The 57,671-nt window shown below is 47.3% G+C and carries 50 protein-coding genes and 1 other RNA gene (1 of these 51 running past the window's edge); 37 read left to right on the top strand and 14 right to left on the bottom strand.

Annotated elements, in window-relative coordinates; all coding sequences use genetic code 11:
• Positions 1–840: the 3' portion of a sugar-binding domain-containing protein gene (locus tag ABGU93_RS14890; protein ID WP_347414187.1), read on the top strand. 93 nt of this gene lie to the left of the window's left edge; 840 of the gene's 933 nt are visible here — the last part of the coding sequence; the start codon falls outside the window, past its left edge; the stop codon is at positions 838–840.
• Between the two features lie 132 nt (positions 841–972).
• Here ABGU93_RS14890 and ABGU93_RS14885 read toward each other — a convergent pair whose 3' ends face one another.
• Entirely contained in the window at positions 973–2,898 is a 1,926-nt protein-coding gene (locus ABGU93_RS14885; protein ID WP_347414186.1) for a DUF2207 domain-containing protein, read from the bottom strand.
• 93 nt (positions 2,899–2,991) lie between these two features.
• Complete coding sequence (locus ABGU93_RS14880) at positions 2,992–3,549, bottom strand: LemA family protein (RefSeq protein WP_347414185.1); 558 nt, start codon at positions 3,547–3,549, stop codon at positions 2,992–2,994.
• 236 nt (positions 3,550–3,785) lie between these two features.
• Here ABGU93_RS14880 and ABGU93_RS14875 point away from each other — a divergent pair, with 236 nt between their 5' ends.
• From ABGU93_RS14875 to rbr, 3 genes are all read left to right on the top strand, one after another.
• Positions 3,786–4,436, top strand: coding sequence for an HAD hydrolase-like protein (locus tag ABGU93_RS14875; RefSeq protein ID WP_347414184.1), 651 nt, complete (start codon positions 3,786–3,788; stop codon positions 4,434–4,436).
• A gap of 9 nt (positions 4,437–4,445) precedes the next feature.
• The gene (locus ABGU93_RS14870) at positions 4,446–6,227 is read left to right on the top strand and encodes a hypothetical protein (protein WP_347414183.1); all 1,782 of its coding nucleotides are present in this window, start codon (positions 4,446–4,448) and stop codon (positions 6,225–6,227) included.
• A gap of 69 nt (positions 6,228–6,296) precedes the next feature.
• The gene (gene rbr / locus ABGU93_RS14865; protein WP_347414182.1) at positions 6,297–6,893 is read left to right on the top strand and encodes a rubrerythrin; all 597 of its coding nucleotides are present in this window, start codon (positions 6,297–6,299) and stop codon (positions 6,891–6,893) included.
• 89 nt (positions 6,894–6,982) lie between these two features.
• Here the strand turns inward: rbr and ABGU93_RS14860 are convergent, their stop codons facing one another.
• Together ABGU93_RS14860 and ABGU93_RS14855 are read right to left on the bottom strand one after the other, a co-directional pair.
• Positions 6,983–8,101, bottom strand: coding sequence for an Ldh family oxidoreductase (locus ABGU93_RS14860; RefSeq protein ID WP_347414181.1), 1,119 nt, complete (start codon positions 8,099–8,101; stop codon positions 6,983–6,985).
• Between the two features lie 32 nt (positions 8,102–8,133).
• Entirely contained in the window at positions 8,134–9,252 is a 1,119-nt protein-coding gene (locus tag ABGU93_RS14855) for an alanine/ornithine racemase family PLP-dependent enzyme (protein WP_347414180.1), read from the bottom strand.
• A 354-nt stretch (positions 9,253–9,606) separates the two neighbouring features.
• Here ABGU93_RS14855 and leuS point away from each other — a divergent pair, with 354 nt between their 5' ends.
• The gene (gene leuS / locus ABGU93_RS14850) at positions 9,607–12,018 is read left to right on the top strand and encodes a leucine--tRNA ligase (protein WP_347414179.1); all 2,412 of its coding nucleotides are present in this window, start codon (positions 9,607–9,609) and stop codon (positions 12,016–12,018) included.
• Positions 12,019–12,023: 5 nt separating this feature from the next.
• On the top strand, positions 12,024–12,488 hold the full coding sequence (locus ABGU93_RS14845; protein WP_347414178.1) for a ribonuclease H: 465 nt from the start codon (positions 12,024–12,026) through the stop codon (positions 12,486–12,488).
• Positions 12,489–12,582: 94 nt separating this feature from the next.
• Here the strand turns inward: ABGU93_RS14845 and ABGU93_RS14840 are convergent, their stop codons facing one another.
• The 3 genes from ABGU93_RS14840 to ABGU93_RS14830 form a co-directional block, all read right to left on the bottom strand.
• Complete coding sequence (locus tag ABGU93_RS14840) at positions 12,583–13,428, bottom strand: DegV family protein (protein WP_347414177.1); 846 nt, start codon at positions 13,426–13,428, stop codon at positions 12,583–12,585.
• 122 nt (positions 13,429–13,550) lie between these two features.
• Positions 13,551–14,687: a glycosyltransferase gene (locus ABGU93_RS14835; RefSeq protein WP_347414176.1), complete on the bottom strand. Its 1,137-nt coding sequence runs from the start codon at positions 14,685–14,687 to the stop codon at positions 13,551–13,553.
• A gap of 93 nt (positions 14,688–14,780) precedes the next feature.
• Positions 14,781–15,563, bottom strand: coding sequence for a PP2C family protein-serine/threonine phosphatase (locus ABGU93_RS14830; RefSeq protein ID WP_347414175.1), 783 nt, complete (start codon positions 15,561–15,563; stop codon positions 14,781–14,783).
• 138 nt (positions 15,564–15,701) lie between these two features.
• Here ABGU93_RS14830 and ABGU93_RS14825 point away from each other — a divergent pair, with 138 nt between their 5' ends.
• The 17 genes from ABGU93_RS14825 to ABGU93_RS14745 all read left to right on the top strand — a co-directional run bounded on the left by ABGU93_RS14825 (position 15,702) and on the right by ABGU93_RS14745 (position 34,609).
• On the top strand, positions 15,702–16,112 hold the full coding sequence (locus ABGU93_RS14825; RefSeq protein ID WP_347414174.1) for a hypothetical protein: 411 nt from the start codon (positions 15,702–15,704) through the stop codon (positions 16,110–16,112).
• A 72-nt stretch (positions 16,113–16,184) separates the two neighbouring features.
• Complete coding sequence (locus ABGU93_RS14820; protein WP_347414173.1) at positions 16,185–17,120, top strand: TIGR01212 family radical SAM protein; 936 nt, start codon at positions 16,185–16,187, stop codon at positions 17,118–17,120.
• Between the two features lie 5 nt (positions 17,121–17,125).
• Positions 17,126–17,929, top strand: a complete 804-nt coding sequence (locus ABGU93_RS14815) for a GTP pyrophosphokinase family protein (RefSeq protein ID WP_347414172.1) — start codon at positions 17,126–17,128, stop codon at positions 17,927–17,929.
• A gap of 83 nt (positions 17,930–18,012) precedes the next feature.
• The gene (locus ABGU93_RS14810) at positions 18,013–18,750 is read left to right on the top strand and encodes a YebC/PmpR family DNA-binding transcriptional regulator (RefSeq protein WP_347414171.1); all 738 of its coding nucleotides are present in this window, start codon (positions 18,013–18,015) and stop codon (positions 18,748–18,750) included.
• Positions 18,743–19,426 (top strand): peptidoglycan-binding protein, encoded by a 684-nt coding sequence (locus ABGU93_RS14805; RefSeq protein ID WP_347414170.1) that lies wholly within the window; start codon positions 18,743–18,745, stop codon positions 19,424–19,426. Before ABGU93_RS14810 ends, ABGU93_RS14805 begins: the two co-directional genes overlap by 8 nt.
• Before the next feature lie 136 nt (positions 19,427–19,562).
• A complete protein-coding gene (locus ABGU93_RS14800) occupies positions 19,563–21,056 on the top strand; it encodes an NAD(P)H-hydrate dehydratase (protein WP_347414169.1) in 1,494 nt (497 codons plus the stop codon).
• A 214-nt stretch (positions 21,057–21,270) separates the two neighbouring features.
• Positions 21,271–22,464, top strand: a complete 1,194-nt coding sequence (locus tag ABGU93_RS14795; RefSeq protein ID WP_347414168.1) for a cation diffusion facilitator family transporter — start codon at positions 21,271–21,273, stop codon at positions 22,462–22,464.
• A gap of 61 nt (positions 22,465–22,525) precedes the next feature.
• Entirely contained in the window at positions 22,526–23,944 is a 1,419-nt protein-coding gene (gene miaB, locus ABGU93_RS14790) for a tRNA (N6-isopentenyl adenosine(37)-C2)-methylthiotransferase MiaB (protein WP_347414167.1), read from the top strand.
• Entirely contained in the window at positions 23,898–26,546 is a 2,649-nt protein-coding gene (gene mutS / locus ABGU93_RS14785) for a DNA mismatch repair protein MutS (protein WP_347414166.1), read from the top strand. The genes miaB and mutS overlap by 47 nt, the downstream gene beginning before the upstream one ends.
• Positions 26,547–26,557: 11 nt before the next feature.
• A complete protein-coding gene (gene rnr / locus ABGU93_RS14780) occupies positions 26,558–28,732 on the top strand; it encodes a ribonuclease R (protein WP_347414165.1) in 2,175 nt (724 codons plus the stop codon).
• Between the two features lie 53 nt (positions 28,733–28,785).
• Complete coding sequence (gene smpB, locus ABGU93_RS14775) at positions 28,786–29,244, top strand: SsrA-binding protein SmpB (protein ID WP_347414164.1); 459 nt, start codon at positions 28,786–28,788, stop codon at positions 29,242–29,244.
• A 10-nt stretch (positions 29,245–29,254) separates the two neighbouring features.
• Positions 29,255–29,653: a transfer-messenger RNA gene (gene ssrA / locus ABGU93_RS14770) on the top strand.
• 236 nt (positions 29,654–29,889) lie between these two features.
• Positions 29,890–30,831 carry a methyltransferase domain-containing protein gene (locus ABGU93_RS14765; RefSeq protein ID WP_347414163.1) on the top strand — a complete coding sequence of 314 codons (942 nt, stop codon included), beginning with the start codon at positions 29,890–29,892 and terminating at the stop codon, positions 30,829–30,831.
• Positions 30,832–31,120: 289 nt separating this feature from the next.
• Entirely contained in the window at positions 31,121–32,110 is a 990-nt protein-coding gene (locus ABGU93_RS14760; protein ID WP_347414162.1) for a guanosine polyphosphate pyrophosphohydrolase, read from the top strand.
• Between the two features lie 171 nt (positions 32,111–32,281).
• Positions 32,282–32,986, top strand: a complete 705-nt coding sequence (locus tag ABGU93_RS14755) for a YeeE/YedE thiosulfate transporter family protein (protein WP_347414161.1) — start codon at positions 32,282–32,284, stop codon at positions 32,984–32,986.
• Positions 32,987–33,035: 49 nt separating this feature from the next.
• On the top strand, positions 33,036–33,605 hold the full coding sequence (locus tag ABGU93_RS14750; RefSeq protein ID WP_347414382.1) for a YeeE/YedE thiosulfate transporter family protein: 570 nt from the start codon (positions 33,036–33,038) through the stop codon (positions 33,603–33,605).
• Positions 33,606–33,715: 110 nt separating this feature from the next.
• Positions 33,716–34,609 (top strand): LysR family transcriptional regulator, encoded by an 894-nt coding sequence (locus ABGU93_RS14745; RefSeq protein WP_070371508.1) that lies wholly within the window; start codon positions 33,716–33,718, stop codon positions 34,607–34,609.
• 46 nt (positions 34,610–34,655) lie between these two features.
• On the opposite strand, the gene ABGU93_RS14740 is transcribed toward ABGU93_RS14745, so the two are convergent.
• Positions 34,656–34,868, bottom strand: a complete 213-nt coding sequence (locus ABGU93_RS14740) for a sulfurtransferase TusA family protein (protein ID WP_070371507.1) — start codon at positions 34,866–34,868, stop codon at positions 34,656–34,658.
• A gap of 90 nt (positions 34,869–34,958) precedes the next feature.
• Between ABGU93_RS14740 and ABGU93_RS14735 the strand changes: the two genes are divergently transcribed.
• From ABGU93_RS14735 to ABGU93_RS14715, 5 genes are all read left to right on the top strand, one after another.
• Positions 34,959–35,729 carry a glycosyltransferase family 2 protein gene (locus ABGU93_RS14735; RefSeq protein ID WP_347414160.1) on the top strand — a complete coding sequence of 257 codons (771 nt, stop codon included), beginning with the start codon at positions 34,959–34,961 and terminating at the stop codon, positions 35,727–35,729.
• A gap of 2 nt (positions 35,730–35,731) precedes the next feature.
• A complete protein-coding gene (locus tag ABGU93_RS14730) occupies positions 35,732–36,964 on the top strand; it encodes an ATP-grasp domain-containing protein (RefSeq protein WP_347414159.1) in 1,233 nt (410 codons plus the stop codon).
• A 71-nt stretch (positions 36,965–37,035) separates the two neighbouring features.
• On the top strand, positions 37,036–37,998 hold the full coding sequence (locus ABGU93_RS14725) for an ABC transporter substrate-binding protein (RefSeq protein WP_347414158.1): 963 nt from the start codon (positions 37,036–37,038) through the stop codon (positions 37,996–37,998).
• On the top strand, positions 37,988–38,770 hold the full coding sequence (locus ABGU93_RS14720) for an ABC transporter permease subunit (RefSeq protein WP_347414157.1): 783 nt from the start codon (positions 37,988–37,990) through the stop codon (positions 38,768–38,770). Before ABGU93_RS14725 ends, ABGU93_RS14720 begins: the two co-directional genes overlap by 11 nt.
• A complete protein-coding gene (locus tag ABGU93_RS14715) occupies positions 38,767–39,483 on the top strand; it encodes an ABC transporter ATP-binding protein (protein ID WP_347414156.1) in 717 nt (238 codons plus the stop codon). The genes ABGU93_RS14720 and ABGU93_RS14715 overlap by 4 nt, the downstream gene beginning before the upstream one ends.
• Here ABGU93_RS14715 and ABGU93_RS14710 read toward each other — a convergent pair.
• Positions 39,461–41,128: a glycosyltransferase family 39 protein gene (locus ABGU93_RS14710; protein WP_347414155.1), complete on the bottom strand. Its 1,668-nt coding sequence runs from the start codon at positions 41,126–41,128 to the stop codon at positions 39,461–39,463. The two genes, ABGU93_RS14715 and ABGU93_RS14710, sit on opposite strands and share 23 nt — an antisense overlap.
• A gap of 217 nt (positions 41,129–41,345) precedes the next feature.
• Between ABGU93_RS14710 and ABGU93_RS14705 the strand changes: the two genes are divergently transcribed.
• The 7 genes from ABGU93_RS14705 to rffA all read left to right on the top strand — a co-directional run bounded on the left by ABGU93_RS14705 (position 41,346) and on the right by rffA (position 49,649).
• Positions 41,346–42,275, top strand: a complete 930-nt coding sequence (locus ABGU93_RS14705; RefSeq protein WP_347414154.1) for a rhodanese-like domain-containing protein — start codon at positions 41,346–41,348, stop codon at positions 42,273–42,275.
• A 205-nt stretch (positions 42,276–42,480) separates the two neighbouring features.
• On the top strand, positions 42,481–43,770 hold the full coding sequence (locus ABGU93_RS14700) for a YeeE/YedE family protein (RefSeq protein ID WP_347414153.1): 1,290 nt from the start codon (positions 42,481–42,483) through the stop codon (positions 43,768–43,770).
• A gap of 79 nt (positions 43,771–43,849) precedes the next feature.
• A complete protein-coding gene (locus ABGU93_RS14695; protein WP_026396256.1) occupies positions 43,850–45,547 on the top strand; it encodes an FAD-dependent oxidoreductase in 1,698 nt (565 codons plus the stop codon).
• Positions 45,548–45,628: 81 nt separating this feature from the next.
• The gene (locus ABGU93_RS14690) at positions 45,629–46,414 is read left to right on the top strand and encodes an ABC transporter permease subunit (protein WP_347414152.1); all 786 of its coding nucleotides are present in this window, start codon (positions 45,629–45,631) and stop codon (positions 46,412–46,414) included.
• A gap of 11 nt (positions 46,415–46,425) precedes the next feature.
• Positions 46,426–47,469 (top strand): ABC transporter substrate-binding protein, encoded by a 1,044-nt coding sequence (locus ABGU93_RS14685; RefSeq protein WP_347414151.1) that lies wholly within the window; start codon positions 46,426–46,428, stop codon positions 47,467–47,469.
• A 218-nt stretch (positions 47,470–47,687) separates the two neighbouring features.
• Positions 47,688–48,458, top strand: a complete 771-nt coding sequence (locus tag ABGU93_RS14680; RefSeq protein ID WP_347414150.1) for an ABC transporter ATP-binding protein — start codon at positions 47,688–47,690, stop codon at positions 48,456–48,458.
• Between the two features lie 51 nt (positions 48,459–48,509).
• Positions 48,510–49,649, top strand: a complete 1,140-nt coding sequence (gene rffA, locus ABGU93_RS14675) for a dTDP-4-amino-4,6-dideoxygalactose transaminase (protein WP_347414381.1) — start codon at positions 48,510–48,512, stop codon at positions 49,647–49,649.
• A 74-nt stretch (positions 49,650–49,723) separates the two neighbouring features.
• Here the strand turns inward: rffA and ablB are convergent, their stop codons facing one another.
• The gene (ablB, locus tag ABGU93_RS14670) at positions 49,724–50,572 is read right to left on the bottom strand and encodes a putative beta-lysine N-acetyltransferase (protein ID WP_347414149.1); all 849 of its coding nucleotides are present in this window, start codon (positions 50,570–50,572) and stop codon (positions 49,724–49,726) included.
• 1 nt (position 50,573) lies between these two features.
• The gene (ablA, locus tag ABGU93_RS14665; protein ID WP_347414148.1) at positions 50,574–51,896 is read right to left on the bottom strand and encodes a lysine 2,3-aminomutase; all 1,323 of its coding nucleotides are present in this window, start codon (positions 51,894–51,896) and stop codon (positions 50,574–50,576) included.
• A gap of 650 nt (positions 51,897–52,546) precedes the next feature.
• On the opposite strand from ablA, the gene ABGU93_RS14660 reads away from it, so the two are divergent.
• Both ABGU93_RS14660 and ABGU93_RS14655 read left to right on the top strand, forming a co-directional pair.
• The gene (locus ABGU93_RS14660; RefSeq protein WP_347414147.1) at positions 52,547–53,182 is read left to right on the top strand and encodes a DUF2179 domain-containing protein; all 636 of its coding nucleotides are present in this window, start codon (positions 52,547–52,549) and stop codon (positions 53,180–53,182) included.
• A gap of 188 nt (positions 53,183–53,370) precedes the next feature.
• Complete coding sequence (locus tag ABGU93_RS14655; RefSeq protein WP_347414146.1) at positions 53,371–55,494, top strand: amino acid permease; 2,124 nt, start codon at positions 53,371–53,373, stop codon at positions 55,492–55,494.
• Positions 55,495–55,581: 87 nt separating this feature from the next.
• Here the strand turns inward: ABGU93_RS14655 and ABGU93_RS14650 are convergent, their stop codons facing one another.
• From ABGU93_RS14650 to ABGU93_RS14640, 3 genes are read right to left on the bottom strand one after another with little or no spacing between them, the layout of a single operon-like run.
• Complete coding sequence (locus ABGU93_RS14650; protein WP_347414145.1) at positions 55,582–56,787, bottom strand: diaminopropionate ammonia-lyase; 1,206 nt, start codon at positions 56,785–56,787, stop codon at positions 55,582–55,584.
• Positions 56,784–56,933, bottom strand: a complete 150-nt coding sequence (locus tag ABGU93_RS14645) for a helix-turn-helix domain-containing protein (RefSeq protein WP_347414380.1) — start codon at positions 56,931–56,933, stop codon at positions 56,784–56,786. Before ABGU93_RS14645 ends, ABGU93_RS14650 begins: the two co-directional genes overlap by 4 nt.
• Positions 56,934–56,983: 50 nt before the next feature.
• On the bottom strand, positions 56,984–57,295 hold the full coding sequence (locus tag ABGU93_RS14640; RefSeq protein ID WP_347414144.1) for a hypothetical protein: 312 nt from the start codon (positions 57,293–57,295) through the stop codon (positions 56,984–56,986).
• Between the last annotated feature and the right edge of the window lie 376 nt (positions 57,296–57,671).

The following is a 57,671-nucleotide window of genomic DNA, read 5'->3' as shown; positions in this document are numbered from 1 at the left end:
ATATCTCGTCCTGCGGTCAGTTACCTTTTAAATAAGGCTAGAAAAGCAGGAATTGTTAAGATCGACGTTCTTTCTTATCATCGTACCATTAGAGGAATCAGACACGAATTATGCCACCATTTTAACCTGAAAAGCTGTCGTGTGGTTACATTGCCGGATGATCTTTATAAAATCGGCGCAGATGTACTGATGGATTTCTTACCCAAAACCAAGATATTGGGTGTGGGCTGGGGTTATAATACGGATAAAGTTATTGATTCGTTGCCTCAACAAAACGATGAGGGCATCAATGGTGGCATAATCTGCCCACTGATCGGGGCAACTACGGCTTCCCAACGGGGTTACAACCCGGATGACCTGGTTAAAAAGCTGTCACAAAAAACCGGTTATACAGGTGAATTCCTTAATTGCCCGGCTATTCCCACCACCGCTGAGGAGCAGGCCCGAGTGATGGCGTCAGATGATTTTAAACGGATTGAAGATTACTGGAAAAAAACCACCACGGCATTGATAACCTTGGGAAGTTATCCCTCAGTGCCGGATCATGGTTCAGCACAACGGTTTGGCAGAAAACTAGTCGAAGAAAAGGCCGTTGGATGCCTGCTCTCGTATTTTTTTAATCCCCAGGGGGAATTGATACATGGTGAGGATGACTATGCGATTCAAATTCCTTTAAACCTGTTAGCCCGGGTAAGAGATGTAATCGGCTTTGTACCCCAAGAGGCCAATGTTGATTCAGTCATCAGTGGTCTAAAAAGCGGATATTTCAAACATCTGGTTATCACTGAAACCCTGGCAAGTGAGGTAATCAAACAAATGGACGAGAGCAAAAGTGTTTAATCCTATAACTACAAAACGCCGGATCACAAAAATGATCCGACGTTTTTTTTATGTGCGAGAGGCTGTTTCTGATTGAAGCGGTTAACACAGCGTATTATACATTTAGCCGGTTTCAATGTTGGAGGAGGGTTGTTACCAGCCGCCAACACCGCCGCCACCACCGCCTCCGCCGGAGAAGCCACCGCCACCGGAGAAGCCGCCGCTACCGAAACCGCCAGATCCGGAGTTGGGGGGAACAATAATATCTGATGCAATACTGTTCATACTACGCGTTAAACTTGATACGAACAATAAAGAGGTGAAATTATTGCCGTAGGTAGTGCCATAATACCAGCTGGGCTGTTCAATGGCAATGGACTCAAAATTTTTGGCCCACTTATCAGTAACTCCCAACACATAGGCATAGGGCAGGATATTAAAAAAATACTGGGGATTTTCATTGACCAGAGCAAGAATCCGGTCTTTTTCAGCTTTTTCAATAAAGTTCTTAAAACCCAGCACCTGACCCAGCCACAGCCGTCCGGTTTCAGTCCGTTGGGTTGCAATAATCTGAAAAAAAGCGGTGCCATAGGTAGCCAGTAGTGCCAGTAGCGCCGGGAGCAGGGAATTGTACTCTAGCAAAAAGTTCACTAGCAGTACAATCAATGCCGCCACGAACAGAATAACAGTCCCAATTACGATCCGGCCTACGGTTTTTTTTCGGGCCACGCCCTTGCGGTTGCGCAGGGCAGAGGTAATGATATTGGCGCCGAAAACGGTGGGAGCCGCAGCAAAGCAGGAAACAATGCCGATAAAGATCAGTCCTTCAAAGAAAGAAGTCAGCATGCCGATTTTATAGGCCCCGTTGATGACATAAGCCAGTAGCGGCAGGGCCATAAAAATACTAATGACGACCAGACCAACCTTTGAAGCCGCCGTAAAGATCTGATTATCCGGGATCTCGAAGTAGCCTTTTATTTGCTCCCTGGTCGCGACAATGGTGTCATAAAAACTGGCCGGAACACTGGCGGTTGAAAAGCTGTCCTTTTGATCAAAAATGTTATTGAACAGGGTATGCTCAAAATCCTCGGCTGTATCCGGCAGGTTTTTGATTTTATGGAAAATGAACTTTTTCTTATCCACTTGTTCAATCGTCATATAGCCCTTATCCGCCCAATACATCAGTAGCGACATAACCTCTGGTTTATCCAGGGCTCCATCGACAATAAAGCCGATTTGCGAAGGGGTGAAATTCTGGGGTGGATAAAACTCCACCGTTTCCACCGGTCTTTTATCGCGGCCGGTGAAAAGCCAGATCAAGGCCCCGCCAAGTAGGGACAGACCAAAAATAATATACATAAATGGTAAAAACTCGTCACCGGTAAAGGCGCCGACAAAATAACCTTCAGGTAAATTTATTTTTAGCGTTACGCCTTCATTGGGCAAGAGCGGACGGTTGAGATTTCCTTCGATGGTTGTACCATTAACCGAAAAATCAACGGCAGTCGTATCAAGGCTTCCATACGCGCCGGTTAAAAATTCCACATTATTTGCATCGAACGCTTTAGGCATTTTAATAACGAAATGTCCACCAAGAATATTGGTGTCTGTTTGATGCCCGATTATTTCATAATAAACATCATCCATAGATTTAATCTTGTCATCACCAGGGTTCCAAGTATAAGAGATGGGATATATCTGAGTTCCACTAACATATTCATCACCAGAACCGATTTTTATGATATAGCTATCATTTTCTGTAGAAGTTTCGTAGTTCCATCCGGGTACTGTTATATTGGTTACACGCGCATTATAAGGTGTTTCAACAGGTTGACCATCAATTTCTCGATAAAAGGTACCATTGTAATTAATAAATTGATAAATGCCATGAAGTGGTTGAGAAAATGCAACTGTTAAGCGTTCGTCTATTTGATAGGCGTGATCTTCCTGAACGTTCATGGTAACATCAAACTGGGTAATATCAAAAGATTCCTGGGCAAAGGTACTTCCGGGAAAAACAATTCCTAAAAGAAGAAGGCCAAGAAGGACAATAAGTATCGGGGTGCTTTGCTTTTTCACATGGTTTACCTCCCAAAAGTTTGTAAAGACGGCACTGTAAAAGCACCGTCAGTTTTGTTGTAATCAATGAATTTCTATAAGAACCCGTGCTGACTAGTTAAATTTTACTTGAACGTTTTCCCGTTCTTCAGCAGAACCAACTTCAAAGAAGGGTTGTTTTTTGAATCCAAACATACTGGCAACCAGATTACTGGGGAAGGATTCAACTTTGGTATTCATGGTACGGACAACCGCATTGTAGTATTTTCGGGAATTGGCAATTTCATCTTCCAGCATTTTTAACTGTTGCTGTAAATCCAGAAAATTGGTATTAGCCTGCAGTTGGGGATAGGCTTCCGCGACCGCAAAGAGACTTTTCAAAGTGCCGGATAAAGCATTTTCATTGGCGATTTTTTCGTCAATGCTGGTTGAATTCATGGCCGCTGTCCGGGCCGCTGTTACCTTCGTAAAGGTTTCAGATTCATGGGTAGCATAGCCCTTGACTGTTTCCACAAGATTGGGAATCAGATCGTATCTTTTTTTAAGATAAACATCCATGGTGGAAAAAGCTTCTTCAACCTGATTTTTGATACTGACAAAGCTGTTCCGTGAAAGAACAAGCCACAGACCGATGATCACAATAAGACCGAGAATAATTGGAATAGCAATCATTTTTAATAATCCTCCTTAAACAATTTTATTGTAGATATTATATCACGTCCCCCTACTAGCCACAATAAATTTAAGGGATACTTTTAAATGGGGAAAAATCAGATATAAATTAAACAAGTCAAACGATTTGACCAGTTAAGAGTATGTTTGTCTTGTTCGACCGATGCTTCTATATTATAATTAATACAAACAAAAAGTTGTTAATGATGTTAGAAAAACGTGTACAAGGAGAAATAATGAAATATTCACACATCCTATTTGACCTCGACGGAACCCTCATCGATTCCAAGGAAACGGTGCGCAGTTCTTTTGAATATGCTCTGGAAAAAATGAAGGTTCCCAATCCAAAAATTATCGATATCGATCCGTTCATCGGCCCACCGATCCTTAAAACCTTTCAGGATGTCTATGGTTTTTCCCTGGCTGAAGCGCGGCAAGGCTATGAATTTTATCTGGAAGAATATGTCGGTAATGGCCAGATGTACCAGGCCCAGCTTTATCGTGGCGTCAAAGAAACGGTTCATACCCTCTATCAAAGTGGCTGTTTTTTAGGCGTGGCGACAACTAAAAATGAAAACAATGCCCGCAAGATAATTGATAGTCTCAAGCTTGATATCCGGATCGACCGGGTTTATGGCACCTATAACGACGGTACCCGTAGCAATAAAAAAGAAATCATCACCAATCTGTTGGAAGATAATGATGTCATGGATTTAGCGGATGTCTTAATGGTCGGCGATCGTCACTATGATATCATCGGCGCCAGCGAAGTGGGCATCGATTCCGTCGGTGTGACCTACGGCTGTGGCAGCGAAGATGAACTGCGGCAGGCCGGAGCCACCCACCTGATTGCCAGCATCAACGAATTACTGGAGATTATAAAATAGGAGGATATTATGGAATCAAAAAACATTAATTTGGAACGAACAGCGTTGATTAAAGGTGATTTAAAATTTACCAATTTTGGTCAGCTGATTAAGTCAACCCTGTTCCGGAAATTGGTTAAAACCTTTATTGACGAACTGACGGTAAAAAAATCCTATCTGCTGAAGACTTTGGAGCCTTTTGAAAATAATGAAGGCGAATTTAACGAAACTGCCTTTATTGATTTTGTTTATCTGCTAAATATTAATTCGCTGGACGAAATCATCCAATCTGGCTATTTTGATATTCAATTCACCTATGAAGAATATTCCCAGCTGTTTTTGGGATTCCTGGAAGGGTTTTACAATTACTGGCGAAGTATTCAGCGATTTATGATCAAAACCGATGAATACAGTTCAGATGAAAAAACGAAGCGTTCGAAGGCCCATTCGTTGGCATCCAACAATGATGCTTTCAAAAAAATGGTCCTGGATCTCTATCGCAACATTCATTTCAATGTCACCGGCAAAAGCGTCAGCATTTACCGGCAGCTGCCCAGCGGCGCCCAGGTGGCTTTCTTAACGGACAAATTTGAATTTGACCGGGGCGTTAAAAGTAAAAACGATTCGCTGTACCAGGTGCCTTATGTCTGGGAGGCGATCTTTGAGCCGCCGGTTATTTTCTATACCCAGTCCAGCAAACGGGATGGGATCTTTCCGGTCAAAGATAAGCGGATTTTGCAGAAATTCTACCTGGACTGCGACGAATGGTTTGCGATTCCGATGAAGGTCGGGCGGCTATTGTCAATCGTCTACGTGCAAAAAGAATATCTGGCCCTGGGGGCTGGTTTGTTCAACCTCTTTGAAATGGCCACCCCCGAAGAATTTACCAAACATAAACCGGATGCAGTGGTTTTCTTTGGCTTGGATGAGGCACTTTTCGAAGAGGATGAAAAACTTGGATTTGTCGCCAAAGAAGATGATGTGTATTATGGGTTATTACCGGATACTCCCCAAATTGACTATTTTGGCTATATGAAGAAAATGATGCTCACCCTGCACAATATTATTCAGATCGAAAAGAAAGCCATGCCGGTGCATGGGGCCTTTGCTAAAATCCGGGTGGGCGGCCGAAAATCTGCCAATATCATGCTGATTGGCGATAGCGGTGCCGGCAAATCAGAGACGCTGGAAGCCATCAATAAACTGCCCAAAGAGCTGGCCTGTGACTTTGATATTCTGATCGATGATATGGGTTCACTCCACTTTAATAAAGAGGGCGAGCTGATGGCGGTAGGAACCGAAATCGGCGCCTTTGTCCGCCTGGACGATCTCCAGCCGGGATATGCCTATAGCACCATGGATCGCAGTATTTTTATGAATCCGAACATTGTCAATGCCCGGGTTATTGTGCCGCAAATGTCCTACGAAGAGATTTCAAAATCGACCCGAGTAGATTTTGTTTTCTATATTAATAATTACGAAGAAATAGGTGAGTCAGCCCCACCCATTGAATTGTTTGATGATCTGGACGAAGCCTACGCAGTCTTTTCCGAAGGTAAACGCATGGCCAAGGGTACTACCGGGGAAGTGGGGATCACCACCACCTACTTTGCCAATCCTTTTGGCGCCGTCCAGTTAAAAGAAGAACATGAAAAAATTGCCAAGAAGACCTTTAAAAAAATGCGTGAAACCGGGGTTCAAATTGGGATGATCCGAACCCAGTTAGGAATCCCCGGGTACGAGCAGAATGGTCCTTTCCTGGCTGCTCAGGCACTGATTCAATTTATTGATGAATTAAACAAATCAGAATAATTAGGTTTCATTTATTTGAATTATGGTATATAATAAAGTGAGTTTATAATCATTATAAAGGAGGAAAAAATGGGTAAATTACAAGGAACACAGACATTAGTAAATTTAATGACATCTTTTGTGGGTGAATGTCAGGCCAGAATGCGGTATACGTATTTCGCTTCCATTGCCAAAAAAGAGGGTTATGTTCAGATCAGTGAAATATTCACTGAAACAGCAGGCAACGAAAAAGAACATGGTGAATTGTTCTACAAACACATTGCCGCCAATGAGTACACCTCCGGCAATGCGGTTGAAATTCCGGTCAATGCCACTTTCCCAGTAGCACTTGGGGATACCAAAAACAATTTATTACATGCAGCTTCCGGTGAAAATGAAGAATGGAATGAGCTCTATCCCAAGTTTGCTGAAATTGCCAAACAAGAGGGTTTTGATGAAATTGCCGAGACCTGGCTGGAAGTATGTATCGCCGAAAAAGCGCATGAAACCCGCTATCTCAAACTGGCAGCCAACATTGAGATGGGCCGAACCTTCAAACGCTTCAGTGAGGTGAAATGGAAATGCGGTAATTGCGGCTATATTCATGAGGGCGCCGAAGCTCCCGATGAATGCCCAGCCTGTAAACATGCTCAGGCTTATTTTGAACTATTTGTCGAAACTTATTAGAAGAGAATAAAAGAATAAATAAAAAAGAAACGGTGTCAAATCCGTTTCTTTTTTTGTTTAGCATCAGCACTATTAGATTATTTTTGTTATTATTTTTCAAACGGGAAGTGGTATTGATCCAGACCCAGTTCCGCCTTGATGTCGAGGATATCTTTAATCAGGGCATCGTTGACTGGGGTTCCCTTGTCTTTACGATCCAGCCAGGCATCGTATTCTTTTTCACCGGCGGTGTAGATTCGTTCCTGACCGGGCATTTTTTCTGAGGCCCGCAGGTCTCTTAAAATATCACCGGTGATTTTTTTAAAGGATTCGGGTTCGGTAAAATTTTCAATGTTGATGGCAATAAAGAAATGACCCAGGTGGTAGGGTTGTGCCTTACCGTTGGCATCAAAGCCCAGCAAGCCTTTTAAGAACGAGCCGGTTTGGAGGGCGGATGAGAGGATTTCCACAAATGTGGCATAACCATAACCTTTATAGCCGCCGGTGTCTTCGCCGATGCCGCCGAGTGGCGTCAGGGCGGCCTCGCCTTTAACTAGATCAATGAGGATCTGCTTGGTATCGGTGCGGCTGTTGCCCTGGCGGTCGATGACCCAGCCATCAGGCAGATCCTTGTTTTCGCGGTCATAAACTTCTATTTTGCCCCGTTGCGAAACCGAGGTGGCACAGTCCAGCACAAAGGGGAAGGGCTCATCACTGGGGACCCCAACGGTGATCGGGTTGGTCCCCAGCATGTTTTCGACCCCAAAGGTCGGCGCAATGGATGGACGGGCGTTGGTACCGGTCATCCCGATCATGTTGTTTTCGATGGCCATCAGCGGATAGTAACCGGCAAAACCATAATGGGTGGAATTGCGGACCACGGTCATCCCCATGCCGTAAACCTTGGCTTTATCAATCGCCATCTGCATCGCTTTTTTGGCAATGACATGGCCCATGCCATCGTGACCGTCAATAACCGCGGTGGTAAAGGTGTCTTTGACGACTTCAAATTCAGTGACCGGATTCTGGATGCCTTGTTTGATCCGGTCATAGTAGATCGGCTTTAAACGGCCGATCCCATGGGAATCAATCCCCCGTTTGTCTGAGGTGATCAGGATGTCGGCACAGATCTTGGCGTCTTCTTCGGGAACTCCAATACCTTTTAAGGCGTCGGTCATGAATGCTTCCAGAATGTCAAAGGGGATACGGTAGGTGGTTTCGTCTTTCATCAATAATTCTCCTTGTCTAATTCTCTTTATATTTATTGGTTGATAACAATTTTGTCAACATAAGATGAGGTGGCGGCGTGCAGGGCGCCGACGTAGTCGCAGCGCAGGCTGATGATGTCGCCAACCTGATAGGCGTTCTCGGCGTCAGTGACGTCGACGACCAGATGGTCGGAGCTGGAACCGACGATGGTCAGTCCGGGAACCAGCGGGAAAACATGGTCGGTGTCGGTATCCTGGCGGCCCAGGCCGCAGATGGCGCGGCGGCGGATGCCCTGGTCCTTAAAGTTGGGGATTTCGCCAAAGGCGTTGCGGCCGATTTCGCCCACCGGGTAGGTGGGTTTATCCTGCAGCTCGAGAATTTCCACATCCAGGATAAAGGCATCCTGATGGAGGTAATCATAGCAGTGATAATAGGCTGATTCCCGGCCAAAAAGGATCACATCCCCCAGCCGGAGGTTGTTGATTTCGGTGGGCAGGGTTTGATTATCGACCAGATAATAGGCGCTGGAATTACCGCCGGAAACGATCTCGCAGGGGATCTGATAATTTTCTTCGAGCATTGTTTTGACCTTGAAAAAAGCGCCAAAGGTTTGCGGGGTAGGAATGGTGGCCCCGACGCAGGTGGCGTTGGTGGCGATGCCCCGGAGGTGGATGTTTTCCATCGTTTTTATTTCGGCAAGATCCTGATCCAGTTTGGCGAAAGAGGCAGCAATCAGTGACTCGATTGCAGCTTTGGCAGGATTGCCGTCGCCAATAAAAAGACCCTCACGAAGATCGCCAAGGTCAAGCATGTAGAGGATGCCGTGGGTTTTGCCCTGGGCTTTGGCGGCCTGGTTTAACAGCCGGATGGTTTTTATTTCGCTGTTTAGTGAGAGGGTGGCATAGGCAACAGTATGATTGACCTCACTGGGCATGGGTACCCGGATCAGCCATTTTTCGCAGGCCAGCGGGGCCAGATTTTTAAGATTTTTTATCCGGGAATCGCCAATCGAGGTGGCCCCTCCGTCCAGGAAGGCCTGGGCAATTTCCGGGTTACCGCCAGTACACTTGGTGACCGCGGTGACCTCGACGCCCATTTTTTGGGTCCGATTTATTATGGCTCTGGTATTTTCTGATATTTTTTTCTTATTGATTTTAAGTAAGGGATACATAAATGCTCCTTTGCAGTTTTCTGTTCTTCAGTATACCATAAGCGAAAAAAAAGCACAAATCATTGACAGCGCTTCCCCCCTTATTTATAATGAGGGATGAAGATCATTAGGAGACAGGAAAAAGTTCGTCCCTTAGCGGGGGAGCGGATTTTTTTTTCGCAACAAGTTGAAGCCGGTGAATCGCAAAATGGCGAAAATCCGTGTTAAGATAGATTGTTTAATTAAGATTGTTTACGGGTTTTGATTAGACCAGGAATACAGTGATTAGAAAATTCAGAAAGCAAAGCTCACGGCCGTTTCACAAATTTCAGCGACAAATAAATAGAAACGAGCAAGTGAGCAAATGGAGGAAATATGTCAACATATGAGCATAAAAAAATAGAAGCACACTGGCAGCAGTATTGGGAAGAAAATGAGACCTTCCGGATGGAAGAAAACTCAGACAAAGAGAAATTTTACGGGTTGGTTGAATTTCCCTATCCATCTGGAGTGGGCCTCCATGTTGGTCATGTTCGGGCCTATACATCACTGGAAGTGATTGCCCGAAAACGGCGTATGGAAGGCTTTAATGTCCTCTTTCCGATTGGCTGGGATGCTTTTGGTTTACCAACCGAAAACTACGCCATCCAAACCGGTCGTCATCCCCGGGAAGTGACCGATGAAAACATTGCCGTCTTTACCAATCAGTTAAAACGGATTGGTTATGCCTTTGACTGGGATAAAGAGATCGATACCACCGATCCCAAATACTATAAATGGACCCAATGGATCTTTTTACAGTTGTTCAAACATGGCCTGGCCTTTAGAGATCGGACCTATGTCAATTTCTGCAACGGCTGCAAGGTCGTGCTGGCCAATGAAGATTTCCGGGATGGCAAGTGTGACCGCTGCGGCAGTGAAGTGGTGCAAATGGAAAAAGACGTCTGGTTCCTGAAAATCAGAAACTATGCCGAAGAATTGCTCAAAGGTCTGGATGACGTCGATTATCTGCCCCGGATCCGCTTGGAACAGGAAAACTGGATTGGCAAATCAGTGGGTGCTGAAGTTGACTTTACCATCGCCGGTTACGACAAAGCACTGCGCGTCTTTACGACCCGACCAGATACCTTATTTGGCGCCACCTTTATGGTTATTGCCCCCGAACATCCGCTGATTGACGACCTAGCGGCGTCGATTACCAATATGGCGGAACTGGTGGATTATCAGGATCAGGCCAAACGCAAAACCGAATTTGAGCGGGTGCAACTGGCCAAGGATAAAACCGGGGTGCGGATCCTGGGCATTCAGGCGATTAATCCGGTGACCAATACCGAAATCCCGATTTTCATCGCCGATTACGTTATGATGGGCTACGGTACCGGCGCGATTATGGCAGTGCCTGGCCATGATACAAGAGACTGGGATTTTGCCAAGAAATTTGACTTGCCGATCATTGAAGTTATCAAAGGCGGGGATGTCAGCGAAGCGGCTTATACCAATACCGATTCTGGCGAAATGGTCAACTCCGGCTTCTTAAACGGCATGGAAGTCAAGGATGCGATCCAGAAAACGATTGATTTTCTAGAACAGGAAAAACTGGGTAAACGCACCATTAATTATAAAATGAAGGACTGGGCCTTTAACCGTCAGCGTTATTGGGGCGAACCGATTCCGATTGTTCACTGTCCTAAGTGCGGGATGGTGCCGGTTCCCGAGGATCAACTGCCGCTGGAATTGCCCATGGTGGAAAGCTACACCCCTACCGATACCGGCAAATCACCGCTGGCCAATATCCCGGAATGGTATCAAACCACCTGTCCCGAGTGTGGCGGCCCGGCGGAACGGGAAACCGATACCATGCCCCAGTGGGCTGGCTCCAGCTGGTACTTTTTGCGCTATTTTGACAACAAGAACGACGAAGCTTTTGCCTCACCGGAAAAACTAAAATACTGGATGCCGGTCGACTGGTACAACGGCGGTATGGAACATGTCACCCGGCATCTGCTTTATTCGCGGTTCTGGCATCAATTCCTGTTTGATATCGGCTGTGTGCCAGTGCGCGAGCCCTATGCCAAACGAACCGCCCAGGGCCTGATCCTTGGCAACGACGGTGAAAAAATGTCGAAATCCAAGGGCAATGTGGTTAATCCCAACGTGATTATCGATGAGTTTGGGGCCGATACCCTGAGAACCTATATTATGTTTATCGGGGACTATGAAAAAGCAGCGCCCTGGTCAGATAACGGCGCCAAAGGCTGCCGACGGTTCCTCGATCGGGTCTGGAAACTTCAGGATATGGTCAGTGGTGAAGCTGGCTATGGCAAAGCCCTGGAATCAATGATTCATAAAACCATTAAAAAAGTCAACGATGATTTTGAAGAAATGAAATACAACACCGCGATTGCGGCGCTGATGACCTTATTAAATGAGTTTAACCGGGAAGGCGCTATTACTCGAGATGCCTTTAAGACCTTTTTGCAATTGCTCTATCCGGTGGCGCCTCATATCAGTTCCGAAATCTGGCAAAATATGAACATGGGCGGAACCCTTGATGATGCGGCCTGGCCTCAATATGACGAAGCCAAAACCGTGGATGATGTGATCGAAATGGCCGTTCAGATCAATGGCAAGGTGCGGGGAACAATTACCATTCCGGTTGACGCTGACAAGGACGAAGCCAAAGCGATTGCGCTGGCCCAGGAGAACATCATGGCCTATACCCAGGGTAAAACCATTGTCAAAGAGATTTACGTCCCGGGCAAGATTTTCAATATCGTGGTAAAATAGCAACGATGAAAGTTATTCACCTCTATACCGATGGCGGTTGCCGCGGCAACGGCCGAGAAGGCGAAAATCTGGGCGCCATCGGCGGCGTACTGATATATCCCGAGAAAAACGTGACCAAAGAGTACAAACGGGCCTATGAAAACACCACCAACAACCAGATGGAGTTGTTGGCGGTGATTGAAGGCTTGAAGCTGTTAAAGGAGCCTTGCGAGGTTCATATTTACAGCGATTCAGCCTACGTGGTCAATGCCTATCTGCAGAATTGGATTGGCGGATGGAAGGCCAAGAACTGGACCCGGGGTAAAGCCGGGGCGTTGAAAAACCGGGAGATCTGGATCGAACTGGACCAGCTGGTTAACAACCACAAGGTGACCTTTCATAAGGTTAAGGGACATGCCGAAAATCCCTATAACAATCAGGCCGATTTATTGGTAAACCAGGCTATGGATGAGTACCGCTTTACTGAATAGATTAAAAAAATAATAAAAATCAAAAAGACTTAAACCAAAATCTGGTTTAAGTCTTTTTTTATGAGTGATGCATTATTCATAGTTAAGGTTTAAATCAAAATGCCATTAACAGGCCTTTATCGTTGGAATAGTAAGTCGTTAGGCCGTGCATCGGGAAGATATAGATTTCTTTGAGATCAAAGCGTTTTTCCAGCAGATCTTTGAGAATTTCAGCCTGGCTGAGATTGTTGCAGTGGGTAATAACCACCGGAAACTGTGGTTGGGTCTGGACCTTTTCTTCGACCATGTTGGCAAGACCAGATAGGGCTTTTTTAATGCCCCGGGCCTTGGTGACCAGCTGGATTTCACCCTTTTCATCGGATCTGAAAATCGGCATAATCGAGAGCACCGAAGCCACGGCACCAGCCACCCGGTTCATGCGTCCGCTTTTAACCAGATTGGAAAGATCCTGGAGTAAAAAGCGTAGGTTTAGGGTTTCAAGGTAGAGGGCCAGTTTTTCACTGATGGTGTCAAAATCCATCTCGCCGGCTTTAATCAGATCCCGGAGTTTCATCACCATTAAAATCATCACCGGTGAAGTTGAGTGGGTATCAAAGAGGCTGATTTTCAGTGAATCATCTTCTTCAAGAACCATGTTTCTGGCGACCCGGGCACTGTTGTAGGTGCCGCTTAAGCCGGAAGTCATGGTGATCACATAGCTTTCTTTGTTTTTTCGCAGCTCTGTCGCAAAATCCTCAGGGGACGGGCAGGAAGAAGAGGTTGCCGTTTTTTCAGCTTTCATGGCGGCAATCAGTTCTTTGGTGTTCAGGGTTTCATCATCTATAAATTCATGATCGCCGACAATTATTTTCAAAGGGACAAGTGAAAAATCAATTCCGTCCTTTTCCAGAAAATCTTTGGGCAAATCACATGAGCTGTCGCTGATTATTCGTGGTTTCACATTAAATTCCTCTTTTCAATCGTTTATCTTTTAAGATTAAATTCTTACAACTCAGACCAACAGTCACGTTTAATTGATAGGTCAATAGTAAACGAATAAGCTTAAAAAGATCTTTCGCTGTGTTAAATGGATTCTGTCAGGTAAGGAATTGCATTTGGCATATTCAACTGGTTCAACACGTCCTGGGTGATCAGGCTGGTTGCATGACCATTGTCAATTCTGCCGAGACTGTTTTTTATTGAGAACCGTTTGATTTCATTTTCCTTGAGTGCATCAATGGCCAGAATGAGCTCAGTAAAATTATTGGCGACGACGGCAGCACCCTGTTGTTTAAACCAATCGGCATTTTCGCCTTCCTGACCGGGGGTGGGATTATATAAAATGATCGGAATTTTTTTGGTCACCACTTCGCTCAGGGTAATGCCCCCGGGCTTGGTTACCATCAAATCGCCAACGGAATAAAATTCATGAATGTCCGGAACAAAACCAAAAATCCGGGTATTTGGTAAGTCTTCCATTTCAAGTTCCCGTTGGAGGTTCTGGTTTTTGCCGCAAACGACAATGGTCTGAAGATTATCCATTTGATCGGTGCGGTGACAGATCTCTTTGATGTTTTTAAGAACCCCATAGGTTCCGGCAAAAATAATCAGGATTTTTTTATGGGGATTCAGATTATATTTACTGATAATGGCATTGCGGTTGCCCCGGGCATAAAAAGCATCGCGGATGGGAATTCCGGTTTTTAAAATTTTAGCCCGGGGGATTCCTTCACATACCAGCGTGTCTTCAACGTTTTCACAAGCCACATAGTAGCGGTCGGTGTCCTGGTGGATCCAGGGTTTGGGGATACAAAAATCCGTGACTACTGTAAAAAGCTTAATATGCGGATAGTTTTCTTTTTTAAGGATGGCGGAAATAGTATAACCGTAGGTATTGATAATACAGTCCGGTTTAAATTCGTCGACCATTTTTAACAGCGCTTTACTGGTGAAATGCCAGAGGTTGTACATAAATTTGTTATGGGCATATTCTTCCACATCGTAATAAACGCGTTCGTAAAAACTGCTCCCAATCGAATAGGAAAGCAGATAGGATTTTTCGATCATCCGGTTGAGGGTGGGGTTGGTTTTATCAAACAGATCCTGGACTGAGACAAGATGGCCGCGACCTTCGAAGCTCTCTTTAAGGGTTTGGGCTACCATTTTATGGCCCGACCCGTGGGAGCAGGTTAAGATCAATATTCGTTTAGGTTCTAACATGGTAATCCGTCCTTTCTCGAGATTTTTTGCAAAAATCTCCAAATAACGTATACCATTAGTTTAGTCAGAAATGATTAGATTTCCATTAGAAAACTAGTCATCGACTTCAATTCCTAGAATACAGATGTCATCCGAGGGCGCCTGTTCCTGTTTGAAATCAGCACAGGCATCAATAATATGACTGCCTAAAATGTTTATTGGCAAATCAGCATTCTTTTTTATAACTGAGATGACCCGTTCCAACGAAAATTCTTCGCGGTCGGGATTTTTCGCATCGATCAGGCCGTCAGTAAAGAGCAGTAATTTATCGCCGCTGGAAAAATTGATGCGCATATCGAAATAGTGCATCGTCGTCATAAATTGCTGCAGCCCCAGCATCGGCAGGTTGGGTTTGAGTAATTCAATCTTGTGGTTGGCTTTCAAGAGCACGGCATCGGGATGACCGGCATTGGCAAAATATAAAATATTCTCCTTGGGATCCAGAACCAGGGCGATGGCAGTAAAAAAGGTGTTATCCATCTGCTGACTGATATCGGATTCAATATGTTTTAACACCAGACTGGGGGACTGGTTGATCCGGTGGTCTTTCATGGTATAGGAATAACTCAGTTTTATCATGCTAGTGATCATCGCCGCATCAATACCATGACCGGTTGCATCAGCGATTAAAAGACTTATTTTTCCGTTCTCCAGAAAATGAAAATCATAAAAATCACCACCAACTTTTCGAAAAGGTCGGAGATAACTATAAAATTGATAATGATCAGAAACAAAAGACCCAGGGGAAGGAATAATCTTTTTTTGAAGGTTCTGGGCGAATGCTAATTGTTTATCAAAAAGGGAGACAAGGGATTCATAATTTTCAGAACTATTCAAACGGTGACCTCCTTTAGGTTAATTTTATTTATTATAGCATAATATTTTGAAATGTTATGCTGATTTCTTTAAAAATGATTGAAATTATTGGTGCTTAGCCTTATAATGAATTTATCAATATGAAATGAGGTGTCTAAAATGATTGAATTTGTATACGGTTCAAAAGGAAGCGGCAAAACAAAAAAAATGATTGACATGGCAAACACTGCGCTGGAGACCTGCGAAGGGGATATCATTTTTCTTAACGACAGAGACAAATATCGAGTAAAAGTAGATACTAAAATCAGATTTACAAACCTGGAGGAGTTTGGCATCGTTGGATCAGATCAATTATTTGGCTTTATCAGCGGGGTTATTGCAGAGAACTATGATGTAAAAATTGTTTTTATTGATAATACATTGAGACTGATTGATTATCAGTCATCAGAAGACATTTGCAAAATTGTCGAAAAAATCCAACAGATTAACCAAAAACACGATATAAAGTTCGTTCTCAGTTTAAGCTGTGAAAAAGAAGAACTGCCCGAATGTGTCACAAAATTAATATAAATGTTTCAGACGAACCTGATTAGCAATAAAAGGGTTCGTCTATTTAATCTTATTAAGGAAATTTAAAAACTAATGACAGAAAACCTGTATAATATCTATTCGGTTTGGTTAAAGGAACGTTATGGGGAGAAAGTTTATAAAATCCCGGTCAATATTCCGGTGACCTGTCCCAACCGTGATGGCACCAAAGGGACCGGGGGTTGCGTGTATTGCGGCGCCAAAGGCGGCGGCAACGAAACCCTGTCCGACCAGCTGTCCGTTGCGGAGCAGATCGAGAAAAATATCGCCTATATCGGCAAGCGATATCATGCAAAGAAGTTTATCCCCTTCTTTCAGAGCTTTTCAAACACCTACTGCACCTTTCCGGATTTCAGCAACTGGATTCAGGAAGCCATCCGCCCGGATGTCGTGGAAATTTCGATATCGACCCGCCCGGATTGTATCACCGATGAACAGCTCCGCTTTCTGGCCGTGATCAAAAAAGAACAGGCTATCGATATAACCATCGAATTGGGTCTGCAGAGCGTCAATGATGAAACCCTGAAAATAATTAAGCGCGGACATACCCTGGCTGACTATGAACAAGCCATTGATCGGATTAAAGCCGCCGGTTTATTAAGCTGTACGCATATGATCCTGGATTTGCCTTGGGACCGGGAAGAAGACGTTATCAACGGGGCTGAAATACTGTCCCGAGCCGGCACCGATTTTGTCAAATGCCACAGTTTATACATTGAAAAAAACACTGTTTTAAAACAGTGGTATGATGAAAAAAAAGTGACGCTTTTGACCAAGGACGACTATATCAACCGGGCAGTCTTATTTTTGGAGCATTTAGATCCAAAGATTGTTGTTCAACGGCTGATTGGCCGGGTGCCAGAAGTAGACTCTGTCATTACCAACTGGAATACCAGCTGGTGGAAAATTAAAGATGAGCTTGAAGCTCGCATGAAGCAGGAAAATAATTACCAGGGAAGAAAATTCGCTGGGATGAATAATAAGAGGTAAAGTCCTTGGGAACTAAATATTGGCAGGAATTTCTCATCCCTTATCATCAGGCTGTGGATGAGATTGTTTTAAAATTTACCAGTTTAAAAGAGCAGTACGAAAAAATCGGCGAATATTCGCCGATTGAATCGGTTTATGGTCGGGTTAAGAGCGTGGCCAGCATTCTGGAAAAAATCCATACCTATGGCGTTGAAATAGAATCTCTGGAAGAGACCATTCAGGATATCGCTGGGATTCGGATTATGTGCCAGTTCGAGGATGATATTTACGAAGTCGTGGAGCTGATCAGGAAACGCGCTAATTGTGATATGGAAGTCGTCAAGGTAAAGGATTATCTCAGTGAAGCCAAACCCAGCGGGTATAAAAGCTATCATCTGATTATCCGCTACCCTGTGTTTTGTGTGTCCGGAAATCAGTCCATTCTAGTTGAAATTCAGATCCGCACCCTGGCCATGAATTTCTGGTCCATTATTGAACATTCCTTAAATTATAAATACAAGCAAAATATTCCGGAAGACATCAAAGTCAGACTGATTAATGCGGCCAATGCAGTGAATGATGTGGATCGGGAAATGTCATCGATCCGCGAAGAAATTCAAAGTGCCCAGCGGCTGTTCGGACTCAAATCCAGTTTGGTCACCAGTATTCTTGACAATATCGGGCATTTATATAAACTGAATCACGGTGAAAAGGCCTCCCACTATGAAAAGATCTTTGATGATCTTTTTGCCCAGGAAGATATTATTCAGCTGATTCTATTAAGAAAAGAACTGGAATCCGAAGTGAATAAAATTGAGTCTGAGGTTTAAGAAACAAAAAACATGTTTGTGAAAAAAGGACAATATGTTATAATAACAAATTGTAAATGATATAAAAATCAAGGAGGTTGTCGATGTCTGGACATTCAAAATGGTCGACTATTAAACACAAAAAAGGAAAAGCAGATGCGAAACGTGGTCAAATTTTTACCAAGTTAGCAAAGTATATTGCGGTTGCATCCCGGGAGGGCGGCAGCGATCCGGAAATGAATGCAAAATTGAAAGAAGCCATTGTCAAAGCGAAGGCTGCTAATATGCCCAATGAAAACATCGATCGGGCTGTTAAAAAAGGTGCCGGTGAGTTACAGGGCAGCGTTTATGAAGAAATTACCTATGAAGGATACGGACCAGGTGGGGTTGCAGTGATTATTGAAACCCTGACCGATAATAAAAACCGGACGGCTGGAGATGTTCGTCATGCCTTAGATAAAAATGGCGGAAATCTGGGCACCAGCGGTTGCGTGGGATTCCTGTTTACCAAAAAAGGTCAGATTATGATCGAAAAAACGGATGACATTGATGAAGAAGCTCTGATGATGCTAGCCCTGGATGCCGGCGCAGAAGATGTAGAAACCGCCGAAGAAGGCTACGAAATCAGCACCGAGCCGGCAGATTTTGGCCAGGTCTGTGAAGCTCTGAAAAAAGAAGGGTACGAACTGGCCTCAGCCGAAATCGCAATGATCCCGTCCACCGAAGTTGAACTGACAGATGCCACCGAAATCAAGAAAATGTTGAAAATGATCGACATGTTTGATGACAACGAAGATGTTCAGGCAGTTTGGCATAACTGGACAGGTGAGGATGATGAATAAGCAAACCCCCTTCAAACGATTTAAAGATGTGATTCTTTACATTGTTTTTACACTTTTTCTGATTTTTTTAACCTCATCTTTTGTGATTGAAGACGTCTATTCGGCGGCTGATCAGCTTTCCATGGAAGAAAAAGGAATTTCTGATGTTTATTCCATTGCTGTTGGCATGGAACCGGCGAACCTGACCATCAATACGGATGAAGCGCAAACCGAAGATAAGACCACGGAAATTGAAACCGAAGATGGCACCACCATCGTGATCACCGAGTATGCTCTGGGTGATACTAATGATGAGATCCTGGAATATCAGCAGATTTTATATTCGCTGGGATTTTTGATCAGTCAGCCCTCTAACAAATTAACGGAAGAGGTGCAGACAGCCATTAAGACCTACCAGGCCATGAAGGGGCTGGATCAATCTGGAAAACTGGATCGTTCCACCATTATTTCACTGGTCGCCGAAGATATTAAGTTTGAAAAAGGTGACAGTGGCAAAGTGCTGCAAACCTATCAGCAAATTTTAGTGGCCCAAAAATATCTGGCCGCTGAATCAGCCACCGGAACCTTTGATGATGCCACCGAAACAGCGGTCAAGGCTTTCCAAAAAGCCAACGGTCTGACTGAAACAGGGAAAATGGACGCCAAAACCATCAAAGCACTGGACGCATTAAGGTAAGTGCATTTAAACAAATGAATATAAAATGCTCGTCGCCAAATGGCGGCGAGTTTTTTTATGGTTTACAAAAGGTTTCTATTTGATATAATGGCAAATAATCAAAAGATTTTTTCATACATGGGAAAAGAGGAAAGAAATGAAAGTAGTAACACCTAAAGAAATGGCTGTTATGGATCGCCAAGCCGTAGCTGCCGGTACACCCAGCATTGAACTGATGGAACGAGCCGGCCACGCTTGTGCCGATATTATAAAGGAAGATCTTGACGACGACGCCCAGATTATCATTCTCTGCGGACCGGGCAACAATGGCGGCGATGGCCTGGTCATCGGTCGATCATTAATCGAAGATGGTTATACCATCCATCTATTTTTAACCGCAGATGCAACTCAGCTGTCGGAGGATAATCGGATCAGTCTGAAACGACTGGAAGAAAAAAACATCCCCATACGGCCACTGCAGAACGACGCTGATTTAGAGGATCTGAGTCTGATTATGAAACGTGCCACCCATGTGGTTGACGCAATTTTCGGGACCGGTCTGGTGGACAAAGAAATACCGCAAATTTATAATCGGATCTTTGACCTGGTCAATGATTTCGAAAATGAGAAAATTGCCATTGATATCCCCTCTGGTTTGCGGGGCGATATCGGCCTTAATATCGGCAATGCAATTTTTGCCGACAAGACCATCGTCATTCAGAATTACAAAACCGGCTGTCTGTTAAACGACGGTCCGGATTACACCGGCGCTACCGTCCTGATTGATATCGGCGTTGATGAAAACAGCATTCCCAATGAAAAATACTACACCCAGGAAAGCGATCTGAAATTTCCGCAAAAACGAAAAAAGAATACCCATAAATATGATTATGGCTCCGTGGTTGTGATCGCGGGATCCAAGGGCATGAGCGGGGCCGGGATTTTGTCGATTGAAGGGGCTTTAAAAAGCGGCGGCGGTCTGGTGACCTGTTACGTCCCTCAGGATATTTATATCCCGGTGGTAGCCCGGGCCCCGGCAGAATCCCTGATTAAAACCTATGACTGCAACATCACCTCGGATGACATCAAACATGACCGCAAAAAAGTGATCTTAATCGGCCCGGGCATTGGCCGGGCCAAGAATTACAGCTTCATTCTGGAGCATTTACTGGAAGGCACCCTGCCGGTGGTGATTGACGCCGATGGCATTCATCATCTGGCGGTGGTGGTGGATTCTTTAAAAGAATCCAAAACCCCGGTAGTGATCACCCCGCATTTTGCCGAGTTTTCCAAACTCATCGATGTGCCCCGGGAAGATATCTTAAAAGACCCAATTAGCTATGGTCAGAAATTCGCCATGGAATATCAGGTGGTGGTGGTTTTAAAAGGCTATCGAACCATGGTATTTGGAACCAATGGTGAAATCTGGTTTAATTCTACCGGAAATCCGGGCATGGCCACCGGCGGCAGCGGTGACGTGCTGGCCGGGATGATTGCCGGCATCGCCGGGCAAAACGTCGATTTATTTGAAGCCGCCCGGGCCGGAGTATTTTATCACGGCAAGGCCGGGGACTACTATGCCGCGAACTTTGGCCAGAGTACCCTGACCGCTCACAGCATCATTGAATCCTTAAAGTATGTTTTAAAATAAGCGCTTAACGACGAAAATCCCGGAATAACCGGGATTTTTTTCTCTTTGTTTGGCGATTTGATGATTTTAGGGTATAATAATCGGATAGACTATTTCAGTAAAATTTAACGGGACCGCTTGACCGGCAAGATCTAATTGAGGATTGACGTTATTGATCGCCAGGCTCAGAGACTGGATCTAATGAGCGCATTTAAAATCCAGAAAGGAAATGACTTTGACAAATATTTTAATAAAAAAACTGATTCAAAATTATGAAAATACCGGCAATTCCCGGGTTCGGGAGAACTACGGTAAATTGGCCAGCATCATGGGGATTGGTTCAAATCTATTGTTGTTTGTGATCAAAATAACCGTCGGCCTGCTGTTTAACAGCATATCGATCACCGCCGATGCGGTCAACAATCTATCCGATTCCGGATCGTCACTGGTAACCTTGCTGGGCTTTAAACTGTCCGGAAAACCGGCGGATGCCGACCATCCCTTTGGACACCAGCGGATGGAATACATTTCCGGCCTGGTGGTTTCGTTTATTATCCTGTTTCTGGGGCTGCAATTGATTCAGAGTTCCTTTGATAAGATTCTGCATCCGGAAATGCCCCAGTTCAGCATGATTAGTGTGGTGGTTTTGGTCGTGGCGATTTTAATCAAGTTGTGGCAATGTTTGTTTTATCGAAAAATCGGGAAAACCATTAATTCACTGACCCTGCTGGCCACTGCCATTGACAGTCGCAATGATATCATGGCGACTTCGGCGGTACTGGTAGCCACGATTGTCACCTATTTGACCGGTTTTGATCTGGATGGCTATATGGGGGTGGTGGTGGCCGTCTTTATCATCATCAGCGGCATCAATCTGGTGCGGGAAACCATCAGTCCTCTATTGGGAACAGCGCCGTCTAATGAACTGGTCGATCAGATCTATAAAAAAATTCTCGGTTATGAGCACATCATCGGGCTGCATGACCTGATGATCCATAATTACGGCGAAAGTAAGATTTATGCTTCAGTGCATTGCGAGGTACCAGCAGAGCTGGACGTATTAATCAGTCACAGCGTGATTGACAAAATTGAGCGGGACTTCCTGAAAGACATGAACATCCATCTGATTATTCATCTGGATCCGGTTATCACCAATGACGAAAAAACCAATGATCTAAAAGAACAGGTGGAACAGACCATTGCCAAGCTTTCACCGGACATTCATATCCACGATTTTCGGGTGGTGTGGGGTTATAACCACTCCAATCTGATTTTTGATGTGGTGGTGCCCTTTGATGTGGAGTGGAGTGATGAGGAACTGAGCATTATGATCGCCAATGAAATTTACAAAATAAATCCGGCCTACCACGCCGTGATAACCGTGGATTACAATCACTATGTCCCCAATGAGGATGAGTTTTGTGTTTAATAACGTGTATAGAGACACAATATTTAATAATTTAGTCAGATCTTAGGAGAAACAAAATAGCATGAGCAAGAAAAAACCTGCAAAACGAATTATCAACAACGCATCCCGAAGCTTTCGGATTTTCACCTTCGGATGCCAGATGAACGAAAACGACTCGGAAAAAATATCGGGGATGTTAAAAGCCCTGGGCTATGTCGAAGAAATGGATGTTAACAAAGCCGGCCTGGTTATTCTTAACACCTGCTCGGTCCGGGAAAACGCCGATGAACGGGTCTTTGGCAATATCGGTGCCTATAAAACCGTCAAGAAAACCAATCCCGATTTAATTCTGGCCGTCTGCGGCTGTATGATGCAGCAGCCGGAAATCGTCAATCAGATTGTCAGCAAATATCCCCAGGTGGATCTGGTTTTTGGGACCCATAATCTCCACCAGTTTCCGGAGCTGCTCAATAACTACATGGTCAACGGCAAACGGCTGGTAGAAGTCTGGGATGATTCAGACACCATTGTCGAAGATCTGCCAGTAGACCGGAAATATCCCTTCAAGGGCTTTGTGACGATCATGAATGGCTGCAACAATTTTTGCACCTACTGTATTGTGCCCTACACCCGGGGCCGGGAAGTCAGCCGTCAGCCTGATAAGATTGTTGCCGAGGTTAAAGCGCTGGTCGCCGATGGTTGCGTGGAGGTGACGCTGTTAGGCCAAAATGTCAATTCCTACGGCAATGATCTCGACGAAACGGTTAATTTTGCCAGTCTGCTGCGCCAACTCAATACCATTGAAAACCTCAAGCGGATCCGCTTTATGACCTCCCATCCCAAAGATTTCACCGATGCGGTCATCGATGCCATTGCTGCCTGCGACAAGGTCTGCAACTATATTCATCTGCCGATCCAATCCGGCAGCACCCGGGTTTTAAAAGCGATGAACCGCAAATACACCCAGGAAGATATTCTTGATCGGGTCAGGGCCGTCCGGGAAAAAATCCCCGGTGTCGCTATCACCACCGATCTGATTGTCGGCTTTCCCGGCGAAACCGAAGCGGATTTTTTAGAAACCCTCAAAGTCATTGAACTGTGTCAGTTTGATTCAGCCTTTACCTTTTTATATTCGATCCGCACCGGCACTCCAGCCGCCACCATGGCTGACCAGATTACCGATGAGGTCAAACATGACCGGATTAACCGTTGCCTGGAAGTGCTGCATCAGATCAGTCACGATATCAATCAGACCTATCTCGATCAAGTGGTGGAAGTGCTGGTTGAAGAACCCAGCCGCAATAACCCCGAGCGGATGACCGGTCGAACCCGGACCAGCAAGCTGGTCAATTTTCCCGGCACGTCAACAGATATCGGCACTCAGGTGATGGTCAAAATCACCGCCGCCAAAACCTTTAGTCTGGATGGCGAAAAAATCGAACAGGAGGACACCCATGGCGCAGCTGACACCCATGATGACCCAATACCTGCAAATTCATGAGGAGGTTCCCGATGCCCTCCTTTTCTTTCGTATGGGCGACTTTTATGAAATGTTCTTTGATGATGCCCTGACGGCCTCCCGGGAGCTGGAAATTGCCCTGACCGGCCGCGATTGCGGGCTGGAAGAACGGGCCCCAATGTGTGGGGTACCCCATCATGCCGCCCAGAATTATATCACCCGTCTGGTTGAAAAAGGCTACAAGGTCGCCATCTGCGAGCAGATGGAAGACCCTAAAGAAGCCAAAGGGATTGTCCGCCGGGAAATTATCCGGGTCATTTCGCCAGGCACCATTTCTGAAGGCAAATTGCTGGAATCCAAGAAAAACAATTACCTGATGGCGCTGTTTCTGGAAAACAATACCCTGGGCCTGGCCAGTCTGGACGTCTCCACCGGGGATTTTTATGTCACCCAGATCGCGGCCAAGACCCGGGAACAATGGCTGTCCCAGCTGTCCGATGAGATCGGGCGGTTACTGCCGGCCGAGGTGATTCTGAATCCGGCTTTATTTAAAGATAGCCAGGCCTTGGCGCTGATTGAAAACAGTTTTGGAATTCTGGCCAGTCTTTATCCGGAGAAGTACTTTTCGGTTAAAAACGGAAGCAAGCGGATCACCGATCAGTTTCAGGTTTTTGCCCTGGGCGCCCTGGATCTGGAGCGTCGGGATCATGCCATCGCCGCCGCCGGGGCACTGCTGCTTTATCTGGATGAAACCCAGAAGCGGGCCCTGACCCATATTAAGACGATCCGCTATTATAACAGTAAGGATTATATGGTGCTGGATTTATCGACCCGGCGCAATCTGGAACTGACCCAGACCCTCAGAACCCTGGAAAAAAAGGGCAGCCTGCTGGGCGTGCTGGACAAAACCATCACCGCTATGGGCGGACGAACCCTGCGTCGTTGGGTGGAGGCACCGCTGTTAAATCGTGATGCGATTCTCGAACGACAGGGCGGTGTCTCGGCTTTTTACCATAATGCTGCCCATTTGCCGGCGTTTAAATCGATTATGACCAAGGTTTATGATCTGGAACGGCTCTGTGGTAAACTGGCCTTTGGAACCATCAATCCCCGGGATTTACTGGCGCTGAAACAATCGCTAGGAGCGCTGCCGCTGATCCAGGATTTTGTGGCGCTGCTGGGTTCGGAAAAACTGCGCAGTCTGTATGATGCGGATGAATTACTCACCGATGTCTGGGAGCAGATTGACAAGTCCATCGATGAGCAGGCGCCGATTGTTTTAAAAGACGGCCATGTGATCAAAACCGGCTTTCATCAGGAAATTGACGAATTCCGGGAAGCGGCCGAAAAGGGTCAGGACTGGATCCGCGATCTGGAATGCCGGGAACGCGAACGCACCGGAATTAAAAATCTGAAGGTGAAATATAATCGCATTTTTGGGTATTTTATAGAGGTAACCAAGAGTAATTTTGATCAGGTGCCGGAAGACTATATCCGCAAACAGACCCTGGCAAACGCTGAACGCTATTTTACCCCGGAGCTGAAAGAAATGGAAAACAAGATTCTCGGTGCCCAGGAAGGCTTGCTCCGTTGTGAAACTCAGGTGTTTCAGGAAATCCGCGACGGTTTGCTGACCGAGATCCCGCGCATTCAACAGAAAGCCCGGGAAGTGGCCGAGCTGGACGCCATCTATGCGCTGGCCACCGTGGCCCAGCAGAATCGCTACGTTTGCCCGGAAATTACTGAGGATAATACGCTACTGATTCAAAACGGCCGGCATCCGGTGGTGGAGGATATGATTGGCACCAACCATTTTATCGGCAACGATTGTCTGCTCAATCAGGATGACCAGCGGATGCTGATCATCACCGGGCCCAATATGGCCGGGAAGTCCACCTTTATCCGTCAGGTGGCAATCATTACCCTGATGGCCCAGATTGGCTCCTTTGTCCCGGCCGATGCCGCGGCCATCGGCGTGGTCGATCGGATTTTCACCCGGGTCGGGGCCAGTGACGATCTGGCCAGCGGTCAGAGCACCTTTATGGTGGAAATGACCGAGGTCGCCAATATTCTAAAAAATGCCACCAGTCGCAGTCTGGTGATTCTGGATGAAATCGGCCGGGGGACCTCGACCTTTGACGGCATCAGCATTGCCTGGGCGGTGGTGGAATATCTCCATAACGAAGACAGTATCGGGGCAAAAACCCTGTTTGCCACCCATTACCATGAGCTGACCGAACTGGAGACCCTGAAACCGGGGATTAAAAATTTCAGTATCCGGCTCAAAGACACCCCCGACGGGGTGATCTTTCTGCGAAAAATCATTCCCGGCCCAGCTGACCAGAGCTACGGCATCGAGGTGGCCAAGTTGGCCGGTTTTCCGGCGGGTGTGACCCGGCGGGCCCAGGAAATACTCGGCCATCTGGAATCCGGCGAGGATACTTACCGGCAGGAGCTGCTGGTGGCAGAACCGACGGTTTTATACGGGGGCAAAGGCAATCAATTAAATTTCTTTGATGTGGCAAAAGGCATGACCGCTGAGGAAGAATCAGCATTAGGAACCATCCGAGAATTAAACATTGATGAAATGAGTCCCATTGAAGTGATGAATGTCATTGATCAATTACGAAAAAAACTAAGGTGATAGGGGAATCTATGAAAACCAAAGAATGCAAACAAATCGTCAAACGATTGATGAAGGAAAGACTATACCAGCAAATGACCTTTGATCAATTGGCAGCTTTTATGGATCTTTCAAAAAAGAAAGACCGGCAGATGCTAAACCATGTGCTTAAAGAACTTAATATCAAAACCAAAGAAGGCAAAGAACCAACCAGGCCGGCCAAAGATCGCAACAGACCAAGTAATGACGAGCGGCGGCGCAGTAGCAGCAACAACGATTCACCTAAAGTAGAAGGGGTATTACGAGGCAACCAACGCGGTTTTGGCTTTGTCATTCCTGATTACAGCATCTTTTCTGAAGATATCTACATCCACGAGAAAAATCTCTATGGTGCCCTGGACATGGATAAGGTCAGCGTCCGGATTATCTCCGAACCGGGGGAAAAGCGACCGGAGGGTGAGGTGGTTGAAATCATCGAACGGGGCCACAAAAAAATTATCGGCCGCTACGAAAAAGGCAAGGGCTTTGGCTTTGTCATCCCCGATAATGATCGACTCTGCAAAGATATTTTTATTCCCGAACGGCGGGGCAATATGGCGAAAACCGGCGATAAGGTTGTCACTGAAATCCGCAGCTGGTCAGATCGGGGAAAAAATCCGGAAGGCGAAATCATCGAAATACTGGGGAATCAACATGAAGCCGGGATTGATATCCTCTCAGTTTTAAAAGAATACGATATCCCGATGGAATTTTCAGCCGAAGTTGAAAAACAGGCCGAGCGATTAACCGCTAAAGTAACCGATATTGAACTGGAAAAACGCCGGGATCTGCGGGATGAAATTATTTTCACGATTGATGGCGATGACGCCAAAGATTATGACGATGCCGTGTCGATTCGTAAAAAGGACAACGGTCACTTTGTCCTGGGCGTTCATATTGCTGATGTCAGTCATTATGTGAAACAAGGCGACGCCATTGATCAGTCGGCTCTGGAACGGGGAACCAGTGTCTATGTGATTGATCGGGTCGTGCCGATGCTGCCCTTTAATCTTTCTAATGATGTCTGCAGTCTGGTCCCGGACAAAGACCGCTTAACCTTTAGTTGTGAGATGGAAATCGATGGCAATGGCAAAGTAGTGGACTACAGCATTTTTAAATCAGTTATCTGTTCAAAGTCCCGGATGACCTATGGTCTCGTGGCCGATCTGTTAGAAGGCGATGGCAGCCACCCCAATCGGCTTCAACCTTTTAAAAAAGAGCTGAACATGATGAATGAATTGCATGAGATTCTGCGGGTCAAACGACGCCTGAATCGCGGGGCGATTAACTTTGATTTTCCCGAAGCGAAGATTACCCTGGATAAAACCGGTTTTCCCGATCAGATCACTATCGAAGAACGCTTGGTCTCGCATAAGATCATCGAAGAATTTATGCTGGTCTGCAATGAAACCATTGCCGAACATGTTTCCAAACTGGACGCGCCCTTTATTTTCCGGAACCATCCCGAGCCGCATCCCGAAAAACTGAGTGCTTTCCGCACCTTTATCAATCGCTACGGCTTTAAGCTGGGGAAAAATGATGATCAGATCCCCACCGGAGAAGATTTTCAACAGCTGGTTAAAGACATCCATGGCAAAAATGAAGAACGGGTGATTACTCTGCTGATGCTCCGGACCATGCAGCAAGCGGTTTATGAAGGCCATAATCTTGGTCACTATGCTCTGGGCGCCAGCTTTTATACCCACTTTACCTCGCCCATCCGACGCTATCCGGATCTGTTTGTCCATCGCTATCTGGCTAAAGCCATTTTTGGAAAAATAAACAAGCGGGCCATGGATTATCTGGAGGCGAACATCGAATCGGTGGCTTCTCATGCCTCCGAAACAGAACGTCAGGCGGAGAACATCGAACGGGAAATTACCAAACTGAAGATGACCGAGTATATGACCCGCCATCTAGGGGAAGAATTTACCGGCCGGATCAGCGGCGTTACCTCCTTCGGCTTTTTCGTAGAACTGGAAAATACCATCGAAGGTCTGGTACGGCTTCAGGATTTAAAGGATGATTTCTATAACTATGATCCCGAACTGCATCAGCATATCGGCGAACACCGGGGCAAAATATTCAGACTGGGCCAGGAAATCAGAATAAAAGTGGCAAAGGCCGATATAAGTGCCAAACAAATTGATTTTGTACCTATGGATTAATTAAGAAATCCGTGTTATAATGTGGTGCTAGAGAAGAAACAGAGGAGTTGCGCATGGGAGAAAATATTAAAATTGTGGCTAAAAACCGAAAAGCACGTCATGATTTTGCCATTGAAGATACCTATGAGGTGGGTCTGGTTTTATCGGGGACGGAAGTTAAATCGATCCGGGCCGGAAAAGTCAGCCTGAAGGAAAGTTTTGCCGATATTCACAACGGTGAGATTTTCGTTTATCAGATGCATATTGATCCTTATGAGCAGGGGAATATTTACAATAAAGACCCTTTGCGCATCCGTAAGCTCCTGATGCATAAGCAGCAGATCACCAAACTGATCGGACTGAAGCAGCGGGAAGGCTACACTCTGGTACCACTGACCCTTTACTTTAAGGATGGCCGATGTAAAATGGAACTGGCTCTGGCCAAAGGCAAGAAGCTTTATGACAAGCGGCACGCCATCGCCGAGCGGGATTCCGACCGACGGATTCAAAAAAGTATGCGGCATAGTGGCTAGTTAATTATTTGGGGGCGTACTGGTTTCGACGGGGGTTTTGAAGCTTGAGTAGCGAGTCGATGTTGCTGATCATCGTAAAAAGTGGCGCATAAATATAAACGCAAAAACAGAAAAAAGTTACGGGTTAGCTTTAGCAGCGTAATACGCTCTAAAGTTTAATACTAAGACTTCGCAGCATAATTAATGCTGCACGCCTCCCATTTCAACCTGTGGTTTTGGGTTTCGGCGTTCATTGAAGCAGGGAACCGTTTTTGGTAGTGCCTCGCACCATTAACGATCAAGAGGCTGGTTCCTCTTTTTCTATGTCATTGGAGAAAGAGGGGAATGAGAAAATAAACAATGACTGCACTCGGAGAAGCTCCTGTGAATGGATTTTCGGACAGGGGTTCGACTCCCCTCGCCTCCACCAAATATGAATATAAAGCTCTGAAACAATCTGCTTAAAAGGTGTTCAGAGCTTTTTTATTTACAAGGAAAAATGAAGAATGTGTCAGAAATGATTTAACATTGGAGTTGCATATTAGATTGCTGGCATAAGTCTAAGAAAAGGTCCACCCCCCCATTCTAGATTCGTCCGATGCCTGAGGCGGAAGTGTGGTCAAAACACGGAACCGGAAACATCAAATAAACCATGAGGTGATGCAAATGAAAACAGAACGGTTTATTTATAAGTTGAATTATCCCAGTTATGAAAAAGAGAGTTGCGAAATTGAGGTGCGCTCTCTTTTTAAGTTTGATTTGAAAGAAAAAGTTTTTTTTGCAAGTAGAAAAGTTCATCCTTCCATAAGTCCATTTTTAAAAAGCCGGTTAGAAATTATATACAAGGCTTCCACGTTTTTAGAACTTATCGAGTTGATAAAGAAAGATAAGATAGCAGCATCAGATTTCATGGTTAAATATATGGAATTGGGAATAGATGACCCGCACTTTACGAAACGGCGAGAGTATTGCAAAGCAATCGGTCTTGTTATTGAGGGGCTTGTTTGTTATACTGCACCTAAAATTATATTTGGAATTACTTTTTATCAGGGGAACTGGTACTTTGGAAAATTAACAGAGCGAAGTCCTTATTGGAAAAAGCACAATCAGAAACCGCATTCGTATTCGAGTTCGATCGGTCTAAGTACTGCAAAAGTTCTGATAAATATTGCCGGGAATGGCGATACATCAAAACGATTAATCGATCCATGTTGTGGTGTCGGGACGGTATTATTAGAAGGTATTTGGGCCGGATATGATATTATCGGGTGTGAAATAAATAGTAAAACGGCGGAAAACGCACGAAAAAACTTGCGACATTTTAACTATGAAGCAACGGTTATTACAGGAGATATTCAGGATATCGATGACAGTTTTGATGCTGCCATTGTAGATCTACCATACGGTAATTTCAGCCTTAAAAATGATGAAAATCAATTAAAAATCATTAGGAATGCGATAAGAATTTCAAAAAAAATTGTCTTGGCTTCATCAGAAGATATAAGCGATGAACTCGTACAGGAAAATCTCAAAATCATCGATCATTGTAAAATTGGGAAAAATAAAAATGGCGATTTTTTGCGTTATATCTGGGTATGCGAAGAGTGATCCATCGATCGAGCTTGAATAAGGAAGAAAAGACAGCAATAACGTTTATCCAGAAAAAAGGGAGAAACATCTAACTATTAAATGTAATACTGCATAGAAAGTGATGCCTTTTAATGGTTGCAGTAAAATAGACATTGTTAAGTTGCAATATTCTTTCAATCATTCACTTTTCACATGCTGATAACCCCTTATATTAATTGTCACCTTAAACCGGTACGGATCGCCTCCACCAAATAAGAACCAAAAGAGATACGAGCTCAAATTTACAAGTAGGAAAGGAAGATCAATCTTGAAAAAACTAAATGATTACCTATACTCCGGCGATACCGTTCTGAAGATTTTACAGCGCTATTCTGAGGATCTGAAACAGTCGGCGAAAGAAACGGATAACCAGATTGAGCTGTTGCATTGTAATTTTCTGCTTCAAATTGCGGAACTTTTGCAGCATAATGATTTCCTGACTTCGCAGTCCCAGCGGATTCGCGAATTCTATGCACTGATGGCCAATGACTATCCTTTTCTGGCTTTTACTTTTAAGGGACGAATTAAATCGCTGATCCGGGCCGAAGCAAAATTCAATGGATACATTGTCGAATACATTTACAATTATTATCGCGAACACGGCAGTTACCCGTCGCTTCCTGAACTCAAAAATGCGTTAAATTGTTTTCGGGACCTGATTGCCTATCGGATCGTGATTTCGTTGCCTAAATGTCATCTGAAAGAAGGGCAGACTTGCGTCGACGAAGAAATAAAATATCTCTATGATGTTGCCAACCAGTTGCCTGCCTTCCTGGAGGAACGGGGATTTACCGCGGAACTGTCGACGTTAAAGGGTCAGAAAAGAGCCCCCTTGTTAAATGAGCGCGTCAGCCCGTACTATCGCGATTATATTGCCAACACGGAGTCCAGTGGCTATCGTTCACTGCATATTACTTTTTATGATAATATTGCCCGTTGTTACGTGGAAGTACAACTGCGGACCAAAGAAATGGACGATTTTGCTGAGATTGGACCGGCTAATCATTTAGGTTACGAAAAACGACAGGAAAGTGAAAGAGCCCGACGGGATGCAATTCCCAAAGGAGAGAATATTTATTTTGATGATGCCTATGAAAGAGGGATCACCTTGCAGCAGCTGGAATTATCAAAATTGGATGTCAATATGTTTTCAGCCATGGATAATTCCCTGATCAATGATGGTTGCGGCCTCTACCGCGGCAGACTGATTCTTCCCTATGAACATCTGTCCAGATTTCAGTATGACCTGATTGATTAATTATTTGTGAAGTATCTTAACAAAAGTAACTAATGATAGCAACAGTATTAGCTAAGCTGGTGTCGGTAAACCATTGCAAAAACTTCTGATTCAGTGTAAGATAATGATAACATTTTAACTGAAGAAGACTCAAAAATCGGTACCGATCGTTTTTTATTATTTGATATTAGAGTGAATAACGTACAGATTTTCAGCCGAAAAAATTATAATGACGGGGGTGCTGTGATGAATTTAAGCGATCAAAAAAAAGATAGTTTCGCCAAACAGTTTTCAGCTGGTTTAGTCCTGTTTGTGATGTTGTTGATGATTGGTATTTTTTTATTTCAGTACGCCCCGATTATTGCCTTTTTCTGGCTTAGCGGCCTTGGCTTTGGCTATATCTTACAGCGCTCCCGCTTCTGTTTTGTCGCGGCGTTCCGGGATCCCGCCTTAACTGGCAGCACCGCCGTGACCCGTGGGGTGCTGGTGGCACTGGCCTTGACAACCATCGGTTTTACGGCGGTTAAATATTTTTATCACCTCACCAGCCAGACCATCCCGGGACAAAGCTATATTGCTTCCATCGGCATGAATACCGTGGTTGGTGGGATCATTTTTGGCATTGGGATGGTGATCGCCGGGGGGTGTGCCTCGGGGATGCTGATGCGGATCGGTGAAGGTTTCGAGATGCATCTGATCACCCTGGTCGGCTTTTTTCTGGGCACCATGCTGGGCAATAATCATCTGCAGTGGTGGAACAATCATTGGATGTGGATCAAAGAAGGGGTGTTTTTGCCTGATTTGTTCGGTTGGGCAGGGGCCCTGATTATCCAGCTGCTGGTCATCGCGCTATTGTACGGACTGGCGATCAAATGGGAGGAAAAACAGGAACTGTAAAGGCGACTTTTTTATTCAAAGCGGTTTGCCTATGCGGCAGCAATGATTTATTCTAAAATATGAGCAAATAAAGCGGGGAAAAGCGATGGATAGGGAAGATCAGAAAAATTTCAGAAAATGGTTTAAGCCGTCATGGTCCTATGTGACCGGGGCGGTGTTATTATCGGTCCTTCAGGTCATTACCCTGGTTGTCACCCAGGAGCCACTGGGGATTACCAGTGCCTTTTCTTACTGGGCTATCCGGCTGCAAGGCGTTCTGGGTTTTGGGACGCCCGCGCAGCTGGCAATGGTTACCCAATTGTTAGGCGCCCGTGAGACCTTATGGTTTGAGGAAAACCTGGTCACGCTGCGTAATCTGGGGATCATTTTGGGGGCGTTATTATCAGCGTTGCTGGCATCCCAGTTCAGACTAAAGAAAATCAAATCGGGACAGCAGGCCCTGACCGCATTGCTGGGGGGACTCTTGATGGGGTATGGTTCCAGCATCGCAGCGGGCTGCAATATCGGCGCCTTTTTCAGTGGGATCGGTTCGATGTCCTTGTCCGGTTGGGTGTTCGGTCTTTTTTTGTTTATCGGGGCGTTTATCGGCGGAAAATTGCTGATCCGGTTTCTGATTTAACCGCCTTGCGCCGCACAAATCCGGCGGAATTATTAAATTGCTGATGATCAGAAAGATAAACTGTGATAAAATGATCACAAAGAATTAAAAAAATGAGGAAGTGATGATACTTGCATATTGAATATCTTGAAAATTTTTATCAGGTGGCAAAAGCGAAAAGCATATCAAAGGTGGCCATTGAAAACCATCTCTCCCAATCGGCGTTAAGTCAGCAGATTTCCAAGCTGGAAAAAGATTTTGACAGCACCTTGCTGATCCGCAGTAATAAAGGGGTAGAATTGACCGAAAAAGGAAAAATTGTTTATCAGTATGCGGGTAACATCGTGCGCACCGTTAAGATGATGCGGGCCAAACTGGAAGAAAGCGATCAGGTTTTAAAAGACATCAAAATTGAAGCTTTCTGGACCATCGCGAATTACTCGTTACCCTGTGTGATGTATAAGGTCAAGAAACGGTTTCCCCAGAATAATTACGAAATCCGGTCCAACAAAGCGCTGACCATTGAAGAAAATATTATTAACAATATCTGCGATCTCGGGGTGATTTACGGCAAACCTCATAATGAGCGGCTGACATCTTTTAAAATCGGGGTTGACAAGCTGGTGCTGGTGGCCCCGGCGGACTTTGACATCCCCGATACCATCAGTCTCAGTGATCTGCCGGATTATCCGCTGATTATTCTCAATGACAGCATGGATTTAACTCGGGTGATCCTAAAGAAAATGCAGCAAACCGGTAACAGCGATACGCCCCTGAATATTTTATACAAAAGTGATTCCATCGAATCTGTCAAGGCCTCGGTGATGAACGAATTCGGGATCGGCTTTTTACCCTATATTGCCATAAAAAAAGAGCTGTACCGCAAGCAGATCAAGGCCATCGAGATTACTGATCTGACCATTGAATACGAGATGTATCTGATTTATGACGAAACCGAAAACAACCATGTGATCATCGATTTTATCAAATACTTTAAGGATATTGCCCGAAAAAGTTTGTGTTAACAGCGCTTGAAATTCATCCCAAACTGCGATTAATGGCAAAGCAGGCTCAGGATTTGGTAATCAAGATTTCCCAGACCCCGACAATGACTTCGTCTGAGCTAATCTGATGTTTTTTAAACTTGCTCGATACAGACTCCAGAACACAGCTGTGATCGGTAATGATTTTGATGGTGTCGCCGGATGCCAGTTTTTTAAATTCTTTTTGAGCTTTCAGGACTGGAATGGGACACATATCCCCCAGACAATCAATGGTTATCATGGATCAGCCGCCTTATCTTTTTTTGGTTTTTAGTATAACATATTAAAATATTTTTCGGTAGGGTTATTTATCGGCCGGTAGGGAGTTTAAATGGATAACGAAGTCAAATTGGATCAGGCAGCAGCCTGGGAACCGGAAGTCAGTATTGTCATCCCGGTCTATAACAGTGCCCAATCGATCAGCGAATTAATCAGCCGGCTGTCGGCCACCCTGGCAGAACAGCGGCTGAGCTTTGAGCTGATTCTGGTTGACGATTGCTCCGTGGATGATTCCCGGGCTGTGATCCGGGAGCTGGCAACCCGGGATGAGCGGATTATTTTAATAGCCCGGGATCACAATGCCGGCCAGCAGGCGGCCATTAAGACCGGGCTGGGTCGCTCCCGGGGACGCTGGGTCGTGACCATCGACGACGATCTGGAACAACAGCCGGAAGATATTCCGCTGTTGCTGGATCAGATTAAAAGCGGCTTTGACGTGGTTTACGGCATTCCCGACCGGTCCGGCTATCCGTTTTACCGGCAATCGGGATCCAAACTGGTGGATCTTTTTTTTACCCTGATTCTGAAAAAACCGAAAAGCATCCGGGTTGGCAGCTTTCGGGTGCTCAACCGAAAAATCGTTGATCAGATCGTTGAAGACCAGACCCCCTTTGTTTATATCACGGCCATCACCCTGCGCCTTACCAAGAACATTGGCAATGTCAAGGTGGCTTATCAGCCCCGGCGCTATGGCAAATCCAACTATACGGTTAAGAAACTGAGTCTGCTGTTTTTGCGGTTGTTTTATTACTACGGCATCAACCGCGGACACCATACCACGAATACAGAAACGGACAAAATCATAAATAAAGGACGGAAATAAGCATGCGACTGCAAATTTTAGGCGGCGGAAACAATCAGCTGGGGGCCATTCGCCGGGCGGCTGAACAGGGACACGAGGTGGTCCTGGTGGATTATTATAAAAATCCGCCGGGCCGGAAATATGCGGCCTTTAATGAGGTGGTCAGCACCTTTGATGTTGAAAAAAACATTGAGATCGCAAAAAAGTACCGGGTTGACGGGGTCATGACCATGGGCACCGACCAACCGGTTTATACTGTCGCCCGGGTGGCCGAGGCCTTACAGCTGCCGGCCTTTCTGGATGTGCCAACGGCCCGGGCCGTGACCAATAAAGAAGTCATGAAAGCGATTATGAACGACAACCAGATTCCCACCGTGCCCTATCGTTTTCTGACCACCGCGGCCGGGGTCGCGGAGCTTGAAAACATCCCCTTTCCGGTGGTCATCAAACCGCTGGACAGTCAGGGGCAGCGAGGCGTTTTTAAACTCAACAGCCCGGCGGAGGTGATCAACAGCCTGCCGGAAACCCTGTCATTTTCCCGGGCCGACAAAGTGCTACTGGAGTCCTATTATCCCAGTGATGAAATTACCGTCAGCGCCTGGGTTGATCAGGGAGTGCCGGAGATTTTGACCATTACTGATCGCGAGAGCTTTTCCTTTGAACGTAATATTGGCATCTGTTATGCTCATGAATATCCCAGCCGCCATCACAACCGGTCGCCGGAGATCCAAACGCTGGTTGACAAAATCACCCGGGCCTTTCAGATTAAGGCCGGACCACTCTATATTCAGCTGCTGGTGGGGGACCAGGGGATTGTTGTCAATGAGGTGGCCGGCCGGATCGGCGGCGCCCATGAGGATATCTTTATTCCGTATCTGACCGGCTTTGATATTCTCGATCGGGTCATTAATTTTTCGCTGGGGATCGAGGCTACTCCGCCGTTGCCACGAGCAGCGCGTCTTAGTGAGCACTTATCGGTGCAGTTGTTTTTTGCCAAACCGGGCAAAATAGCCAGCCTGACCAGTCTGGAGCGCCTCAGCAAGCTGCCCGGGGTGATTGCCGCCGGTTACAATGTGGCCGTCGGCGAGACCCTGGAAACCATTGCCAATGCCACCGCCCGAGCCGGCTATCTGGTGATTGCCGAAACCTCGGCGCGCGCCTTGCATCAAGCCATTAATCAGGCCTTCGGCGCTTTAAAAATCAGCGACGAACAGGGTCAGAATCTGGTGATCCAGCCCAAGGCCTATCTTGACTGATTGCCACAACTGGCAAAAATGGCTTGGGGAGTACTGACGAATTATTACGCAGAAGAAAAAGGGGGACACAATTGAAAAAGTTTATGATCATCATATCGATAATGGTGCTGTTATTGACAGCCGGCTGTGCCAAAACAGAAACGGCCGGTGGCCAGAAAACCATCCGCATTGCCGAACAATATGGGATTGCCTATGCACCGGTGCAAATTATGAAAGCCCAGGGCCTGCTGGAAAAAAACTGCCCGGGGATCGCGATTTCCTGGGAACAGATGAACAATACCGCGGCCATTCGCGAAGCCATGGTGGCCGATCGTCTGGATGCCGGATTTATGGCCATACCGCCATTTCTGATTGGTTGGGATAACGGGATGGACTGGAAAATTGCCACCGGGCTCTCATCGGTGCCCACCGGGCTGGTCACGAAAACCAGTATCAACAGCCTGGCCGAACTGAGTGAACAGGACCGCATTGCGGTACCGCAGCCGGGTTCGGTCCAGCATATCCTGCTGGCCATGGCCTGTGACCGGGACTTTGGCAATCCTCAGAAATTGGACAACCAGCTGGTGACGCTATCACATCCCGATGGCATGAACGCCCTGCTATCCGGCGGCGATGTGACCGCCCACTTTACCGCCACCCCGTATCTGGAAAAAGAGCTGGCCACCCCGGGATTTCATCAGATCCTGTCCGGGAACGAAGCCTTTGGCGGTGAGTTCTCATTTATTGTCGGGGTGACCACTAAAAAGCTGCATGATCAAAATCCCGAAGTTTATGCCGCCTTTAATCAAGCGGTGGCCGAAGCGATTACCTTTATCAAGGACCATCCCCAGGAAGCGGCGGTGATTCTCAGTGACGCCTATGATTTACCGGAAGCGGACGTGCTGGCCTATCTGTCCGCCACCGATACCGAATACAGCCAGACCGTCAAAGGCCTGCAGACCTTTTCTGATTTTATGCTGAAAACCGGGTATCTGAAGAAAAGTTTTAAAAACCCTGCAGCGGTCATTTGGGAGCAAACCGATTATGAAGATTAAAGCCCTCTTTCTCAAGCCCTATTCAAAATATATCTGGATCGCGCTAATGCTGCTGGCCTGGGAATTGACAGCGAAACTGGCACCGGTGAGTCCCCTGGCGTTTCCATCGCTGGAGCTGATTCTGACTGCCTTAATCGATTCGATCATCAATGGGGATATCCTGATGCAGATGCTGTTTTCCCTGGGGTTGATCTTAATCGGCCTGGGAATTGGCGTGGCGCTGGCTTTTCTGATGTCATTTCTGTCAGTGGTGAGTCCGGTCTTTGCCAGTTTTACCGATACCTGCGTCTCCATTTTTCATCCCTTACCGGGAATTGCGCTGTTGCCGCTGATTATTCTCTGGATTGGGACTGGTAGTATGGCGATCTTGTTTATCATTGTCCATTCGGTTTTATGGCCGATGATTCTCAATATGACCGCCGGTTTCAAGGCCATTCCCGAAGTCTATAAAAAAATCGGCAAGAATTATGAGTTTAATACCTTGCAGAGTATCATCCGGATCTTTGTTCCGGCCTCGCTGTCTTTTTTGATTGCCGGGCTGAAAATCAGCTGGGCTCGGGGTTGGCGGGCCGCCATCTCGGCGGAAATGATCTTTGGCGCCTCCGGTGGGATCGGTGGGATTGGCTGGTATATCTTTAATAAACGGGTCTTTATGGATACCGCCGGGGTTTATGCCGGGATTCTGATGATCATTGCGGTGGGGATTTTTGTCGAAGATGTTGTTTTTGGCCAGCTGGAGAAAAATACCATCAAAAAGTGGGGTGTGGCATGAAACCGATTATTGAAATCCGCGGATTGGGCAAATCTTATGAGGGGCGGCTGGTGCTGGCCGACATTAATCTGGAAATTGGGTCCGGTGAACTGATCTGCGTCATCGGCGCCTCCGGTTGTGGTAAAAGTACCCTGCTGAACCTGATCGGCGGCTTTGTCAAAGCGGATCAGGGCGAAATCCGGCTCAATGGCAGGTTGGTGGAAAAACCCAGTCGGCAATGCATCATGGTGTTTCAGGAATTTGATCAGCTGTTTGCCTGGCAGACGGTCCGCCATAATATTGAATTTGCGTTAAAAAAAGCCCCGGAGCGGTTGAGTCATCCGGAAATCCGGAGCCGCGCCGATCATTATCTGGCGATGGTCAAACTCAGCGATTTTGGCGATTATTATCCCAATCAGTTGTCCGGTGGGATGAAGCAGCGGACGGCCCTGGCCCGGGCCCTGGCGCTGTCGCCCCAGGTACTGCTGATGGATGAGCCCTTTGGCAGCCTCGATGCCCAAACCAAACGGGAGCTGCAGGAGACCCTGCTGGAGATCCGCCAGGAAACCCAGGCGACCACGGTTTTTGTGACCCATGATATCCGCGAGGCCCTCTATCTGGCCGATCGGATTGTGGTGCTGAAAGCCGGGGCGGTGGCCGCGGTGCTTAAAAATCAGACCCGCAATACCGCTGAAACCCGGGTGGCCGAAATCACGGCGCTGTTGTCACCCTGAAAATATGGATCGGCCAGGGCCGGGCATCAATCAGCGGGGCCAGATTGGTGCCGTAACTGGCGTCGCTAAAGACCGTGATTTCTTCGCAGTGCGCAGCGATAAAGGCGGTCATCTCAGCAGCAATCGGGGTGAGATCGCCATACATCACATCATAGCGGGGATGGTTTGCGACGATAACGGCCAGTTCGTCATAATAGATGATGACCTCAATCTGTTGGGCCGCGACGTAGTCGGCAAAGGTGATCCCCTGGTCATCCAGGTATTGCAGGTTGCGGTAGTCAAGCAGCTGGCCATCGGCAAAGGCATATTCGGCGTTTAAATTGCCGAGGATCTTGGGACTGCCGGGAATGGCGGTCTGGATCTGACGGAGATAGGCAGCATAGGAATTGGCCGGGGGTTGCAGCCCGGTCAGCGTTAACACCGCGGTTATCAGGACCAGCAGTCCCGGTAGCCATTTTTTTTTGCGTTTTTTTTCTGGTATCAGATGAGTATTCAACATGGGTCCGGCCGGCATTTGTTCGGGATAAACAGTTTCCAGCAGTAGTACGGTCAGCAGGTAACAGAGCGGAAAGATAAAAACAACACTGGTGACATTGTAGCGGCCGATCACAAAAATCCCCAGATTGACGCCGAAAACCAGCAACAGTGGCAGCCGCAGTGGCTGATAGCGGGGCGTTGAGCGGTGTTTAGCCAGCAGTCCCAGGCTGAGCACCGCCACCAATGCAAAACCAAGCAGTTGAAAGCGGATATTGGGCATATAATACTCGATGCTGAATTGGTTAAACAGGTGCTGGTAAAAAAGCAGCAGACCCTGCCACTTGCCCAGCAGTCCGTCGCCAACTCCGAAGTTTCGGCCCTGCTGGGTATAGTGGGCCAGATAGTCGGGGTCCATGGTGATACTGAGGCCGACAAACAACACGGCGAACAGGCCGATCACCAGCACCAACAGAGCCAGATTGCGCCAGCTGATTTTCTTTTGGTAGAGATAATAAGCATAACCCAGGCCAATGGTCACGGCCACCACCAAAATGTTGGGATGAACGCCGATTCCCAGACCGACGATGATCCCCAGCCCCAGATCATCGCGGTAGCGATGGGTGTCAATCCGGCTGATCAGCAGATAAAGAGCCAGCACCAGAATAAAAACAATGATGATCTCCTGGCGGGCCAGATGGGAAGCGTAAAGATACTGAAGATCCAGCGATAACAGCAGCGTGGCCAGCAGCGCCGTGCCGGCCGATCGACAGAAAAGGCGGCTGAGTTTGTAAAAAAAATACAGCGTGGCCACGGAAAAGAGCAGAGAAATCAGCCGGAAGGTAAAAATCTGATAGCCGAACAGCTGCATAAAACCGGCCTGAAGCAGATGAAACAGCAGCCGGATGGCATGGGGATAGCGTTGATAGACATTGAAAAAAGGCTCGGTGACACCGATGTCGCCGGTTGTGGCGATATGCCGGGACAAGCCGCTGAGCCAGGACTCGTCAGAATGAACATAGGGAAAAGCGGTCAGAAACAGCAGATTGACGAGAAAATACAAACCCAGATAGCAATAGAGAGCTTGCTCGGACCGGGTTAATTGCTTAACGGCGCGGCTTATATTTGCCACAGCTCTGATGCGCTTAACAGGGGTTTTGTTATCATCCATGGATGCCACCTCAAAATAATTTTCAAACTGATTTACGGATACGGTCGGATTCGTTTTATTGAGTATAACACAAAGCCGGGCCGGGATCACGGAAATATCACAGTGGGAGGTGCCATTAATAACACTAATGCTGCATTACAATGTCTGTGAACCAAAACGCTTGACGATCGGTTACAATGTTGTTAAATAATTAATTAACGAACTGGAGGAAAAGAAAATGTTAAAAAGAAGTCGTGTTTTAGTTTTATTGGTATTACTCAGCACCATGATATTTGTCAGTGCCTGCAGCACTGGCACCACACAAACAGGTGGCAAGACCGAGGCCGATCCGGTTGTTACCGCAACCAATGAGTATTTTGCCAGCATGCCGGAAGACATCTACAAGATTGATCAGGTTGCTTTCGTGGACAAGGTGAAAGCCGGCGAAGCGATGACCATCATCGATATCCGTAGTGCCGATGCTTATGCCCAGGGCCATATCAAAGGCGCCCTGAGTATGCCATGGGGTCCCAACCTGGCCGAAAACCTGACCAAGATCCCTGCTGATAAACCCGTCATGATTTATTGTGTCACCGGACAAACCGCCGGACAGACGGTTGCCTTATTGAATATCGCCGGATTCGACACGAAATCAGTTAACTTAGGCTGGAACCTGGGGATTTCCAAGGTCGAAGGCGTTGATGCCGTCATTGAAACGACACCAAATGCTTTTGATGATGCCGTTAAAACAGAAATTGATCCGGCGATTCAAGAAGCCGTCGTTGCTTATTATGCCGGTCTGACCGATGTGAAGGATACTAAATTTGCCAACTACAAAATTACCGAAGACGATGCTAAAGCTGCACTGGATGCCAAAGATGCAACCATTACCTTCCTGGACGTCAGAAAAGCAGAAGATTTTGCCAAAGGCCATATTGAAGGCGCTGTCAACATACCTTTCGGAAAAGGCATGGAAACACAGTTTGGCACCCTGCCAACCGACAAAACCATCATCGTTTACTGTTACACCGGACAAACCGCTGGACAGACTGTAGCCGGCTTACGGTTACTGGGTTATGATGCGGTATCACTTAACTCCGGAGCCGGAACTGCCGCCACTGGTACCGCTGGCTGGACAAACAAAGGCTACCCACTGGTAACCAATTAATTAACGGTAGACTTTCAAAAAGATAACCTAGTACCGACAATTGTTACATCATGTTGTACGCATCGGAGCGGACACGGCAGCGCCTGTCCGATGCCGCAGCGAACAACAGATTAACAATTGGTCGGTACGGTGGTTTTTGACAACATCACATGAAGTGGCATTTTGCCACTTCATGTTTATTTAGACCTGATAGGAGGGTAAAATAATGGATATTTCTAATCGTATCGATCTAACAAAAACAAATGAACTAACGAAAAAGAAAAAAATACAGCCGGTTATCGGCCTGGCCTTATTTATTGCAGTTGTCGTTTTTGGCATCGTTAAAGGAAATGTGGATCAGAAACTACCTCTGTTTCTGATGACTGGTTTAGCCCTGGGCTATATTTTGACCCGCTCCCGCTATGGTTTTGCCGGTGGGTTCAAACGGATCTATGTCACCGGCGAAGGCAGCCTCAGCACCGCGCTGTTGGTGATGTTTGCGCTTGCCATGGTTCTGGCCGCCGGGATTCAGTGGTCTGCCACGATGTCCGGGGCGGATGTGCCGGGGTTAAGTTCAGTTAAATTTTTAAACATTTCGGTTTTACTGGGCGGGTTTATCTTTGGCATCGGGATGATGCTGGCCGGGGGCTGTGCTTCCGGAACCCTCAGTGATTTAGGAGAAGGCGCCGGACGGTCGATGATCGCCATGACCACCTTTGTACTGGGCTCACTGCCGGGCTTGATGGCACAGGATGCCCTGAACAATTCTGCCATCGGCCAGATCGGGGTCAAGCTTTATCTGCCGGATGTCCTTGGTTATGTGGGCGCCGTGGCGGTCTCAATACTGATGCTGGCCGGTCTTTATCTGGTGGTGCGTAGATATGAAAACTTCCGTAAAAAAGAAGGCTACTATGAAGCCACCGTCTACGAAGACCAGGAATTACCGATCCCCAATCAAGAGCCGTTTAAACTGTTCAGCTATGCGACCTTCCATAAGCTTTTTGTCCAACGCTGGAGTTTTATGATCGGTGGAATTCTGCTGGCGCTGATGTTTGCTTTTATTCTGATCTCCACCGGCCACAGCTGGGGCGTAACCGGCCCATTTGTATCCTGGGGTGTGGCCTTCCTGCAGCTGTTTGGGGTGCAATTTACCGCGCCGGTTTTTGCTGACGCCGTGGCAACCGCCAATGGGGGCATTTTAAATGATCCCGGCTCGCTGCGAAACATCGGTATTATTCTCGGTGCTGCGATCGCCTTCTTACTGGCTGGTCGGCTTGCCTTTGACGGGAAATTTAAAGTAAGAGACGTTATTTACTATCTGATCGGCGGTTTTTTAATGGGCTTTGGAGCCAGACTGGCCGGCGGCTGTAATATCGGGGCGTTGTTCTCCGGGATTGCCAATTTTTCACTGTCCGGGTGGGGATTCTTCCTGACCCTGTGGATGGGCGGAATTTTAGCGCTGAAAGTTTTTGCCGGAAAGGTCAACATTATTCCCCCTGACCGACATCAGAAATAACAATCTTGCGTGAGAAACTGAGCACAACGATCACGACATCATAACAAATTCAAAAATTTTAATCAGAAGGAGAAGACAAATGGGAAAAAAAGTAGTCATTATCGGCGGCGTTGCTGGAGGAGCTTCAGTAGCGGCGCGAACAAGAAGACTGGATGAAGCGGCTGAGATTATTATGTTTGAAAAAGGGCCAAACGTATCCTTTTCAAATTGCTGTCTGCCCAATCACCTCAGTGGCATGATTGAAAAAAGCGAAGATCTGGTGTTGATGACACCGGATGTCTTTAAAAAACAATATAACATTACGGCCCGGGTCAACCAGGAAGTGGTGGGGATCAATCCCGAACAAAAAACCGTCCGGGTCAAAGACCTGCTGGCCGGAAAAGAATATGAAGAAAGCTATGATGCCCTGTTTATGGCGCCGGGGGCCAATCCCATCGTCCCTAAAATTTCCGGTTATGACAAAGCTCATGTTTTTTCCGTCAAAAATGTGGTAGATATAGATAAGATCAATAAGTTTGTCCAGAATGGCGTTAAAGATGTGGTTGTTGTTGGCGGCGGCTTTATCGGTGTCGAAGTGGCCGAAAATCTGAAACTGTCAGCGGCCGGCTTTAACGTTACCCTGGTTGAAAAAGCCGATCAGATCATGTGCACCCTGGATTATGACATGGTTCAGATCCTTCACAAAGAGTTGCTCGACAATGGCGTTCAGCTGATTCTCGAAGATGCCATCGCCACCATCAATGATGATTCAGTAGTCCTGGAATCGGGTCAAACCCTGCCTGCCCAGGCTGTGGTGATGGCCATCGGGGTCACCCCGGATACCCGCCTGGCGCAGCAAGCCGGACTGGAAATTGGCGAAACCGGTGCGATTCTGGTTAACCATCATTATCAGACCAGCGTGCCAAACATTTATGCGGTCGGCGATGCCGTGGAAGTCTATCATCAGCTGACCCACAAGAAAACCAAACTGGCGCTGGCCGGACCGGCCCAGAAACAGGCCCGTGCCGCTGCAGACCACCTCTATGGCATTCCCACCCGGAACAATGGGGTGATTGGTTCTTCCTGTATCAAGATCTTTGAAATGAACGTGGCCTCCACCGGGTTAACCGAAGCTAATGCCACCCGCTGCGGGATTCCTCATGACATGGTCTACCTGATTCCCGGGGATATTGTCGGCATCATGCCGGACGCCACCCCCTTCTTTTTAAAGCTGGTTTTTGAAGTACCGACCGGAAAAATTATCGGGGCCCAGGCAGTCAGTAAGGGTAATGCCACCAAGCGGATCGATGTGGTCGCCGCGATGATTTCCATGGGTGCTACGCTGGAAGACCTCAAAGAACTGGAACTCTGTTATGCTCCGGCCTTCAGTACCGCCAAGGATCCGGTCAATTTTGCCGCCATGGTTGCCCTGAATATTCTGAATGGCGAATTCAAGCAGGTACCGGTGACCGCCGTGCGCGGCCTGGTGGAAAGCAATGCCTTTATCATTGATGCCAGAGAGCCCGATGAGTTTGCCCAAAGCCACCTGATCAATGCGGTGAACATTCCGCTGAGTGAATTCCGTCAGCGATTGACCGAGATTCCCAAAGACCAACCGGTTTACATCCATTGCCGTAGCGCTCAACGCAGCTACAATATGACCAGAGCCCTGGGACAACTGGGCTATGACAATATCTTCAACGTATCCGGTTCCTTCCTGGGAATCTGTACCTACGAATATTTCAACGACCAGACAAAGAACCGCAAACCTATTGTAACAGACTATAATTTTTGTTAAGATAGAAACAACAAACAATTGCTAAGCGGTTTGTGAATTATCAGAAAACAACCGGCTAAAGGCCCAGAATCAGGAGGAAACATGCAGAACAAGAAGGATTTTAACAAAAACCATCGAATGCTGACGCTCTTGACCTGGGCCTTTATTTTTCTGGTCTGGTTTATCATTACCCGCTTCAATCTGGTTTCCCACCTGATTGTGCCATCCCCGGGGGAAGTGATCCAGACCTTTATTTCGATTGTCAAAGATGGTTATAACGGTATCAGTCTCTGGGAACATCTGGGCATCAGTATGCTGCGGCTGTTGATCGCCTCGCTGCTGGCGATTGTCACGGCGGTGCCGCTGGGGTTATTCAGCGGTTATTTCAGCAAGGTCGGAGCGGTGGTGGATTCGATCGTCCAGTTCTACCGACCGCTGCCACCGCTGGCTTATTACGTGGTCTTGATTCTGTGGCTGGGGATTGATGAATCGTCCAAGATCACGCTGCTGTATCTGGCGGCCTTTGCGCCGATTTACATTGCCTGTGTCTCAGCAGTATCCAACATTCGGGTGGAGTATCTGCTCAGTGCCAAGTCGCTGGGGGCCAGCGGCAAGGACTTATTTTTTCAGATTGTTTTTCCGGCCTGTCTGCCGGATATTTTTACCAGCATCCGGACGGCAGTGGGGGTGGCCTACACCACCCTGGTATCGGCGGAAATGATCGCCGCCACCTCGGGCCTGGGCTGGATGGTCATTGATGCGTCCCGGTACTTAAAAAGCAGTGTCATCTTTGTCGGGATCATCATCATGGGGATCTCGGGGGTGCTGATTGATCAGGGTCTGAAAGCCCTGGAAAAGAAAATTGTTTTCTGGAAGGGCTACCAATAGGAGGTTAGGAAATGAAAAGAGAAATAAAGAAAAAGGTCTGGGTGCTGGCGGTGCTGGTAGCTGTGGTTGCGGTAGCGGCGCTATTTAGCGGCTGTCAGAGCCAGAGCGGGCAGGGCAGCTTGCCGAAGAAGGTGAATATTGGTTATCTGCGGGTGCCCAATGATGAGATGGTCAGTAAAACCAAGGCGGTCTATGAGGCCTATTTCAATGAGCTGGGAGTACCCTACGAGTTTATCGTCTTTGATTCCGGGGTGGATGCCAACAAGGCGCTGGCTTCGGGCAGCATTGACTTTGCCACCATGGGTAATACCAATGGCATTATTGCCTTGGCCCGGGGGATCGATGTGGAACTGATCTGGATCCATGAGGTGCTGGGCGAAATTGAGGGGCTGGCGGTGAAGAACGGCAGCAATATCACCAAACCCGAAGATCTGGTGGGTCAGAAGATTGCCACGCCGTTTGCCAGTACCGCTCATTACAGCTTGCTGAATTATCTAAAAGAAGCGGGGATTGAAAATCAGGTCCAACTGCTGGATATGCAGACCGCCGAAATCGTCGCCGCCTGGGAGCGGGGCGATATCAATGCCGCCTATAGCTGGCAGCCGACCCTGGGCGATCTGACCCAAAATGGGACGATTCTGGTCAGCAGTGCCGATATGGCTAAAAAAGGCTATGTCACCGCCAATGTCTGTCTGGTGCGCAAAGAGTTTTCGGCCCAGTATCCCGAGCTGGTGGCCGGCTTTGTGAAATGCCTCAGTGACGGCGGCGATCTCTATCGCAGCAATCCCCAGGAAGCCGCTACGGCAGTGGCCACCGAACTGGGGATCACCACCGAAAACGCCCTGATGCAGATGACCGGATCAATCTGGTTGACGCCGGAAGAACAGCTCAGTGCCGATTATCTGGGGACGGCCGGGCAGCCCGGGCATTTTGCCAAAATCATGAAGGATACCGCCGATTTTCTGCAGCGTCAGAAATCCATTGATCATTCGCCCAGTCAGGAAGCATTTGACGCCTTTATCAATTCCAGCTATATCGAAATGTCATTAGAATAATGACACGAGGTTGTCGATAAACTACCGTACCGACCAATTGTTAATCTGTTGTATGCGCGCAATTCGTACAGTTGCAATAAACAATTCGAATAACTAAGCCTTTTGCTGCAACTGTTCGCCTTGAGGCACACAACATGATGTAACAATTGTCGGTACTGAGTTGTCTTTTTAACAGTCTGATGACATTAGAATAATGTTAAAAATAAGGAAGGAAGCAGATGAACAACGAGCTGATAATCGAAATTGACAATTTAACCGTGGATTATCCCACCGAAAATGAATCGGTCCGGGCCCTGGATGGGGTTGATCTGAAGATCTATCAGCACGATTTCATCTGCGTGCTGGGGCCCTCGGGCTGCGGCAAAAGTACGTTGCTTAACGTGATTGCCGGGTTTACCCGGCCCAGTGACGGGACCTTTTTAATGCAGGGTCAGGCGGTTGCCGGACCGGACAGTCAACGGGGGGTAGTGTTTCAGTCGGCGTCCCTGTATCCCTGGATGAGCGTCCGCAAAAATGTCGAGTTTGGCCCGAAAATAAAAGGTCTGCCGGCGGCTGAGATCAACCGGATTGCCAGTCACTACCTCCAGCAGGTGCACCTGCTGGAGGTAGCCGATCAGCCGCCTTTTCAGCTGTCCGGGGGAATGAAACAGCGGGTTGCCCTGGCCCGGGCGCTGGCCAATGAACCGGCGATCCTGCTCTTGGATGAACCCTTCGGCGCCCTCGATGCGCTGACCCGGATTCACATGCAGCAGCTGGTCCGTAAAATCTGGCAAGAAGACCAGAACACCATCTTTATGATCACCCACGATGTTGACGAGGCCCTGTCACTGGGGACCCGGCTGCTGGTGATGTCCAAAAGTCCCGGCACCATTATTCAGGAATTCAGCGTCGCTTTTTGTGACCGGGTTGATGAACGCACCGGCCGGGTTCACGTCGATGCCGACTATCTGGCCCGGCGCGAAGAAATTCTCGATCTGATTGATGTTTAGAAATCGCAACAGGCATTGATGCACCAGCTTAAGATAAACGAGGAAATGACGATGATACCATTTAATCTGCCCCTGTGTTTGGGCACCGAAATCAACTACATTCAGGAAGCGATCAGCCAGAATCATCAGATTGGTGGGGATGGCCCCTTTACCAAAGCCTGCTCGGACTGGTTGTGTCAAAATGCCCAGGTGCCCGGCGCTTTTTTAACCAGCTCCGGCACCGCGGCCCTGGAAATGACCGCCCTGCTGGCCGACATCAAACCCGGGGATGAGGTGATCATGCCGGCCTTTACCTTTGTGACCACCGCCAATGCCTTTGCCCTGCGCGGGGCTACCATCGTTTTTGTCGATATCCGGCCGGATACCCTGAACATCGACGAAACCCTGATTGAAGCCGCCATCACCCCCCGCACCAAGGTGATTGTGCCGGTTCATTACGGTGGGATCGGCTGTGAGATGGACGCGATTATGGATCTGGCCAGACGGTATCACCTGCTGGTGGTGGAGGATGCCGCCCAGGGACTGATGGCCAGCTACAAAAACAAGGCCCTTGGCAGCATCGGTGATCTGGGCTGCTACAGTTTCCATGAAACCAAAAACTACACCATGGGTGAAGGCGGCGCGCTGCTGATTAATCGCGAAAGCCTCCTGGAGCGGGCCACGATCATTCGCGACAAGGGCACCAACCGCCATGATTTTCTGGCCGGCCGGGTGGACAAGTATTCCTGGGTTGATCTGGGTTCCTCCTATTTACCCAGTGAACTCAATGCCGCCCATCTTTATGCCCAGCTGGAAGCCGCCGCAATGGTCAATACCCGGCGGCTGAGCTTATGGCAGCAATATTATGAGCAATTAACCCCGCTGGCTGCCGCCGGCCGGATTGAGCTGCCGGTGGTGCCGCAGCACTGCCAGCATAACGGCCATCTGTTTTATCTCAAAACCGCCAGTCAGGCGGAGCGGGATGAGCTGATCGCCTGGCTTAAGCAGGATCAGATCAGTACCGTTTTTCACTACACCCCGCTTCACGAGACCCCCGGTGGCCAGAAATTCGGGCGCTTTCATGGCGCCGACCGCTTTACCACCAGTGAAAGCCTGCGGCTACTGCGGCTGCCCTTGTTTTACAGCCTGACCGAAGCCCAGCTGGCGACGGTGGTGGAACGAGTCACGGCGTTTTATCAACACGAAGGATAATTGAACAAGCCCTTGATTGAGGATCAATCAAGGGCTTTAAATCAGTTTGGATCAGATTTTATTTTTGTTGTTGGTTAAACCGGGGTCAGTTCTTTATACCAGATATTCATCGACTCGATCGAGCCGGAAATCTGGGTGTTATTAATAAGGGTGCCGCCGTAGTGATAATGGGCTCGGGCAAAGGTGGTATTCATACCATAAGAAGCGGCTCTGGCAATGGTATAGAGGAGCCGATAGCCGGCATCAATCATGTGGATTTCCATTTCATGGAGAAGATGCAGGGCCAGCTGATGACCGCGATACTTCGGCAAGACCGCAAAATCGGTCATTTCTGAATTTAAATTGTCGGGATCGGTTTCGCTGGAAGACACGGCCACCAGGCGCTTTTCGTCAAAGACCCCATAATATATTACATGATCAGCCATTGTTTCGCGGAGATAGGTGGATTCAAAAATCGGGAAAGGATAACTCTTAAAAACCTTGCTGTACAGTTGCGCCAGAATCGGGATATCGGTTTCCTGCAATTGTCGGATGGTGAACTCCTGGGGCAGGGGTTTGATGGCTGGGGTGTTTTTTTTAGCGATGGCATGATCAAGGATTTTTTTTAGTTCCCGGCCATTGGCAGGTTTTTTTCGAATCGGACAAAAATACTTACCCAATAATTGACAGCTTTCCCGGCCCCGGTAAAAACTGGGGATGGTGGCTTCGAGGCAATAGCCGGCGGCGGTAAAAAGGGGATTGAGCGCGGCGGGAATCTTGGCAATGATTTTTGAATAGTTATGAGCTTTGGCCAGCTGGTCCAGCTGGGCGATGAGAACTTCAGCCTCCGCTTCGGCGGCAGCACATTTCATTACATAAATGCGATTGCTGTTTTTGCCGTGTTGAATCAGACTATTGCCGTAAGATTCGATGATATCACACATATTATCCCTCCTCACTACCGTTTCTCTGTTCACGTTCAAGATTTTCCGGAACCAGGGTAATTGTTTCTTCATAATCGCAAAGCAGTTTGGAGATACCAATCGGCTTGCATTCACTCTCCTCACTATTTAATTTTAATTGCAGCTTGCAATTCTGACAGTTTAAATCACAGGCCGTGTGTTCATAACGGTCGGGCATCTGATAGGTGGTGATGACGCCTTCATAATTTCGCAGAATGACCTTGTTGGTTGACCAGGAAATCAGATAATTCGGCATCACCGGGATTTTTCCGCCACCGCCAGGGGCATCAATGACATAGGTGGGAATGGCGTATCCACTGGTATGGCCGCGGAGACTTTCCATGATCTCAATACCCTTGCCGACATTGGTGCGAAAATGCTCCAGCCCTTCGGATAAATCACATTGATATAAATAGTAGGGTCGGACCCGATTGGCCACCAGTTTATGAACCAGCTTTTTCATAATCTGAGGACAGTCATTGACATCGCGTAACAATACCGATTGATTGCCGACGGGAATGCCGATGCCAGTCAGTTTTTTAAGCGCCGCAATTGAGGTTTTGGTTATTTCCCGGGGATGATTGTAGTGGGTGTTGATCCACAGATTATCATATTTACTGAGTACTTCAATCAGCTTATCGGTAATCCGATAGGGCAGCACCACCGGTGTCCGGGTCCCAATCCGGATCACTTCAACATGGGGAATGGCGGCAATCAGGCTGAGAATCTCATCGAGCTTTTCATCGGACAAGAGGAAGGGGTCGCCGCCGGAAAGCAGGACGTCGCGGACGGTAGGGGTGTTTTTTATATAGTCGACGCCGGCTTGAATCATTTCGTCCGAAGGGACGGAGTCCACATCGCCGACTTTTCTTTTGCGGGTGCAATGACGGCAATACATCGCGCAGACATTACTGACGTGAAAAAGCACCCGATCCGGATAACGATGGGTAATGCCACAGACGGGACTATCTTTGTCCTCATGCAGGGGATCTTCCATATCAATTGAGGAGATCTGCAATTCATCAATGCTGGGAAAACATTGCTTAAAGACCGGATCGGTTTCAAAATCATGATCATCAATTAATGATAAATAGTAAGGGGTGATGGCCATCGGGAATTTATCGATGGTCGTATTGATATCTTTTTTCTGTTGATCGGAGAATTGAATGCCCATGATTTTTTCAACCGTTTCGACTTTCCGAATGGTATGTTTTAGTTGCCAGCGCCAGTCGGTCCACTTATCCATTAGATCATTTGATTGGTCGGTATTCAGGTGTTCCTGTGTTAATTTGATTGCTTCTTGCATTTTTGGTTCCTTTCAGATACATCTTATCTATCAGTTCAGGGGTTTGCACCGGGGTGGGGTGAGTTTTTTTATCGGTGCGAATTTGGTTATAAAAAAAGCACTCTAACTCTGTGTTCACAGAGTTAGAGTGCATAGGTTTCGCTAAAGATAACTCACCTTATACCATTCGTCATGACTGATACCTTCGTATCAGGCAGAATAGTATAGTATATGACCATGATGATCCTATACAAGCCCCAGTTCCATCCAGGATGTTTTTCCATGTAAATTTCATCGGTTTAATAATCAGCTTACTCATTTCCACATTCAGATAAATACGTAAACAAGCTCACAAATAAAATTACTCAATACATATACTTCACATAATGTTTGTTCGTTGTTACGAATTATAATAACAACGAAAAGCGATTTTGTCAAGTAAGATGGATTTTTCTTAAGGTTTACAAATAAGTAATCGATCTAGCCCGGCGCTTGCTGCGGTGCTGATTGTCAGCAGTTTGAATCCCTTTTATGAACACCCTTCATATTGTGACTTTTTTCTGATACAATGAAGAGAGCCAAAATACTTTTGGACGTTTGGTTGGTAATCACGTCGCCAATCATTTTATAAAATTTACTAAAACATAGGCATGTTTTAAGAAGGAGTCCTCATGTCCCGCTTATTTTTAATTATCTTTATCCAATTATTGTATGTTCCAATGTTGACCCTGCGAACCATTTGCATGGTTAAAAATTTAAAGGTATTAACCGGTTTATTTGGGTTTATGGAAGCCCTGATCTATATTTTTGGTCTGGCCATTGTCTTATCCGGAGATCAGAGTATTCTGGAGATGGTGGTTTACGCCGTTGGCTTTGCGGCTGGCTTAACCCTGGGGATTTATATTGAACAAAAACTGGCGATTGGTTTTACCAGTATTCAAGTGAATATCGAAAAGGAAAATCCCACCCTGATTGCGGTTTTGCGTAACGAAGGATATGGGGTCACAGCATATTATGGAGAAGGAAAATTTGGAAAACGGACTAATCTGGATATTCTGACGAAACGAAAATCAGAAAAAAATCTATTGAAGCTCATTGAAGAGTATGAGCCAAAGGCTTTTATCATGTCGTTTGAACCTAAAATGTTTCGGGGTGGTTATCTGACGGAGATGATGAATGGGCGGTTAAAAAGGAAATTGATGGGAGCTGGTCAGCCGGAAAAGGAAGTCAAAAGCGTGATTGAGAAAACCGTAGCAGAAATCAGAAATGAAACGGAAACCTTGAAACATGACTGGTTTGAGGACTAGGATATCGTTCATAAAAGTGCTTAAATCATAAACGTTTGCTGTTATTATGAAGATAATCAGCTCTAATTTAGATTGACAGAACCGGAATCCTATGCAAAAATGAAAAAAATGCAAATAAAAGTGAGTCCGTGATTGATTAAAGTGACGAATCGTTAGAAAAGCAGTCGCATCGTGAAAGGATCATTCAATTGAAAAATAAAATAAAAGCAAACAACAAGGGCTTAAATACCCTGGAAGGGGTCTATGTCCCCACGCTACTGACGATCCTCGGGGTAATTATGTACCTCCGCTTGGGCTGGGTGGTCGGTAATGTGGGGTTATGGGGAGCGCTGGCGATCATTGTGCTGGCCCATGTCATCACCGCGACGACGACGTTGTCGATGTCATCCATGCTGACCAATATAAAAATCGGCGCCGGTGGGGCCTATGCCATCATTGCCCGCTCACTGGGGATGGAGATGGGTGGCGCCATTGGTATCCCGCTTTATTTTTCACAGGCTATATCCGTCGCTTTTTACATTGCCGGATTCAGTGAGCTGTGGGTCACCTTTTTTCCCAGCCATTCGCTGGTTATTGTCGGGATGATTGTTTGGGCAGTCCTGACGGCCGTGTCAATTATCTCGACCAAACTGGCCTTCCGGGTGCAGTATTTTATTCTGGCAGCGGTAGTTTTGTCAATTATTTCATTCTTAATCGGCCCAAGTTTGAATGACGGACCGATGGTATTAAGTGGTTCCATGGCCGATGCCAGTTTCTGGGCCACTTTTGCCATCTTTTTCCCGGCCGTAACCGGGATCTTAACCGGGGCAACCATGTCCGGCGATCTGGAAAACCCCGGTAAAAGTATTATTAAAGGAACCATTGCGGCAGTCTTGACTGGTTTTATTATCTATATGTTGCTGGCAGTCTGGTTTGCCCGTCAGGCGACGACAGACTTGCTCTTATCAGATACCATGATCATCTTTAAGCTGGCTCGCTTTGATTTTCTGATTATTGCCGGGGTTATGGGGGCGGTTTTATCTTCGGCCTTATCGACCCTGGTCAGTGCACCGCGGACCCTGGCGGCCCTGGCTGAGGACCGGGTGATCCCTTTGGGGACATTTTTTGCCAAGAAAACCAAGAAGGGCGAACCCCTCAATGCCATTTTAGTTTCCTCGGCGATTTCCCTGGTGGTCATTGTGCTGGGGAATCTTAACAGTCTGGCCGTGTTGCTGACGATGTTCTTTCTGACCACCTATCTGATGATTAACCTGGTGGTACTGATTGAACAGGGTACGGGGATTTCCAGCTTCCGACCGACCATGGCGATGTCGATTCTGGTGCCCTTGCTGGGAACCCTGGGTTGTTTAGCCGTGATGTTGTTAATCAATGCCCTGTTTACCGGGATTACCGTTATCACCATCATTGCGATTTATTCGTTATTAAAGCGCAAAAATCTGGTTTCACCATTTGGCGATGTCCGGAGCGGCGTTTTTGTGGCGCTAACCGAATGGGCCGCCCAGCGGATCATGAAGACGCCTTTTCATCCCCGGCTGTGGAAACCAGCGGTGGCCATACCGGTGGAATCACCGGAAGACTTCCGGCGCATTTCGCGCTTTGCCCGGAATCTGGTTTATCCCTCGGGACGGCTTTATTATATGACTATCTTCCCTGAAACCGTTATGGATGAAAATCAGAAAGAGGCCATCGAAGAAGTATTACAACCCATTCTGGCCGAACATATTTTTGTTCAGAAGGTGTTTGTCCAGTCCGATCGTTTTGAGAAAATGCTGATTCAGGCCCTGCAATGCTTTGAAAACAGTTTTCTTCCACCCAATATGGTGTTGCTGACAATCAGTGATGATCCCGACAAGAGAGACCGACTCAAGGTGCTGATCAATGATTTGAAGCACACCAAAATTTCAGTCATGTGCCTCTGGCTGCATCCCAAATTTGGCTTGGGTTCGGAGCAAAAAATTAATATCTGGCTGCGTGAGAAAAGTCGCAACAATGATTTGGCGGTTTTAAGTGCCCTGAAACTGATGAATAACCTACGGGCCGATATTACCTTATATCGGGCGGTCGGTCAGGAGCATCAGAAGCTGAGAGTGGAAAAAGAACTGACCCGCTTCATTGAAGAAGCCCGGCTACCGGGGAATACGCAGATTAAAGTGCTAAATGGCAATTTTTATGAACTACTTAAGACCGAAACCGCCGATCTGACGATCCTGGGAATGCCGGGCAAATATGAGGATATCCTTAAAATCCTCGATACAGCCCCTGGCAGCATCCTGTTTGTGGCGTCGGGTGGCTTTGAAAATATTCTGGCCTGATCAGCGCGATGGTGGCAGAAACGTTTAATCAAATTATTTCGGAATAAAAAAGGCGTCGCCCAGTGGGATGACGCCTTTTTTCAATGCTCAGGGCTGACCGACAATGGCAGCATAGCCATCCGGATCGGTATTGCCTTCGGTACTGAACAGCAGGATGGTGGCGTCGCGGTCGAGCTGGAGCTGCTGTTTCAGGGTAGCCAGATTTGGGTCGGTGCATAAGGACAGCAGCAGCCCCAGGCCGACGGCGCCAGATTCGCCGGAGACGACGGCCGGGTCAGCAGCCACGGGGTGGGCCAGGGTTTGCATCCCCCGTATGGTGACCCAGTCCGGGCAGCTGGCATAAAAGCTGGCAAAGTCTCTTAGGATTGGCCAGGTCAGGGGGTTGGGTTCGCCGCAGTTTAAACCGGCCATAATCGTTTCCGGATTGCCGCCGACAGCGACCGGCTGGCCCTGACCCTGCTGAACCGATTGATAAATACAGGCGACGGTGTCCGGTTCAACAATCGTGGTCAGCGGCGGATTATGATCGTAATAATGGGCCAGATAACCCAGCACCCCGCCGGCCATGGAGCCGACCCCGGCCTGCAGAAAAACATGGCTGGGTTTGGCAATGCCGTGATCGCCCAATTGCTCCAGGGCTTCCCCAACCATGGTGGTGTAGCCCCGGGTGATCGCGTTGGGGATATCCTCATAGCCGTTAAAACCGGTGTCCTGAATCAGCAGATAACCATGCTCCGCAGCCAGCTGGGCGGCCCGGCGGACGGCATCGTCGTAATTCAGGTCAGTGATTTCCACTCGGGTGCCGTTGATGGCCCGGATCGCTTCGGCGCGGCAGGGCTTAGTGCCCCGGGGCATCAGCACGATCGCCCGACAACCGAACAGGGCCGCCGCCCAGGCCACTCCCTTGCCGTGGTTGCCGTCGGTGGCAGTGATAAAAACCAGACTCTGTATTTGCTGACGCACCGCCGGGGAGGTCAGAAAAGCGTAATTGAGGTCCGCTGCGGCGGCGTTCACAGTAGCGGCGATGATGGTGGCCATGGCATAGGAGGCCCCCAGGCCTTTAAAGGCGCCCAGCCCAAAACGGTGGGACTCGTCCTTAACAAAAATAGCCCCAACGCCCAGTTTCTGCGCCAGTCCGGGCAGGGACACCAGCGGCGTCGGCTGATACTGGGGCAGGGATTGATGGAAACGGCGAACTGCGGCGACGGCGGCCGGGGCCAGCAGTGGGGTTAGTTCTGGTTTATTAAGCTGATGATCATTCGGGTTGGTGATCATGGCGATTGGCGATTTCATCGGGTTCTCCTTTCTTCCATCGTGGTCAGATCCATGTTTAACAGCTGACGGATTTTTTTCATCCGGTAGTTGATGGTGTTACGATGGGTGAAGCTGGCATCGGCGACCGCCTGAATGCTGCCATCATGCTCGAGATAAAGCCGCAGGGTGGCAGTCAGGCTGGACTGGCTGCGGGCATCGTGGGCTTCCAGCCGGCTCAGGCTGTCGGCCGCCAGGGCGGCCAGAAGGGCCGGGTCAGGGCAGCGCTATCGGGACTCTGAAAAATAGTGACACAGGCCTCCCCGAGCCGGAAGCAATAGCAGCGGGGGGCGACCTGGCGCAGTTGCGTCGTCAGCCGGGCCGGGATTTCCGGCGCCGAACAGACCGTCGCCAGGTAGCGGGCAGTGGTTTCGTAGCCGAGGCTGTTAAGGGTGTCGATGGCGGTGTTCAGACCGGCGGTCCCGGCCAGCAGTTGAAGCTGGTAGGTTTTTTGGGTGGCGTGGAATAAATCGGCTAATAGTATGGACATAAAATACCTCGTTTGAGAATAACATCAGCAATTAAGGGCGGCCGTGAGCTTTGTTCGATATTTTTGGACTGCTTTTTAAAACGGCGTTTTATCTAGTATACTAAACCGCTCTTTGTCTGTCCAGCACAAGGTGGGTCAGAATCAAGCGGGCTCAGCAAAAACGCTGGAAATAAGAATTAATAATTAATCGGATTGGCTCAATAATTGGTCAAAAAAGGGGTATAAAAGATTAATATACAGAAAATATACAGAAGAGGTGAGCTTTATGAATCGTCTAACAAAAGCCTGGATCGGGATGATCCTGTTAATCGGCACGTTGGTAGTAAACAGCTTTGGGGCCTTCGGGGTTTTCAATGGGATGTCCCAGAAGGATATT

Source organism: Acetobacterium sp. (assembly GCF_039830195.1).
GTDB lineage: Bacteria > Bacillota > Clostridia > Eubacteriales > Eubacteriaceae > Acetobacterium.
This window is presented reverse-complemented; position numbering and strand designations above follow the sequence as displayed.

Bases quoted from the DNA above. Each gene is read 5' to 3' on its own strand.
- rbr (WP_347414182.1), top strand. From the start codon at position 6,297: ATGGGTAAATTACAAGGAACACAGACATTAGTAAATTTAATGACATCT.
- ABGU93_RS14660 (WP_347414147.1), top strand. From the start codon at position 52,547: ATGTCCCGCTTATTTTTAATTATCTTTATCCAATTATTGTATGTTCCA.
- ABGU93_RS14875 (WP_347414184.1), top strand. From the start codon at position 3,786: ATGAAATATTCACACATCCTATTTGACCTCGACGGAACCCTCATCGAT.
- ABGU93_RS14715 (WP_347414156.1), top strand. From the start codon at position 38,767: ATGAAACCGATTATTGAAATCCGCGGATTGGGCAAATCTTATGAGGGG.
- ABGU93_RS14835 (WP_347414176.1), bottom strand. From the start codon at position 14,687: ATGTTAGAACCTAAACGAATATTGATCTTAACCTGCTCCCACGGGTCG.
- ABGU93_RS14695 (WP_026396256.1), top strand. From the start codon at position 43,850: ATGGGAAAAAAAGTAGTCATTATCGGCGGCGTTGCTGGAGGAGCTTCA.
- ABGU93_RS14650 (WP_347414145.1), bottom strand. From the start codon at position 56,787: ATGAAATCGCCAATCGCCATGATCACCAACCCGAATGATCATCAGCTT.
- ABGU93_RS14720 (WP_347414157.1), top strand. From the start codon at position 37,988: ATGAAGATTAAAGCCCTCTTTCTCAAGCCCTATTCAAAATATATCTGG.
- ABGU93_RS14640 (WP_347414144.1), bottom strand. From the start codon at position 57,295: ATGTCCATACTATTAGCCGATTTATTCCACGCCACCCAAAAAACCTAC.
- miaB (WP_347414167.1), top strand. From the start codon at position 22,526: ATGAGCAAGAAAAAACCTGCAAAACGAATTATCAACAACGCATCCCGA.
- ABGU93_RS14820 (WP_347414173.1), top strand. From the start codon at position 16,185: ATGACAGAAAACCTGTATAATATCTATTCGGTTTGGTTAAAGGAACGT.
- ABGU93_RS14730 (WP_347414159.1), top strand. From the start codon at position 35,732: ATGCGACTGCAAATTTTAGGCGGCGGAAACAATCAGCTGGGGGCCATT.
- ABGU93_RS14880 (WP_347414185.1), bottom strand. From the start codon at position 3,549: ATGATTGCTATTCCAATTATTCTCGGTCTTATTGTGATCATCGGTCTG.
- ABGU93_RS14800 (WP_347414169.1), top strand. From the start codon at position 19,563: ATGAAAGTAGTAACACCTAAAGAAATGGCTGTTATGGATCGCCAAGCC.
- ABGU93_RS14855 (WP_347414180.1), bottom strand. From the start codon at position 9,252: ATGTATCCCTTACTTAAAATCAATAAGAAAAAAATATCAGAAAATACC.
- ABGU93_RS14765 (WP_347414163.1), top strand. From the start codon at position 29,890: ATGAAAACAGAACGGTTTATTTATAAGTTGAATTATCCCAGTTATGAA.
- ABGU93_RS14710 (WP_347414155.1), bottom strand. From the start codon at position 41,128: ATGGATGATAACAAAACCCCTGTTAAGCGCATCAGAGCTGTGGCAAAT.
- ABGU93_RS14845 (WP_347414178.1), top strand. From the start codon at position 12,024: ATGAAAGTTATTCACCTCTATACCGATGGCGGTTGCCGCGGCAACGGC.
- ABGU93_RS14690 (WP_347414152.1), top strand. From the start codon at position 45,629: ATGCAGAACAAGAAGGATTTTAACAAAAACCATCGAATGCTGACGCTC.
- rffA (WP_347414381.1), top strand. From the start codon at position 48,510: ATGATACCATTTAATCTGCCCCTGTGTTTGGGCACCGAAATCAACTAC.
- ABGU93_RS14870 (WP_347414183.1), top strand. From the start codon at position 4,446: ATGGAATCAAAAAACATTAATTTGGAACGAACAGCGTTGATTAAAGGT.
- ablA (WP_347414148.1), bottom strand. From the start codon at position 51,896: ATGCAAGAAGCAATCAAATTAACACAGGAACACCTGAATACCGACCAA.
- ABGU93_RS14705 (WP_347414154.1), top strand. From the start codon at position 41,346: ATGTTAAAAAGAAGTCGTGTTTTAGTTTTATTGGTATTACTCAGCACC.
- ablB (WP_347414149.1), bottom strand. From the start codon at position 50,572: ATGTGTGATATCATCGAATCTTACGGCAATAGTCTGATTCAACACGGC.
- ABGU93_RS14740 (WP_070371507.1), bottom strand. From the start codon at position 34,868: ATGATAACCATTGATTGTCTGGGGGATATGTGTCCCATTCCAGTCCTG.
- ABGU93_RS14700 (WP_347414153.1), top strand. From the start codon at position 42,481: ATGGATATTTCTAATCGTATCGATCTAACAAAAACAAATGAACTAACG.
- smpB (WP_347414164.1), top strand. From the start codon at position 28,786: ATGGGAGAAAATATTAAAATTGTGGCTAAAAACCGAAAAGCACGTCAT.
- ABGU93_RS14685 (WP_347414151.1), top strand. From the start codon at position 46,426: ATGAAAAGAGAAATAAAGAAAAAGGTCTGGGTGCTGGCGGTGCTGGTA.
- ABGU93_RS14860 (WP_347414181.1), bottom strand. From the start codon at position 8,101: ATGAAAGACGAAACCACCTACCGTATCCCCTTTGACATTCTGGAAGCA.
- mutS (WP_347414166.1), top strand. From the start codon at position 23,898: ATGGCGCAGCTGACACCCATGATGACCCAATACCTGCAAATTCATGAG.
- rnr (WP_347414165.1), top strand. From the start codon at position 26,558: ATGAAAACCAAAGAATGCAAACAAATCGTCAAACGATTGATGAAGGAA.
- ABGU93_RS14805 (WP_347414170.1), top strand. From the start codon at position 18,743: ATGAATAAGCAAACCCCCTTCAAACGATTTAAAGATGTGATTCTTTAC.
- ABGU93_RS14680 (WP_347414150.1), top strand. From the start codon at position 47,688: ATGAACAACGAGCTGATAATCGAAATTGACAATTTAACCGTGGATTAT.
- leuS (WP_347414179.1), top strand. From the start codon at position 9,607: ATGTCAACATATGAGCATAAAAAAATAGAAGCACACTGGCAGCAGTAT.
- ABGU93_RS14810 (WP_347414171.1), top strand. From the start codon at position 18,013: ATGTCTGGACATTCAAAATGGTCGACTATTAAACACAAAAAAGGAAAA.
- ABGU93_RS14825 (WP_347414174.1), top strand. From the start codon at position 15,702: ATGATTGAATTTGTATACGGTTCAAAAGGAAGCGGCAAAACAAAAAAA.
- ABGU93_RS14735 (WP_347414160.1), top strand. From the start codon at position 34,959: ATGGATAACGAAGTCAAATTGGATCAGGCAGCAGCCTGGGAACCGGAA.